Here is a 46,888-nt window from a genome sequence, read left to right on the forward strand (position 1 = left end):
GGAGGACCGGGCGGCCATTCTCCTGGAGCCATCAACGGCAAACACCCATCAGCCACACCCGGTCCTCCCGGACCGCCAACCATTCTTAAGGACACCGATGATCAGCAAGCGCACCGCCGTCCGCCTCGTCGCCGTGGCCGTCGCCGCCACCGCCGGGCTGGGCCTCAGCACCGGGATGGCGTCGGCGAACACCACCTACCCGGCCAACGTCCCCGGCTGTGCCGGGGGCATGGTGGTCTCGTTCTACAACGGGCACGACCACGTGCAGGGCTACGCGACCTCCACCACCGGCGACGCCTGCAGCGTGGTCCTCCACCAGTCGAACGGCGGGAGTTCGAGCAACTGGACCAACATCCCCCGTGACACGGCGTGGACCGACACCCTCCTGGACGCCGGGATCACCTCGTACGTCACGGTGTGCAACGGCGACCTCGGCCGGTGCGCCACCAGCGCGTCGTACTGACCGGCGCCGCCGGCCCCGTCCTGGTCCACCCTCGGGGGAGTGGACCATGACGGGGCCGGTGCCGCTCCCCGGAACCGCACCGCGCCCGGCGCCGCCCTTGTGGCCGTACGGACGCCAGGCACGGATGGCCCTCACCACGCACGGTGGTGAGGGCCATCCGAGGGAGCGGGGCCGGTCAGCCGCGCAGGTGGTAGGTGTTGGCGAAGCCCGAGGTGCTGCAGGTGTTGACCTGGCTGAGTACCTGGTCGAAGGTGAAGCCGGCCGGGACGGTGCACGCCCAGAGACCGTTGGACGGCGTGCGCAGGTGGTAGGTGTTGGCGAAGCCCGAGGTGCTGCAGGTGTTGACCTGGCTGAGTACCTGGTCGAACGTGAAGCCGTCCGGCAGGGTGCACGCCCAGAGGCCGCTGGACGGCGTGCGCAGGTGGTAAGTGTTGGCGAAGCCCGAGGTGCTGCAGGTGTTGACCTGGTTGAGCACCTGGTCGAAGGTGAAGCCGGTCGGCAGGGTGCAGGCCCAGAGACCGTTGGACGGCGTGCGCAGGTGGTAGGAGTTCGCGAAGCCCGAGGTGCCGCAGGTGTTGACCTGGCTGAGCACCTGGTCGAACGTGTAGCCCGTAGGCACGGTGCACGCCCAGGTGTTGTCCAGTCCGGTGGTGGTCGTCTCGGTCGCGCGGGCCGGTGGCGCGAGGAAAATCGAGCAGGCCGCGACCAGCAGGGCCAGCAGCGCCGCCAGGCGGGACCAGGCCCCGGCTCCGGCGGTAGAGCGGTCAACTGTGCGCATCAGCAAACCTCTTCCTCTCCCCGTCGATCTGACGCCGCGACAAATGGGCGGCCCAGTACGGGGTTTGTGGGGATCGCCGGGCGTCCTCCCGGCCGCCGCAACGTATCCACCGGTGTCCGCGCGTCGCGAGCCTGATTTTGGCCATACCATGAACTCGGCCGGTTCTCCGGCCCGCCGGCCCGTCCTCCACGGAACCCACGCGACCGCGCCGACGGAACAGCCGGACGGCACGGGCCCTACCCGCGCCGGCGAAGGCCCGCGTGCCGGCCGGCAAGGCTCCGCATGTCGCCGGGACAAAGGCGCATCGGCCCTGTCGGCGAACCCCTGTCGGCGAACCCCAGCCGGCGAAACCCTGCCGAGCCGAACCCCTGCCGAGCCGGATGCCCCGATGCGGGTTGCAGAGGCGGACGAGGAGTTTCGTAATCCGCATCGGCAGGGAAGTGATCGGTGGTCGCAGCCGAGCCAGGCCTGCGGCCGGTGCGCGATGGCGCGCCGTGGCATGGGACGAGGGACAGGCACTGATGGCAACAGGCAAGGTGAAGTGGTTCAACGGCGAAAAGGGCTTCGGATTCATCGCCCAGGATGACGGCGGCCCCGACGTGTTCGTCCACTTCTCCGCAATCCAGAGCACTGGATTCAAGGAGCTGAACGAGGACGACAGGGTCGAGTACGACGTCGTCCAGGGCCCCAAGGGGCTGCAGGCGGAGAACGTCGTCCGCCAGAGCTGAGCCGGCCGGCGCCGGTCACATCCCGATGAGCTCGATGGCGCCCGGCAGAAGGTCGTGCTCGCGGTACCAGTCGCGCAGTTCCCGCTCGGTGGCGGCGGCCAGGTAAGGACACGATCCGCGCCGCCGCCGAGAGGGACGGGGTGGAACGGGCCGTCGTGGCCGCCGTGATCGCCGACGGCGACCGCATGCTGCTCCTGCGGCGCCCGGCCGGCGAGAGGCCCTGTCCGGTGGACTCTCCCGACTGGCCGGGTGCGCAGTGGTTCTGCCGGTCGGACGGGAGACGAGGCACTACTGCTCCGTGAGGCGCCAGGTCTCCACGCGCTTGTCGTACCCGCCGGTGGCGATCCGCAGTTCGCCGGCCACCTCGATCTGGCACAGGGCGCGCACCCAGCCGCAGCCGAACGGCCCCCCGTAGTACTGGGCGCCGCCCACGGTGCCCACCCGCTCTCCCGTGGTCGGGTCCCAGAGCTTCACGCCCGGCCCGTCGCCGGCGGAGGCGAGCAGGTGCCGCCCGGCGACCTCGATCTGGCACAGGGCGTGCAGCCAGCCGAAGTCGTCCTCCATGACGCGGAGTTGCTCCCCGGTGGCCGGGTCCCACAGCCGCACCTTCTCGTCGATCCCGGCCGAAGCCAGCAGGACCCGGTCCGCGGCCTGTATCCGGCACAGGGCCGTCGCCCAGCCGTCGTGGCCGGTCAGCACCCGGACCTGCTCGCCCGTGCCCGGGTCCCACAGCCGTATCGTCCGGTCCCCGTGGGCCGAGGCGAGCAGTTCCCTGCCCTCGGAGGGCACCGCGCACACTGCCATGACCCCGCCGGCGCCGGGCTCGACGACCCGGACCTGCTCGTCCGAGCCCGGGTCCCACAGCCGGACCGCCTCGTCGTCCCCGCCGGCGGCCAGCAGCACCCTGTCACCCACCCGCACCTGGCACACCGTGCGGACGATGGCCCGCGACCCCCTGAGGGCGGACACCAGTGCGCCCGTGCCCGGGTCCCACACCCGTACCATCCGGTCGCCCCCGCCGGAGGCCAGCAAGGGGCGGCCGTCGACCTCGACCTCGCACAGGGTGTTGACCCACCCGCCGTGCCCCTTCAGGAAGCGGACCAGGTCCCCCGTGTCCGGGTCGCCGATCCTGATCAGCTGCTGGGAGCCGGCGAAGGCCAGCAGGGGCCGATCGCCGACCCGGATCTGGCAGACGGCGCTGAACCTCGGGGCGAGCTTCTTCGTCACCACCTTCCGCGCGGTGAGCAGAACCACCACGACCGCCAGTGCGGCGATGAGCGCCTCCGTCACCGACAGCACCCCGAACACGGCCAGCACGACGAAGCCGGGCACCAGCAGGCGCACCCGGAGGATCCCGAACACCACGATGTGCAACACGCGCGGAAGGCCCGCTTTGACCGCCGCCATCCCGGTCCCCTTCAGAAGACCTGACAAAGTGTCAAGTGCTGGAAATTTCAAGGCACTCAGGCGACCCTAGTGCCCGGAGCCGACACCTGCACCCGATGCGCCCGAACCGGGACGGACGGTTGTCGCCGGTGCCGCCGGTGCCGCCGGGTCCGGTTCGGCGAGGTGGGCGTCCATGGTGACGTTCAGGTCGGTCATGAACTGCTCGAACTGTTCCAGGAGTCGTGGCGGATGGAGGGACATCGTGGCATCGAGGCGGCGGGCGAGCGGGCCGAAGAACTCGTCCGCCCGTTCCTGGATGTGCGGGCCGCTGTGCAGGGTGACGATGCGCCGGTCGGAGTGCTCGCGGGTGCGGGTGATGTGCCCAGCGGCTTCGAGGCGGTTCAGGAGCGCGGTGGTGGCGCCCGTGGACAGGGAGATGCGCTCGCTCAGCCGGGCCGGTGACAGGGGGGTGCCGCGTTCCTCGGCGGCGGCGATCTCCAGCACCGCGGTCGCGTCGGTGGAGTGCAGGCCCAGCCATGCCGCGAAGCGCCGGCTGAGTTCGGCGTAGTGGCTGCCGTAGATCCGCAGCCCTTCCATCAGCCGCTCACGCCGCTCCGCGACCTCGTCGCCCATCGTTTCCTCCACCTGCACCTGGCCTGCCACCTCTGCTCTCCCGCCGGGCGTCCGCGTGGGCTGCCCGCTTTGACAACCTACCTCCACCACTTTACCTTCACCATGGAATTACTTCACCATGGAGGTATCGAGCATGCGCGACCCGTCCCGGACCGACGACACGACCACCGAGCCCTACCGATGGCGGTGGCTGATCCTGGTCGCGATGCTCGTCGCCGAGATCATGGACCTCCTCGACGCCTCGATCGTCAACGTCGCCGGACCTGCCCTGGAGGAATCGCTCGGCGCCGGCTCCGTCGGCCTCCAGTGGGTGATCGGCGGCTACGCCCTCACCCTCGGGGCCGGGCTCGTGCTCGGCGGCCGGCTCGGCGACCGCTACGGGCGCCGCCGGATGTTCCTGATCGGCCTCGCCGCCTTCACCGCCACCTCGCTGCTGTGCGCCGCCGCGCCGGGCATCGGGACACTGATCGCCTTCCGACTGCTCCAGGGCACCGCCGGGGCGATGCTCCTGCCCCAGGGGCTCGGCCTGCTGCGGGAGAACTTCTCCGGACCCGAACTCACCAAGGTCTTCGCGGTCTTCGGCCCCGTCCTCGGCCTGGGCGGCATCATCGGCCCCGTGCTCGGCGGCTTCCTCATCGAGGGCGACTTCTTCGGCCTGGGCTGGCGCTCGGTGTTCCTGGTCAACCTGCCCATCGGCATCACGGCCCTGATCGTCGCCGCGATCTTCGTGCCCGAGCGGCCCGGCAACCGCACCGTGCGGATCGACGTGACCGGCGCCGCCCTGGTCGCGGCCTCCTGCGCCCTGCTGGTCCTGCCCCTGAACCAGGGGCAGCAGGACGGCTGGCCGCTGTGGACCTGGCTGTGCATGGCCGCCTCGGTGGCCGGGTTCGCCCTGTTCGCCGCCCAGCAAAGGCGCGCCGCCGCCGCGGGCCGCGAACCACTGGTCACCCCCGGCCTGCTGCGCAAGCCCGCCTTCACCGTCGGGCTCGGCGGCATCGCCCTCTTCTTCGGCGGACTGATCGGCACCCAGCTGGTGCTGACCCTGTTCCTGCAGATCGGCCGGCACTTCACCGCCGGGGACGCGGGGCTCGGCAACCTGCCGCTCGCCGTGGGCACCGCCATCGGCGGGGCCGTCAGCGGCGCGTTCCTCGCCGACAGGATCGGCCGCAAGGTGCTGCAGATCGGCCCGCTGGTCCAGCTGGCCGGTGCGGCCGTGCTCTGGTTCGAGCTGGACAGCCTCACCCCGGGCCCGTTCTCGATCCGGGACATCGCCCCCGGTGTGACGCTGGCAGGCGCCGGAGCGGGCATGGTGATCGCCGCCCTGTTCAGCTTCGTCCTCGCCGCGGTCGACGACGACGAGATCGGCTCCGCTTCCGGCGTCCTGTCGGCCGTCCAGGCCATCGGCGGGTCCATCGGCGTCGCGGTCTTCGGCTCGGTGTTCTTCGCCCGGGCCAGGACCGACGACTTCACCGGCGGATTCAATCATGCGCTGATCGTCCAGGCATGCCTGCTGGCGGCGTTCCTCGGGATCACCTTCCTGCTGCCCGAGAAGGGCCGCCCCGACGACGGGCAGCACGGTGCCACCGCCGAGCCCGTCACCACCGCCGAAACCGTCACCAGCTCCGAACGCGCCACCACCGCCGAAACCGTCACCGGCTCCGAAACCGTCACCGGCTCCGATGTGGACCGGCACCACACGGTGTGAGGCCCGGCTGGGGGCAACCACCCACCGGAGGGACAACCCCGGTCGGCAAGGCCCCCGCCCGCCCTGCCGATCCCCACGGAGCGGTGCTTCCTCCGCGCACCCGCGTCCGCCGGGAAGCGGGCGGGATGCTAGAAATCCCTGGTGGACGATTCCCCCGAGCCTTCGACCCTGCGCGTCTTCGTGGCGCTGGCGCCGCCCGACGACGCCAAGGACGAACTGTCCCGGGTCCTGCAGCCCGCGTACGCCAGGTACCAGCGGCTGCGGTGGAACCGGATCGAGGACTGGCACATCACCCTGGCCTTCCTCGGTGAACTGCCCTCCACGGCAGTGCCGTTGCTGAGGTCCGTACTGGCCGGCCCGGCGGCGTCGCGCCCCGCCCTGAGCCTTTCCCTGCGCGGCGGCGGCCACTTCGACGAGCGACTGCTGTGGAGCGGGATCGACGGGGACCTGGAGGGACTGCACCTGCTCGCCGCCGAGGTCCGGGAGCTGGTCAGGTCCTGCGGGATCGAGTTCGTGGAGCGCCCGCTGCGGCCCCATCTGACCCTGGCGCGGGCCCGCCGTGACGATCCCACCAGCGTGCCGCGGGCCGCGGCCGGGCTCGCCGGGTTCGAGGGCCGGCCGTGGCAGGCCGAGCGCCTCCACCTGGTCGGCAGCAACATCGGCCGCGGGCCCGGGCCGATCCGCTACCGCGACATCGAGGCGTGGCGGTTCGGCACGGCGGTCCGGTCCGGGGGCGACGGCGTTCCCACCGAACCGTAGCCGGGCGGCGGACGGCTCCGTGCTCGCGAGGCCCGGCAGCCCAGGCGTGGATCCCAGGCCGGGGCAGCCCCGCCCTGGGATCCAGCGTCCTCCGTGCCCTCGGTGCGCTGCCGTCAGTGGCGGCCAGCTGTCGCGATCCGGGTGAGGACGGCTGCCGCCTGCGCCGGTTCGGCGCGGAGCCAGGCGGCCAGGTGCTCCCGGACGGCCTCGGCGACGCAGGCGCGGACGGGCTCGTTGCCCAGCCAGTCGCGGATGGACCCCCCGTACTCGGGGTGATCGAGCTTCACCGACACGATCGCGGTCAGGCCCGCGCCGATCTGGGCGGGGGTGAGGTCGGGATCGGACGGGGCGAGCAGGCGGTGCTCGCGGGCGTGGGCGGTGAGCGCGGCGGCCAGGCCGTCGCGGAAGCCGACTTCGTGCGTTCCGCCGCCGGTGGTGGGCCGGCTGTTGGCGTAGCTCGCGACCCGTTCCTCGGGGGAGTCGCACCAGCGCAGGGCGACCTCGACGCTTCCCCCCATGCCGGGGTACTCGCGTTCGAAGGCGATCACGTCCGGGTGGACGGGTGTGCCCTGCTCCGCGATGCGGTCCCTCGGTCCGCCCGGGAAGCGGAAGCGGACGGCCCGGGGTGCGCCGGGGTCGCGGTCGTCGGTCAGGGTGATGTCCAAGTCCCGGTTCAGGAAGGCCAGTTCCTTGAAGCGTTCGGCCAGCGCGTCGAACGAGAACTCCAGGGTCTCGAAGATCTCGGGGTCGGGCCGGAAGGTGATCGTGGTCCCGCTGCCGTCGGCCGGTCCGGTGCGGCTGGGTGTCGCGACGGCCACTCCGCGCTCGTACTCCAGTACCCAGTGGGCGCCGTCGCGCCGAACCTCGGCGGTCAGGCGCTCCGACAGGGCGTTGACGACGGCCGGCCCCACGCCGGGGTAGCCCTCGAACAGCGAGCGCCGGTTGACGGGCAGTACCCCGCACCCGAACACGGTCAACCGGTCCTCCAGCGAGGGGCCGTCGCCGTGGCCGGCGTGCGCGACCGGCAGGCCCGCGCCGTCGTCGGCGACGCGGACCCCGCCGTCGGCGGTGAGGGTGATCTCGACACGGCCGGCGGTGCCGCTGAGTATCCCGTCCATCGCGGGCTCGGCGACCTCGAACACCATGTGCTGCAGGCCGCGTTGACCGACCGATCCGATAAACATTCCGGGCCGCTTCCGAATGGCCTCCAGGCCCAGCAGAACCACGATCGTGCCGGCGTCGTACGCCGTGGAATCCTCGCTCATGATGTCCCCTCCGAGGGTGTCCGACAGAGTGCGCCCAGCCTAGAAGATTTACGGGAAAACACCAGGTCAGAGCAGGTTTGACGAGGCCGCAGGCGGGCTCCTGGGAGGCGATCCCGAGCACCCGGCCGGGACGGTTTCGCACGACCGCCGCGACACCGCCGAGACCCCTTGGGGGCCGTCTGAGGCACTGTTCCGGGCGGCCGCGAGGCCACCGGTTCAAGGAATTTTCCGCGTGGGCCCGGCGCGGTCGTGGACGATGGGTGAGCCGCCCGGCGCGGCGCGGGGCGGCCGGTGGCGGCTCGGGGACGGGTGTTGGCTCGTCGGCCAGTCGTCGGCCAGTCGTCGGCCAGTCGTCGGTAGGAGAGGGGACGAGGTGTTAGGAAACGTCCACCCTGCCCTCAGGCTGTTCAAATCGGCGCTCTCTAGCGTCATCCGACATGACGAAGCGAAGCGTCCCCCTGGCAAGGCTGCTGGCTCCCGTCAGCCTTCTCGCGGCCGCCGGGATCATCACCGTGGCCCTGCATGGGCATTCCGGCTCTGTCGAGGCCCGGCCGCCCATGTCCGTGGTGGGCGACTCGGCTCCTTCCTCCTCCCCTTCCCCTTCCGTCTCGATCGCCGAGGACCCCTCCGCGCCGGTGGTCCCCTCGGCAAGCACCCCGGCCGGCCCGACCACCCCGGACACTCCAGCCACCTCAGCCACCCCAGCTGTCCCGGCGACTCCAACTACCCCGACCACCCCGGCCGTCCCGGCGACCCCGACCGCCGACTCGGCCCTGCACTCCGCCGCCGCGCAGGCCGGTGGCGCGGTTTCGGTGTCGGTCACCGACCTGGCCACGGGGCAGTCGCTCACCTTCGGTGCGCCCGGGCACGCGTTCGCCACGGCCAGCATCGTCAAGGTCGACATCCTCGCCACGCTGCTGCTCCAGGCCCAGGACCGGGGCGCCGGGCTGACCGCAGCGCAGCAGGACCTCGCCACCACCATGATCGAGAACAGCGACAACGACTCGGCGACGGCCCTGTGGAACGAGATAGGCCAGGAGGGCGGCCTGGACGCCGCCGACCAGCGGTTCGGGATGACCTCCACCGCAGGTGGCACGGACGGCTACTGGGGCCTCACCGCCACCACCGCCGACGACCAGTCGCGGCTGCTGCGCCAGGTCTTCACCGGCGACTCGGTGCTCTCGTCCGGCTCGCGCGACTACATCCGCTCTCTGCTCGGCCAGGTGGAGAGTGACCAGCGCTGGGGTGTGAGCGCGGCGGCGACCGGCGGTGGCGCGTACGCGGTGAAGGACGGCTGGCTGCCGAGGGAGGCGGACGGCCTGTGGGTGATCAACAGCATCGGGACGGTCGAGCGGGACGGGCACGAGCTGCTGGTCGCGGTGGTCTCGGACGGCAACCCGAGCGAGTCCGCCGGCATCTCCCTGGTGGAGTCGGTGGCGCAGGCTGCCGCCGCTTCGCTGGGCGGGAGTTGAGGCGGGAGTCGTGGGGGAGCTGAGGCGGGAGCTGAGCGGGAGCCGAGGGGGGAGCCGGGCCGACGCCGCCGTGCTAGGGTCGTCGGCGCTGTTGGAATGCGCGAAAAATCCGCTCCCGAATGGTGTTTCCGAGCGGCACCCCGCGTGGTGTTCGTTCCTCTCCGAGGAACCCGGTGCTTCCTTCGTCGTCATGAACGAAGGCAGAGGACTGTGCACTTTCCATATCGTGTGATCATCATCGGGGCTGGACTGGGCGGGCTCGCGCTCGCCCACCGTCTGCGTAAGCGGGGGATCCACGTCGCCGTCCACGAGCGCGACGCCCACCCCGGGGCCCGGCCGCAGGGCTACCGCATCCAGCTCGACGAGCCCGGCCTGACGGCTCTGCGGGAGTGCCTGCCTGCCGCGCTCTTCGAGCTCTGCCTGTCGACCGCAGGCGCGCCCCCCGCCCGGGTCTCGGTCCGCAACCGCCACCTGGACATCTTGGCCGACAGGGCCACAACCCGTGCAGACTCCGGCACCGCCGACGTGCCGGGCCCGCGCGCGTTCGACCGTCCGACGCTGCGCCGGATCATGCTCCACGGGCTGGACGGCCGGGTGCACCACGGCGCACGGCTGACCGCCTACCGGCACGAGGACGACGGCAGGGTCACCGCGTGCTTCGCCGACGGCCGGACCGCGACCGCCGACCTCCTGGTCGGCGCAGACGGCGTCAACTCGGCGGTGCGCCGGCTCCTGCTGCCGGAGGCCAGGGTCGAGGACGCCGGGCTGCGGCTGGTCTACGGCCGGATCCCGCTGGACGGCGACACCCGGAAGAGCCTGCCGCCCTGGGTCTTCGAGAGCATCTTCACCGTGGTCACCGACGGCCCGGGCAGCGCTCATCTCGGCCTCGGCCCGGTGGAGTTCGGCACCCGCCCCGACCGGTCGGGGCGCGCCCGGACCCCGTCCGTCGAACTCCCCCCGACCGGCGACTACGTCGCCTGCATGGTCGGCGCTCCGGCCGGACACCCCCGCATGCCGGCCTTCGAGGACCTGCGCGCACTCACGCCCCCCGCGCTGCGCGACCTCGCGCTCGGCCTGATCGGCGGAGGGTGGCACGAGGACGTTCACCGCCTGCTGGCCCGCTGGGACACCGCGTCGCTCTTCCCCCTGCGGATCTCCACCGCCCTCCCCGTGCCCGCCTGGGAACCCGGCCGGGTCACGCTGATCGGCGACGCCGTCCACGCGATGAGCCCGGTCCTGGCGATGGGCGCCAACACGGCCCTGCGCGACGCCGCCGAACTCGGCCGGGAACTGGCCGACGCGGCCGGACCCGGCGAACCGCTGGTACGCGCCGTGGGCTCGTACGAGAGCCGGATGAGGGACTACGCCTTCCCGATCGTGGCCGACTCCCGTCGAACCGGCCGCGACCGGGTCGGCCAACGCTGACCCGCACCACCCCGCCGGCCCCGCCGCAGGCCCCGTCGCAGGCCGGGGGCCTGCGGCGGGGCCGGCGGACGGCGCCGGGTCAGCGGCCGATGAAGTTCTTGGCGATCAAGAGCTCCAGGACGTTCGTGTGAAAGTCGGGAAAGTCCATCGGGACGATGCCGAAGTGGGTGGCCTGGTTCTTCCGGGCGTCCAGGTACTCGAAGACCGGCGGCATGATGGAGGCGGCGTTGAGCTTGGGCCACTTCCCGCCGGCATAGCTCGTGAAGTTGATGTACATCTGGGCGGCGTTCTGGTGGTAGAAGGCCTGGTCGAACTGGCTGACGATGGCCCGGACCTTCCCGTCGGTGCCGACGTCCTGGTAGTTGTCCTGAGTGTTCATCAGGTCGGAGTTGCCCCAGTGCATCACGTCCCAGCTGGAGTCGGAGCTGGTGTCGAAGTCGGCGAGCAGAACGATCTTGCCGCGGGCCTCGCCGAGGGAAGGCCACCGAGGGGCGGTCCAGAACAGGTTGCGGTAGCCGAAGCCGTCCAGGTGGTACTGCATGCGGCGCAGGAACTCGGGCGAGCTGATCGGGTTGCTGCCCGCGTTCTCGTTCCTGATCCGCATGACGATCGCCTCACGCGGCGACTGCTTGAAGAAGGCCCGGCACTGGTCCAGCACCATGGCGAGCGTGCTGCCCTGGTAGAACCGGTCGTGGAAGACCCCCAGCCAGTTCTTGGTCTCACGGTCGTTCAGGGGGAAGCGCTGGCAGCGGATGTCCAGGAAGCGCACGCCCCGTTCGAGCTGCTGCGGGACGCCCCAGTTCTGGGTGTGGGACCACTCGGTGCCGTTCGACGGATCGGTGCAGCAGCTGTCGTGCGTACCGGGGATGGTCAGCTCGGTCAGCTTGAGGCCGTTGGACAGTCCGGCCATCCAGTTGACGCTGTTCCACGAGGCTGCCGCGGCCGGTGTCGCCGTCGCGGCGAGGCCGAGGGCGGCGGCGAAGGCGCTGCCGCCCAAGCCGGCGGCCAGCTTCAGGACTTCACGGCGATCCGGGTTCAGAGACATGGGGCCCTCCGCATGTTCGGGCAGCTGTCGCTGCCTCCGTACTGCGGACCACGGCGGGTGGGTACGGATGGGTTCAGCCGCAGGCGTCCGGCGGGAAAGGGGATCGCGTGGTTGGCGTCCTGTCAGCGCTCGACCGTCCGTCGACAGGCCGTCCCGCCGTCAGCCCCGGCCGCCCTGGCGCGGGCCCTGACCGGCGAAGCCGCCGAGGTGCACCGGCCGCTCGACCGGGTGCCTACTCGGCGGCTGTCATCGCGTCGCGGATGCGGCGAGTCCGGTTGGCGGCGTCGGCTTGGCCGAGTGTGGTCGGACTCCCTTGGGCCGAGGGCGGGAAGCTCACGGACCCTGCGGTGTAGTGGTCGACCCAGATGCAGAGGGGCATGACGATGAGCGCCTCGGTCAGGACGCCGCACGTGAGCCTGCCCTGCGGGTCGTGCGGGTCCCGGGCGTCGACGTCGGCCGGCGGCACCGGCCACGTGGTCCTCGGGGACTGCATCGCGGCGATCGCGGCCGCCGCGACCGCGTCCGGGTCCGCGATGGTGCCCCAGGCCCCGCCGATGGTCATGATCCCGCCGGAGTCGGTGACGTACCTGGCCACCAGGCTCCCGTCGAAGCTCTCGTAGCCGGCGGGCTGCGGGCCCGCCGGGTGGCCGGCGCGGACGTCGGCGGGGCCCTGGGCGCGGTAACCGCCGGGAAGCGACTCCGGAGCGGTCAGCCGCAGCGAGCCCGGTGCCGCCGGTGAGGCCTGTGCCGCCGGTGTGGTCGGCGCGGCCTGTGCCGCAGGTGCCGCACTGGCGGTACCACCGGCGGAAGTATCGGCGGAGCCACCGGCCATCGTCGGAGCCGCCTCGTGAGCCGGTGAACCGCCCCCGCAGGCTGCCAGTGCCCCCACCAGCAGAACCGCGACCCCGGCTCTCGACACGGCCTTCACCACGCGCGCACCCACCCCTGTCCTCATGATCACATGGTAGGGGTGTTCACGAACCGGAGCGGTCCGCGACGGCGGTCCGGACAGCTCCCCCAGGCCGTACCGAACGTCTCCTCAGCCGGTGGTGGTGGGGGCGCCAGGGCAGAACTCGGCCTCCAGTTCGCTGGTGAAGATGCCGACCGGCGAGCCCCAACTGCCCTTCGCCCAGTCGCCGTTCACCTCGGTGGAGAGCAGGTGGCGGCCGTCGCGCGTCCCGAAGGTGTAGGACCAGGACCCGTTGATCGCGCCGCCCATGCCCCACACCGTGGTGCAGGACAGCTTCTGCGAGGCGATGCCCAGGCCGTACATGGTGTCCGGGATCCAGTGGCCCTGCGGGTCGAGCACGGTGAACATCTCGCTCTGCTGCGCGGCCGGCAGCAGCCGCCCTTCCAGCAGCGCGCGGAAGAAGGTGTTGAGATCGCCGGTGGTGGAGATCATGTCGCCGGAGGCGTACCCCCAGGAGGGGTTGAGGTCGGTCACGTCGTAGACCGGGGCGTCGGCGTCCAGCAGCATCAGCTTGGAGTAGTGGCGCCCGTGCGGGCCGTGGATGCGCATGTCGCCGGCGGTCGGCTCGTAGGTGTTCCCGAGGTGGAGCGGCCCGGTGATCCGCTCGGCGATCTCCTGGGCCAGGCCGCGGCCGGCGGCCTTCTCGACGATCAGCCCGGCGAGCACGTAGTTGGTGTCGGAGTAGGCCCAGCCGGTGCCCGGGGCGAACTTCGGCCCGTTGGCGACGGCGGCCTCGACGAGCTGTCGCGGCGTGAGGTCGTCGAAGCGGTGCCGCAGGAACGGCGGGCCGACGAACTCGGTTCCCAGCTTCGGGTCTTCGGCGTAGTTGAAGACGCCGCTGGTGTGGTTCAGCAGCTGGCGGACGGTGATCCGGGAGCCGTCGTAGCCGTTGCCGTCCAGCAGGCCGGGGAGCCAGTGCTCGACGCTGTCGTCCAGGCCGAGCCGCTGCTCGGCGGCCAGTTGGAGGACGACGGTGGCGACGAAGGTCTTGGTGGTGCTGCCGATCCGGAAGCGGTCCTGCGGCGTGATCGCGCGGCCGGTGTTCACGTCGGCGGTGCCGGCGGTCCCGAACCAGGTCGAGTCGCCGACCCGGACCTCGGCCCGCGCCCCCGGCAGACCGGCCTCGGACACCGCGCGGTCGAGCACGGACCGGACGCCGCCGTGCGGGCGCCGGTCGGCGGAGGCCGCCGGCGCGGCCGAGGCGTCGGAAGTGGCCGAGACGGTCGGCGCGGCCGCCAGCAGCGGGCCGGCGAGCGCGGCGGTGATAACGGCGGTCAGAGCGGCGCGGACGGTGGTCTTCATGGTGGTCTCCCCCTGAGCACGATCGGTTTCGCTGTCGAGGAAAAGGCTAGGCCGCTGTTCGCGGCTCCATCAATGCCCCGCACACCCATCACGCCTATACCACCAGGTAGATGACGGTAATTCCTTGCAATGATCGTGCCGACTAATGCAATGAGTCGACGTTCGAGTGTTGCAATGGAGTCAGGGGCGACCGCATACTCGGCAGCGACGAGAGGAGCCGCCCGTGCCAGGCGCCAGACTGACCCCGGATGAGCGCCGCCTGATCGCCGCCGGGCTCACCGCGCGACTGGGCTATGGAGAGATCGCCCGGCAGCTCGCGCGCCCCACCTCCACGGTCACCCGCGAGATCGCCCGCAACGGCGGCCCGTCCGGCTACCGGGCGGACAACGCGCAACGCGCCACCGTACGGCGCTCCCGGCGGACCAGGACCGCCCCGCCCCGCGTGCCGGAGGGCAGCGCGAGCGCGGGCGACGGGCGCGATCCGGCCGCGGTGGAGGAGTACGCGACGCAACTCGCCGACCTGCTGGCGAACCTCGGCATGCCGCGCATGGTGGGCCGGGTCCTCGGGTGCCTCTACGTCACCGACTGCGGCAGCCTGACCGCCGCCGAACTGGTGCAACGGCTCGGAGTGAGCCCGGCGTCGGTCTCCAAGGCGATCGGCTACCTCGAAGGCCAGCAGCTGGTCCGGCGCGAGCGGGATGACACCGCCCACCGCGAGCGGTACGTCGTCGACGACGACATCTGGTACCGGGCCCTGCTCGCCAGCGCCCGACGCAACACGCTGCTGGCCGAGTTCACCCGCAGCGGCGCGGACCTGCTCGGCACGGCCACACCCGCCGGAGCGAGGATGGCCGAGGCCTCCGCCTTCCTGGAGCACATGGGCGCGGACATCGTCCGCGCCGCCCAACGCAGGCGACGCCGGCAGCCCGGTACCGTTGCGCCGCCCGGGCCGTGACGGTGTGCGTGCCTGACGCCTGACTGATCGTTCAGAATGAGTTCGGCTCAGGGGCCCGCCAGTTGAGGTGTTCGGACGGTTCTACAAGCGGAGCCTGACGTCCCCGACCGCTCGTGGCCGAATCGTGCCAGGACCCGTTCCGTCCACCTGGCAGGCCTTCCAGCGCGCCAGGGCGGCGACGAAGCTTGTGTTCGTCGCCGGGAGCACCGACCGGACGACAGCACCAGAGAGCAGCCACCGCGGGGCGCGCAGCCGGCGAGCCATCGTCATCCCGACTTTCCCAGAGGTCACACCACCATGCTGCGAATCCATCTCATCCAGACCGCCGCGGTCGCCTCGCTCGCACTTGCCGCAGCCGTCGCGGCTGTCGGCCCCCAAGCGGTCGATACCGACCGGCGCGGCACCACCGTCGCAGCCGCGGCTCCGGAGCCGCAGCGCGACAGCATCATCCGGGAGTAGCCGCCCGGCGGCTTCGCCGCGTCACACCGCGTTACACCGCGCACTTTGCACCGTCGACTCCGCACCGCCTACGTCGACCCTCCAGTGTCCGGGCCCCACCCTTCGGCCGGTCCGGCGGTTCCGCATGCCCTGGAGCAGGCCGCCACTCCACGACCCACCCTCGGAGAACCCGCATGTCCATCGCCATCCGTCGCGCCGTGCGCGCCGCGTCCGTCCTGCTCGTCGCCGGCCTGCCCACTCTCACCTTGGGTGCCTCCTCAGTGCATGCCCAGTCGGTCCCGACCGCCACACCGGGCGCCACGTCAGGCACCGCGTCGGGCAGCTCCACATCCGGTACCAACGACAAGGGCAGCCCAGGCCAGGGGTCGCCCGACCTGGGCAAGGCGCAGGGCGCACCCGGTGCCGGCCTGTCCGCCCTGGCGGCGGCCCCGCAGGTCAGCCGCTCCGAGGCCATCACCCGGGCCAATTCATGGGTGCCGCTCGGCCTCGACTACAGCTGGACCAGCTACCACAACGGCTACCGCCAGGACTGCTCCGGCTACGTCTCGATGGCCTGGAAGCTGAGCACCCCCGGCCTGGACACCACCAGCTTCATCCCCGCCGGTGTCGCGTCAAGGATCTCCAAGGAGGAACTCAAGCCCGGCGATGCGCTCCTCAACGACGCCGCCGGCGCCAATGGCCACGTCGTCCTGTTCGACCGCTGGGCCGATGCCACCCACAGCGCCTACGTGGGGTACGAGTTCAGCGGGAGCGGCGTCCACCACCGGACGATCCCCTACCCCTACTTCCCCGGCTCCATCCCCGCGGGCACCAGCTACAAGCCGGTCCGTAACAACAGCATCGTCGACGACGTCACCCCTCCGACCCCAGACCCCACTCCCTCGGGTACGTCGCCTTCTGTGGCGACCGTGTACAACCCGGACACCGGGACGACCGAGGCGTTCGCCGTCGGGACCGACGGGATCATGGCCCACACCTACAGTACGGGGGGCGCTCCTTGGGCGGCCTGGTCCACGTTCGACCCGTCGTTCCGTTTCGCGGGTAGTCCGGCTGCCGTCTACAACCCGGTGAACAAGGTCACGGAGGTCTTCGCCACCGGTACCGACGGTGTCGTTTCCCACAACTACCTGTTCAACGGCGGCCAGTGGAGCGGCTGGAGCACCCTCGGCCCGGCCTTCCACTCCGGGAGCAGCCCCACCGCGGTCTTCAATGCCGTCACCAACGCGATCGAACTCTTCGGTATCGGCACCGACGGCGTCATCAACCACACCTACAACATGAACGCCGGAGCCTGGGCCGGCTGGCAGCCGATGAACAAGGACTACAAGTTCATGGGCCGTCCCTCCGCGGTCTACAACCCCGACACCAGGACTGCCGAGGTCTTCGGCACCGGCACCGACGGCGTCATCTCCCACGCCTACAGCACCGGTGGCAGCGCCTGGTCCGACTGGTCCACCTTCGGCCCCGACTACCGCTTTGCCTCGAACCCGGCTCTGGTCTACAACCCGGTGAACAAGGTCACGGAGGTCTTCGCCACCGGCACCGACGGTGTCGTTTCCCACAACTACCTGTTCAACGGCGGCCAGTGGAGCGGCTGGAGCACCCTCGGCCCGGCCTTCCACTTCAACGGCAGCCCGACCGCTACCTACAACGCCGCGACCAGCGCCATCGAACTCTTCGGCACCGGCACTGACGGCGTCATCAACCACAACTACAACATGAACGCCGGCGAATGGGCCGGATGGGAATCCCTCGACACCGGCTACAAGTTCACCGGCACCCCGACCACGGTCTACGAGTCCGGCACCAACGCGGCCGAGGTCTTCGCCATCGGCACCGACGGCACCATCTCCCACGCCTACAACATCAACGGCAGCCGCTGGAGCCAGTGGTCCTCCCTCGGCGGCTGGAAGTTCAAGACCAGCTGAACACGGTTCATGCTCGCAGGCCGGCCGCCGACAACCCGTCGGGCGGCCTGCCTGTCGTGTCTGAAACGGTCGGTAGGAGACATCGCGCGGTCGCCACGAGGTACGACAGCCTGCCGTCCGCTACGAGGCCGTGGTGCTGGTCGCAGCCATCGGAGAGCGGCCGCGACCGGCACCTGCGCGTCACTTGGCAGCCTGACCCCCGCCGGGGACGTCCCCACGCCCTGGCACTCCGGCTGGTGCTCCGGCAGGGCTCCCGCCGGTTGCCCGGTGGGCGCTCAGCCGGCGGCCTCCCGAGCCGGCCGGCTCAGCAGGGCGAGGCGGCTGGCGGTGCGGTCCAGGTCGCGCATGAGGGTGGAGTCGGCGGGGAGGCCGGCGAGCGGGTCGGCGCCGATCAGGACCAGGCGGACGTCGCGGTCGCAGCAGACGTCGACCAGGTTGGCGAAGCGGCGGCGGCCGTCGGGGGACGCCTTGGTGAGCGGTGGGACGCCGTCGAGGACGATGGTGGGGAAGCGGTCGGCGAGCGCGAGGTAGTCCGCGACGGCGGTGAGGCCCTCGCACAGCTCCTGGAAGTCGAGCCACACGTGGTCCTCGCGGACCGCCCGGGCCGACAGCTCACGGTGGTGGCCGGCCACCGGACCCGCTTCCCCGGGCCGGGGCGGAGTGAGACCGGCCGAGGTCTCCTCGCCGGGGCGCAGACGGGCGCCGAGGCCGAACCCGTGAGCGCGGTCCGACCGGGGCCGGCGCCGGAAGTCGACCGGCCCGGAGACGTCGAGCACGTCCATCCGCTCCTCGATCAGCCTGATCGTCGGCTCGAACAGGTGGTGGTACAGCGGGTCGGGCATCAGCCCGGCGGGCGGGTAGTTGGACGTGGTGACAAGGGTGATCCGCCGGTCCAGCAGGGTGCGCAGGAGCCGGGCGACCAGCATCGCGTCACCCGCGTCGTGGGCGTGGAACTCGTCGAAGACGAGGATCCGGCAGTCGCCGAGCAGCTCGTCCACGGCCCGGTCCACCGCCGCGCCGTCGGCGGTCCGGCTCTCCGTCATCCGGCTCTCGGCGGTCCGGCTCTCCGAGTGGTGGGCGACACCCTCGTGCAGCCGGCGGAAGAAGTCGTGGAGGTGCAGCCGCCGCTTGAGCGGGGTCGGCAGCCCGTCGAGGAAGGTGTCCACCAGCCAGCTCTTGCCCCGGCCGACCGGGCCCCAGAGGTAGAGGTGGCGCGGACTGCGGCGCAGCCGCCAGGCCGGATGGGCCAGCTCGCCGGCCAGCCGGCTGAGCCGTTCGACCGGGAGCTCCTGGGCGGGGTCGAGCGTGAAGCCGCCCTGCCCTGCGGCCCGGTGGAAGTGCCCACGCATCGCCTCGTACTGCTTCCGCGTCCTGTCCGTCACGGATCCGGACCCTAGCAGGGCATCAGAACCACCAAGATCACCGGGAGTTGCCTGGTCATCGGCCCCTTCACAGCTCCGGCGGCGCGCGGCGTGACGTGACGGGACATGGCGGGACGTCCCGCCGCGCGGCCGACGGCGATCGCCAATGGCAGGCTGTCGACCAGTGGAGAGGGAGCGGCCCTGCCGCAGTACCGGCAGCCCGCCTGCCGGACCGCTCGGCCGTGCCGACGTCGGCTGGAGCGGCGCCCGGACGGTCGGACCGGGCGCCGCTCCGGGGGCCTGGCGAGGGGGCGTACCGGGTCGGTGGCAGGGCGGCAGGGCGGCAGGGTGGAGCTCAGCGGTTGGCGCGGCGCAGGCCGTCCACGCCGAGTGCCGCGAGGGCGAGCACCACGGCGGCCGCCGCCACCGCGACCGGTGCGGGGCCCCTGTCAGGGACCACGCCGAGGTAGTCCACCTCCGCGATGCGGTTGGACATCGCGTACCAGAGCAGCGGGTAGAGCGCCTGGAAGAGCCGGGGCCCACGGCTGACGATCCCGCACAGCACCGCCAGCGAGGGCACCACCAGGGCGCCGGCCAGGGCCGCCACCGCCGCCCCGGTGTCCCCGGCGGCGGTCAGCCGGACCACCGGCACCACCGAGACGGCCAGCGCCACGCCGATCCCGCCGAGCAGTGCGGCGAGCAGTCGGCGCCCCGCCGCAGGGCAGGCGGCGAGCAGGTCGTCGATGCTCCCGGCACCCGCGTGGTTGCCCATCCGGGACCAGAGCAGCACCGGCCAGAGCATGGAGACCGCCAGCACCGGGTGGGAGACGTCCTCGATCGGGACGATCGCCGCGATCACCGCGAGGGCGAGCGCGCCGACCCACCACAGCCGCATCCACCGTAGCAGGACGCGCAGTTCGCCGACCAGGGCGGGCAGGAAGGACGAGCCCATTCGGGGCGGGGTCATCAGTGCCGGGTCGAGCCCGAACGAGGCGCCGGGGCCGGCCGCCGGTGCGGGCTCGTCCTGCGCCGCGCCCGCCGAGCCCGCCGGGAGCACCACGCTCACCACGCTCACCACGCCCGCCGCGTTCACCCTGCCGGACGGGTCGAAGCGGCGGAACCAGGGCACCGCCAGCAGGCAGACCACCAGCGAACCGACGGTCAGCAGACCGGCGTTGGCCAGCGGGCCGCCGCCCAGGACGCCGCCGCCCAGGTCGCCGCCGCCCTGGACGCCGGGGCCCAGGTCGCCGGGGCCGAGGCCGCTCCATTCGAAGACGACCGGGGTCTTGTCGCCCGAGGTGAGGCCCACCCCGAAGCGCACCGCGTCGGCCGGGTGCCCGGCGCTCTCGATGGCCCGGCGCATCGACGCGCCGATCCGGCTCATGCTCAGCAGGTCGTAGCCGCCGGACGCCTGGGAGGCCGTGACACCGACCAGCCAGACCACGAACCAGACCAGCGCGCCGACACCGCCGCGCAGGCCGGGCACGGTGTCGAAGAGCACCGCGCAGGCCGCGACGAAGGCCAGCAGCGGCAGCGTGACCAGGACGAACGGCAGCAGCAACCGGACGGCGTCCACGCTGTACGACTCGCCCTTGAGCAGCTGCACGCCGACGGCGGTGACCGCGAGCGCGAGCAGCATCGAGCCGAGGAGCAGCAGGTTGCCGCAGAACTTGCCGAGCAGGTAGGACACGCGGGTCATCGGCGTGGCGGCGAGGATCTGGCCGACCCCGCTGCGCTCGTCCCCGGTGACGGTGCCGCGGGTGATGCCGAAGCCCGCGAGCGCGAGCCAGACCGCGCCGCCGAGCGCGGTGACGGTGCCGACGTAGCCGCTGGTGTAGAGGCCGCGGTAGCCGCTGACCTGGAAGATCTGCCATGTGGACGCGCCGCCGGCGCCGCCGGCGCCGACCGGGGCGGCCAGCAGCCCGAGGGCGAGGGTGCCGAGCAGCACCACCAGGTACGCGGGGCGCCGTCGGCGTTCCCGGAAGTCGGCGAGGGCGAGTGCTCCGATGGTGCCGCCCATCACCGCACCATCGCCTGGTGGGCGGCCGGGGCCGGGGCCGGGGCCGAGGTCGGGGCCGGGGCCGGGGCCGAGGTCGGGGCCAGGGCCGGGGCCGGGGAGGAGCACAGCAGCAGGTACGCGTCGTCGAGCCGGGGCGGGACCTGCTCGGCGTGCCGCGCGGGCTGCTGTGGGGAGAGCACCCGGGCGCGGACGCCCTGCGGGGTCCGGGTGGTGCCGCCGAGGACGAACCGTGAGCGCAGTGCCGGGATCCGGTCGGCGGCGACGGTGACCTCCCAGACCGAGCCCTCGGCGAGCCGCAGCAACTCCTCGGGGGTGCCGTGGTGCAGCAGCCGGCCCTGGCCCATGACGGCGATCCGGTCGGCGGTGGCGGCCACGTCGGAGACGATGTGGGTGGAGAGGATGACGATCCGTTCCGTGCCGAGCCCGGTGAGCAGGTTGCCGAACCGTATCCGCTCCTCCGGGTCGAGGCCCAGGGTGGGCTCGTCGACGATCAGCAGCCGGGGGTCGTTGAGCAGTGCCTGGGCGATGCCGACGCGCCGGCGCATACCGCCCGACATCGAGCCGAGCCGCTGCCCGGCCGCGCCGGAGAGGTTGACCAGGTCGAGGAGCTCGTCGATCCGGGCGGTCGCGGACCGGCCCCGCAGTCCCTTGGCCGAGGCCAGGTAGGAGAGGAACTCGCGGGCGGTCAGCTGCGGGTGGACGCCGAAGTCCTGCGGCAGGTAGCCGACGGTCCGGCGCAGCGCCCCGGGCTGCTCCGCGATGTCGACGCCCTGCCAGAGGACCCGCCCGGAGGTGGGCTTGGTGACGGTGGCCAGGACGCGCATCAGGGTGGACTTGCCGGCGCCGTTGGAGCCGAGCAGGCCGAGGACGCCGGGCCGCAGGGTCAGGGAGAAGGAGTCCACGGCGCGCTTGCCGCCACGGTACTCCTTGGTCAGGTCGAGGATCCGGAGTTCCGGCGGTAGTTCCATCGGTCAGTCCTTCGTGTTGACGCGGACGATGCCGGCCTTGGAGGCGGCGGTGACGGTGTGGGCGGAGTCCGGGGCCTCTGCGACGTCGATGTGCGGCTTCGACGAGCCGGCGGTCGCCGAGACGTGGTAGCGGGTGCCGTCCTCCGGCAGCCGGACCGTGACGCTTCCGGTGTTCGACTCGGCCCTGACGCTGTCGGGCGCCTTGTCGAAGGCGAGCTTCACGCTGCCGTGGTCGTTGGCCGCGTCGACGGCGGGGGAGGAGAGGCCGGCGGCATCGATGCGGCCGGAGCCGGTGCGTACCTTCAGCGGGGCGGAGGCGTTGTCGATCTGCACGCTGCCCTGGCCGGTCGTCACATCGAGCGCGCCGTCGAGGCCCCTGGCGGTGACCCCGGCGGAGCCGCTGCCGTTGACGGTCACCGCCGTTCCCTTCGGGATGCGGACGGTGAACTCGGCCCTGCAGTTGAGCACGATGCCGCTGCACCTGCCGGAGAGCCTCAGCGTGCCGCCGTCCAGCACCCAGGAGGCGTTGCCGTCCTTCGCGGCCTGGCCGGCCAGTCTGCGGTCGGCCCTGACGGTCGGACCGTCGGCCGGCAGCAGGGTCACGTCCTTGTCGGTGTCCAGCGTGAGGTGATCGCCCTGGACGCCGAAGTCCCGGGATTCAGTGCGGGGTTGAGCGTCCAGGTCGTCGCTCACGCCGCAGCCTGTGAGGGCGATGGCCAGTGCGCTGATCGGGGCCGTCCAGGCCCGCCCGGCGGTCGACTTCTTCATGCCGCCATGCTCCCGGCGGGGCCGGGGCGTCCACATCTGCCGTTCGGGAGAGATCGGCGGGGTATCTCGTCCCTTCGGCCGAGGAAGCGGCCTCGTCCGTTCGGTGGGTCCTCCTCCCTGCCGTCGTCCGCCCGGCCGGTCCCCCTGCCGGCCGTCCTCCGCCCGGCCAGGGTCACAGGTGCGGGCAGCGGGGTCCACGCGGTGGTTACGAAGTGGGCCCCGCCGCCGCCGGGGCGGGCGACCGCGGGCCGTCCAGCGGCAGGGTCACGGTGACCCGCCAGCCGCCGTCCCCGGCCGGTCCGGCGGTGAGTTCACCGCCCAGCCCCGCGACCCGCCTGGCGAGCTCCCGGATGCCGGTGCCGCCACCCTCCCGATCCACCGTCGCGCCGTCCGGACGGGCACCCGGGGGAGCCGGCTCGTTGCCGACCACCACCCGCAGCACCGGCCCGGTGCCCGCCGGGGCCACCCGCTCCGCGGTGACCACCACCCGGGGCGAGGCGGGGGCGTGCCGCCGGACGTTGGTGAGCGCCTCCACCACCACCCGGTAGCCGACCGAACCGACCTCCTCCGGCAGGCCGCCCAGGATGTCCAGGGCGTCGGGGGCGAGGTCCAACCGGGCCGGGATCACCCCGGTGCGCCCGAACCGCTCGACCAGGGCGGGCAGTTCCGCCAGCGAACGGGCCCTGCCCCCGGCGCCCACCCCGACCGGGCCCGGTCCCTCCCCGGCCGGGCCAGGCGGTACACCGTCCTCGCCCCGGTCCGCCCGCCGGCCCTCCGCCAGCTCGCCCAGGATCCGGATCGTACGGTCCATCGACTCCAGCGCCTGGACGCCCGCGCTCTCGATCTGCGGCAGCAGCGCGAGCGCCCGCTCCGGCGACTCCTTCGCCAGCAACCGGGCCGCCTGGGCCAGCACCATCACCCCGGTGACGTCATGCGCCGCGAAATCGTGCAGTTCCCGGGCCACATGGAGGCGCTGGGCGCGCCGCTCGGCGACCACCGCGAGCCGCCGCCGGCTGTCCAACGACCGCAGATAGCAGGACGCCCCCACGGCGGCCACCGCCACCAGCCCCCACACCACGCACAGCCCGATCGTCTGCCCGGGCCCGGCCGGCGGCTCGATGGTCAGCGCGATCCGCAACGGCAGCAGGGCGGTGGTCACCGACAGGACCAGTGCCACGGCGGCGGCCAGGACCGGTCCCGGCCCGCGGACGGCGGGCACGGTGACCGCCAGCAACGCGACCGACTCGGCCACCATCCACAGCGCCGAGGTGTTGTCGGCGGGCCCCTGGTAGCGCGACGTCACATACAGCGAGACCGCACAGGCCACCGGCACCGCCGCCAGGACCCTAACCCCCGGCCGCCCCGGCGACCACACCACCAGCACCGCGGCCGCCAGCACCGCCACCACCGTCGAGCACCGGAGCAGCACCGAGATCGACGAACTCCCCGTCACCGCAGCCGAAATGGCGGCGACCGCGAGCAAGCCCGCACCCGCCGGCCGCCCCGCCCTGGCGATTCGTCTCGTCATGTGAGCGGATGCTATCCCGTGCGAGGATCACACCATGACGACGCGCATCGTGGTCGCGGACGACCAGAGAACCGTGCGGGACGGCTTCCGTCACATCCTCGACCTGCAACCGGACATGGAAGTCCTGGGGGCGGCGGGTGACGGCCACGAAGCACTGGAACTCGCCCGCTCGCTGCACCCGGACGTCCTGCTCGCCGACATCCGCATGCCGCGGATGGACGGCCTGGAGCTGACCCGCCGGCTGGCCGAGGAGGCGCCCGGCATCCGGGTCGTCATCGTCACCACCTTCGACCTCGACGAGTACGTGCACTCCGCGTTGAAGGCCGGCGCCTACGGGTTCCTGCTGAAGCGCTCCGGCGCGCCACTGCTCATCGAGGCGGTCCGGGCGGCGGTCGAGGGGGACTCGCTGATCAGCCCGCAGATCACCACCCGACTGCTGCGCAGCCTGGCCGGACCGCGCCGGGCGGAGAGGCCAGGGGCGGAGACGTCACGCGTGGAGAAGCTGACCCCGCGCGAACTGGAGATCGCCCGGCTGGTGGCGGACGGCCTGACAAACGCGGCCATCGCCGAGGAACTGTTCATCTCGCCCGGCACCGTGAAGACCCATATCGCCCACGTCCAGCGCAAGTTGACCGTGAACAACCGGGTGGGCATCGCGGCCTGGGTCTGGGACTCCGGCGCCCGCCACGGATAGCCGGCCTCACCGACCTGACTGTCCGATCCTCGCCGAAGCCATCTCGCCACCGCCCCGAAACAACCGGCCGGGATCCCAGGACCCCAGGGTTCCGTAGGTGACGGTCGCTGCCGCGCCGGCACCGGTGCCCGCCGGCGCCGGTGCCCGGATCAGGCGGGGCGGAACCGTAGGGCCGACCAGACCTCGTCGACGGCGACCTGCCGGACCGGCCGGACGCCGCGGTCGGCGAGAGCCTCGCTGAGGCTGTCCCGGTTGAGGTCGGTGCCGAGCTTCCCGGCCTTCGGGTAGGCGACCCAGGCCAGCTTGTCCTGTCGGGCCCCTTCGATCGCCGCGAGGGCGATGGTGTCCAGGTCCGCCCTGTCGCGCACGAACGCGACGATCACGTCCGCCGTCTCCGGTGTCTCGGCGGTCAGCACGCCCTGTGCCGTGATCGACGGCACCTCGTCCGGCCCGGCCAGGACCGCCAGTCGCTGGCCGGGTTTCATCTGCAACTTCGCACTCAGCTCCACCCGGCCAGTATGGGCGACGCCGCTCACCGGGCCTGCCCGCCCCGCTCCACCGGCGAGTGTCACCTGCGAGTGCCACCGGTATGCGGCCCGCGGCTGCCTCAGGGCTCGGCCAGGTACCCCTGTACGGTGCGTGCCAGCAGCGGGGCGAGCTGGTCCGCGGGCGCGGACGCGAGTGGTTCCACCTGGATCACGTAGCGTGCCATCGCCAGTCCGACGATCTGCGACAGCACCAGTTCCACCCGCAACTCCGGGTTTTCCAGGTCGAGTTCGCCCGCCAGTCGGTTCACGAGCTCGGTGGCCATGAAGCCCCGCACCAGAGCCGCGACCTCCTCGCTGGCCGCCGCCGTGCGCAGCAGTGCCAGCAGCCGGTCCCGTACGGCGGGCTGTTCCCAGAGTCCGAGGACGAAGGCGGCCACGCGTTCGCCGACGCGGGCCCGTTCGCCCGCGAGGACGTGTTCGACGACGGCCCGGGGGTCGACCGGGAAGTCGAGTGCGGCCAGGAAGAGGCGGTCCTTGGTGCCGAAGTAGTGGTGCAGCAGTGCCGCGTCCACTCCGGCCGCGCGGGCGATCGCCCGCATGCTCGCCTTCTGGTACCCGCGGGCCCCGAACTCCGCCCGCGCGGCTTCCAGTACCGCGCCCCGGGTGTCCTCGCCCCCGGGGCGCCGTCCGACCCGCTTCCGCTGCTTCCCCTCATCGCTCACGGGGCCATTGTCTCCGGCGGTGCCTGCGCGCTACGCGACCGGCACCCGCCCGCCGTCGGACCGGTGCCTGCGCGCCACTTGACCGGTACGTCCGACAGCGCAAAACTCATCACATGATGAATTCCATGGCGGGGCCGACCGGTCCCGCGATCCGGATCACCGGTCTGACCGTCGAGCGCGGTGGCCGCCCCGTCCTCCACGGCCTCGACCTCGACATCGCCCCCGCCACCATCACCGGCTTGCTCGGCCCGAGCGGCTGCGGCAAGACCACCCTGCTGCGCTCCGTCGTCGGCGTGCAGCGCGCCACCGCCGGCCGCGTCCGCGTGCTCGGCCTCGACGCCGGCAGCCCCGCCCTGCGCCACCGCGTCGGATACGTCACCCAGGCCCCCTCGGTCTACGGCGACATCAGCGTCGCCGAGAACCTCCACTACTTCGCCGCCGTCCTCGGCGCACCCGGCACCGACCCCGCCCGGGTGATCGCCCAAGTCGGCCTGACCGGCCACGAACACGACATCACCGACCGCCTCTCCGGCGGCCAGCGTGCCCGCGTCTCCCTCGCCGCGGCCCTGCTCGGCACCCCCGAACTGCTGATCCTCGACGAGCCGACCGTCGGCCTCGACCCGGTGCTCCGCCAGGACCTCTGGCAGCTCTTCCGCCGCCTCGCCGACGGCGGCGCCACCCTGCTGGTGTCCAGCCACGTCATGGACGAGGCCACCCGCTGCGACCGCCTGCTGCTGATGCGCGAGGGCCGCCTCCTCGCCCACGACACCCCCGACGAACTGCTGCGCACCACCGGCGCGGCCGACATCGACAGCGCCTTCCTCCGCATGGTGGAGGCCGGCCGATGACCACCCCCCGCCCCCGCCCCCGCCCCCAGGCGACGCGAGCCCTGCGCCGCACGCTCGCCACCGCCCGCCGCGTCCTCACCCAACTCCGCCACGACCCGCGCACCCTCGCGCTGCTCCTGGTCGTCCCCTGCCTGCTGCTCGCCCTGCTCAAGTACATGTTCGACGCGCAGCCCGCCACCTTCGACCGGATCGGCCCCGCCCTGCTCGGCATCTTCCCGCTGCTCGTGATGTTCCTGGTCACCTCGGTCGCCATGCTCCGCGAACGCACCACCGGCACCCTGGAACGGCTGCTCACCATGCCGCTGGGCAAACTCGACCTCCTCCTCGGGTACGCCCTGGCCTTCGGCGCCGTCGCCCTGCTCCAGGCGACCCTCGCCACCGCGCTCGCCATCGGCCCGCTCGGCCTGCACATCGCCGGCCCCACCTGGCTGGTCTTCACCGTCGCCGTCGCCGACGGACTGCTCGGCATGGCACTGGGCCTGCTGGTATCCGCGTTCGCCGCGACCGAGTTCCAGGCCGTCCAGTTCCTGCCCGCCGTCCTCCTCCCCCAGATCCTGCTGTGCGGACTCTTCGTCCCGCGCGACGCCATGGCCACCGCGCTGCGCTGGGCCTCCGACGTCCTGCCGCTGTCCTACGCCGTCGACGCGATGACCCGCCTCACCACCACCGCCACCGCCGACACGACCATCGCCCGCGACCTCGCGGTCATCGCCGGCTCCACCCTCCTCGCCCTCGCCCTGGGAGCCGCCACCCTGCGCCGCCGAACCCCCTGACACCGGCCCACAGCCGCCGAGATCGCCGCCACCTGCCACCACCGCCCGACCCTGCCTACCAGCCCGAACAACAGCCAGCGGCCGAGGACGGCCAATCCCTGACCGACGCCGCCCGCGCCCGCCGGCTTCGCGAGAACCACGCGGCCCTCGCCGTCTCCGCCGCCCGCGGCGACATCGTCCCCGCCGCGCGCTCCCTGCACGGCCGTACCGGGACGCCGGCCCTGCCGGCGGAGGCGCCGGGTGAACCGGTGGAGCCGCTCCCATCCGCCCGGCAGGCCGAGCCGTGACCGCTCGACCGGCGACCGGCGGGCGGCGGGGCTTCGGGTCGTCCCGGCCGAGAGCGCGGGAGCGACGCGAAGCCCGGGCCCGTGACGACGGCGTCCTCGGAGCAGCCCCTGCGGGCCCGGGGCCGACTGGATGGCGGTCGGCATGGACGCCGGGCCCGCGTCGGCAGGGAGCGCGCACCTGCCGTTCGTGGTCACCGTCGTGGCCGCGCTCGCGTGCGCTGCCGCGTCGCTGGTCCGCTGCTCGACGGTGGTCGTCGCACCGGCCCCGGTCGGTGTCCTCGGGGCAGCCGGGCGCGCTGCACGCCGCACGCTGCACGCTGCACGCGGCGAAGGCTCGAGGTCTGGTCATGGTGTCGCCTTCGCACTACGTTGGTCGGCCCGTGGTCCGAGAGGGGAGACGAGATGAGCCGGGTCGGTAGGGCGCTCATGAGTGCGGGTGGAACGCTGACCGTGTTGGGGTCGGTGTACGGGCTATGGACAGTTGGGGACGGGTGCGGTTCGGGGTTCGCGCCGAAGTCGGCGACCGTGGAGTGCCTGACGGCACTGTCCGGTCGGCAGACAGGGGCATGGCAGGTGGTGTTCCTGGGCCTGGCGGTTCTGGTGGCCGGGGTGGTCATGTGGTACCCGGAGAGTGGGTCTGCTTCGGCGTGACCCACCGGGGTAGCCAGGACCGGATGGTGCTGTACAGCGCCTGGCCGATGCGGAGGTACACGGCGTCGCCGGGGCGGACGCCGTCAGCGCTCCAGCGGCCGGGCGGATAAGCCGGTTTCGCAGCCGGTCCAGGGCACCGAGGCGGTGGGGCGGAGGCCGGCGCCGGCGACCCGGCCGCCGCCGGACCGGGCGGGAGCATGCCCAGCAGGCAGCACACCACCGCTGGCACCCCGGCGGGCTTCCCCTCCGCCAAGGAGCGGCTGTTGGCCCGACGTCTGCCGCCCTACTTGCCGGGCAGGTACTCGGCGATCCGCGCGAACCGCGCCCGGCCGGCCACCAGCATCCCGGCCACCACAGCGGAGCCGAACACCACCGTGGAGTGGACGGCCGTCGGGAGCCCGGTCGAGGGGAGCAACACGGTGGCGGCCGCCACCGAGGCCGTCGCGGCGGCGATCGCGAGGGCGAGGCGGACGGTCTCGGCAACGGAGGCGCGCCTGGTCGACACCGGGGTCACGCCCTCCAGTTCAGCTTCCGGCAGTAGTGCGGCGAGCCGTCCGGCGGCGAAGTTCTCCCCGATCAGCGACAATGTACGGGCCAGCTCGACGAGGCCGGTGTCGGGGTCGACATCGACCCGGGCCAGTTGGACACGAAGCGCGCCCGCAACCAGGGCGCAGTGCTCCCTGACCGAGGCCCGACGCGGTGAACGGCGGTAGATGGAGCGGGCGGTGCGGTGGAGCTCCAACAGGGCCTGCTCCAGGTTGCGACAGACTTGGTCTAGCCTCCGCAGCGACGATGCCCGCTCCGACGGCGCTTGAGCGCGGGCTTTGGCGCACCCTTCGATACCGGAGATGGTCAGGAGCGTGACGGCGTAGTGGAATTCGGGCTGGTGGCGCCTCATCATCCGTCCGACCGCGACTGCTACCGCGATGAGGTAGACGTAGAAGAGGATGATGCCGAGGCCGATCACGGGTGAGTTCGGGTCGTAGAGGGGGCCGAGGCCAGGGGCGTCTGGGTGTCCCATTCCGGTGGGCGGGCCGAGTCCGAGCCGGACGGCGATCTCTCCCGCTGTGCGTAAGAACTGCTCAAGAAACCGCACGGCGGTGAAGAGGAGGACAACAGAGAGGACCGCCCACCCGTAGGGGAAGGTCCTCAGGGTCTGACGGGAGGCGTGCACGGCGTCGGGGGTGGCGCGCAGCACAGCCGGGTCGAGCCCGAGTCGGGTGCAGGCGTCGCGCAGGCTGCCCATCGGTTCGTCGACCGCGCGCCGGTTCGCGCGCCGCCGCCATCGCCGCAGCCGTGCCCACCGGCGTACCGCCGCGGCCTGCCGGCGTTCCCATGCCCCGTCCAACCTGATCCTCCTCGGTTCGTGACGGGACGATGATGGCCGAGGCCCCGCCGCCGTGGCGCCGAAACGGAAACATCGACCGGCCCTTCATCGGCGTCCCGCAGTGATCCTGCGCTTCCCCGTTCCCGCAGTCGGTGGACCGGGCAATCCCCGCGGTACGGGCACGGTTGGTCGCCGGCGACCAACCGTGCCCGACAGTGCTCACGGGGGAGGACCCGCGCGTTGGAGGACGAGGACGAGGTCTCCCCGGCCTGACCCGGGACTGCGGACGCCGGCGTCCATGCCCAGGAGGCCTGCTGGGCGAAGGCCTCCCGACGATGAACACCTCGGCCAGAAGGCTCGATTCGTGCCGTTGTCCGGTCTCGGGCGGGGACAGGCCCGTCGGGCCTCCGTCGCCCGCGCCCGCTCGGCCACCGGCGGCCGGCCCGGCACCGCGAAGGGCACCAAGCCGGTCAAGGGCACCAGCACTCGGCACCCGGCGGCTCGGCCGACCGACCCCGGCTGGTGACCGGCCTCTGCACGCCCGGAGCCCGGAGCCCGGAGCCCGGATCCGGGACCGACCCGGACCGGACGGGTGGGCGTACGCGCTCACCAGCACCGCGCGCCCTTACGACCGCCGCTACCCGGGCGGACAGCGGCCGCCTCTGATCACGGACTGACCTGGGAAAATGCCGGGGAGTATGGGGGCCCCGTCTCCTATTCCCCGGCATTACCCGCGTTTCCGGCCCCCGGCGTTCTCCGACCCGGAATCGTGACGCGCCGCTCTGGTAATCTTCATCCTGGCGATCGACAGCAATGCTGATCGCCCGGCCATCCCCTCCTGTCCGCAGGAAGGAGGTGAATCGGGCTATGCGCACCGACGAGAAGCCGCCCAAGCGGCGGATGTCGGTGTGGCCCAGGCTGCGTAAGAGCAGGCTCGTCCTCGGCGTCCTCGCCGTCGGACTACAGAGTCTCTACTGGCTGATCCAGCTGTACCGCATGCTGTAGGTGCTGCCGGACAGCCAGAAACGCAAGTGAGCCCGACCGTTGGCGCGGTCGGACTCACTCTGGGTCACGCTCGGTGATCCGGACCCTCCGCGTCTGACCTTGCAAGACGGGCGCGGGGGGTCTTTTTATGTCCGGACCTCGTAGCTATGCGCTTCCGAGTCCTTGATGACACTGGCTCTGGTGCGACACTAGGGCCGCTCCGGCACACGGATGAGCATACACCAGTTGCAATTTAGTGTCATGTTTCTATTGCTAATCTCGCGCCGCGAAACCGGGCCTTGGTAATCAAAATGGATCTCTCTGGATTCATTTCACGATTTGAATAGCCGACCTCATTTGTCATCGAAACTCAGTGGCGATCAAGTCGAGAATGATTCCTCGCGGGTTTGGCAAACACTGTGGGCGGTGAGTGCGCACCGGCACCCACTGGTGCGCACTGGCAGACATTGACGCGCATTGACGCGCATTGAGGCGCATCGACGTGCATTGCTTCGCACCGGGCCGTCAAACGGCCGCTGCAACGCCATGGCGCTCGCGCTCACTCACTCCGTTGCGCACAGTCCGCACGAACGTCCTGACGCCCGTCGGCAAGCCGCTCCTCTCGCTAGTGGAACGTGCCGACGGCCGTCGACACGGACGCCCGCAGACAGGGCCGGCAGACGCCTGGCGGACTCCTGTCTGCGCCGGTTGCGCTGACGTCCTGACGCCCCTCAGCAAGCCGCTCCTCTCGCTCGTGGAACGTGTCGACGGCCGTCGACACGGACGCCCGCAGACAGGGCCGCGGACGCCTATCCGGCCGTTCGGCCAGGCGGTTCTCCCGCAGCGGACAGCACATCGGAGCCCACCTGCGGACGGTACGGACGTATCGCCTCCTCGGCCGCCCGCGTGTCCGGACGGCCCGTCCCGCGTCCACCGAGAACGTCTTCTAAACGCAGCGCAGGGGGCAGCCCCTGCGCCGTTCCTGTGGGCGAGTGAAACAGGCCTCCACTGCTGTCCGGGCACATCGTGGTGAGTGGCCCGACGCCCGTCGGCGCTGCTCTGCGAACGTCGCCACTGCGGGCGGGCTGCGCAGGTGAGCGGGGTTTCACGTCGCGCAAGAGCGACGGAGGAAGCACTGGTTGGACACGGCACGTCCCGCAAGACGTGAGCACGGCGACCGCAGCCGGCCCAGAAGTCCGAACGGCGTGGTCCCATCGACCGCAGTAGACGTGTGGGACGGCTGGGAACCCCACTCGGCTCCACTGACTCTCACTCAAGTACTTGCTGCCGGGGACATATCCACAGGCACGCAGAGGCATATTGGGTCAGTCATTCGGTCGCCACCATGGAGCATGCTCGGCAGGCTTTAACGAACCTTCTTGCCGAACGTTCTGGCTGGCAGCCCCGCGTGCGGGAGCCAAGATCGACCGACTTACCTTGACGTGGTTTGGTCATGTGAGGGGACAGATCGCAACATCTTGATCGGCTACACAGCGCAACCGCTCTGCTCTGGGTGCCGCACTTCTGCCGACCCGTCAGTGACCGACCTCACGGCTCCGCCTCCGTGGTTGCCGGGGCGGACCGGGTCACGGCCTCCGGGTAGTGCCGGGGCTCTGGGCCCGGGGCCGGCGGACGACCCGGGCGGTGTCTCGGAGACCACCGTCGTACGGGCCCGCGCCGCCGTCTCCACCGCGCCGGCCCGCTGACTCCGGCGGCGCGACCGGAGCGTGGAACCTCCTCCGAGCCGCTGCACGCTGCACGTATCAGGTCAGCCTGGGACCGAAGAGCCGGAGGCCGCCACCCGGCGGGTGGCGGCCTCCAATGCCTTCTCGGGGCCTCGGCAGCCCAACGCGCGCCTCGAACCCAGCCCGTTCACGCATCTTCGGGCTCCTGCCTCAGGACCGCGACCAGTCACCCGACGGCCTCCCGGTCGCCCGCGCCGACGACCGGCCCGAGGCAGGATCAGGGCTGCGAGGCGGTGGCCCGTCAGAGAGGGATGACGCGGCTGAGGCGTACGACGTGGCTGCGCGGGTCGATGACGTACTCGACCGGGCCGCGTCCATGGGGGATCGTCGCCGCGGAGGTGGTGCGAGGCTGGCTTCAGTCAGCCGAAACGGTCGTGCGGGACCCGACAGGCGACCGACTCCTCGCCCGCTGGCTCGACGCGGCCGCCGCCGTCCTGGCGCTGCGCGTCATCTATCGGGAGGCGACCCCATGAGCAGGCGTGGGCGCCGGGTCCTGCTTGACGGCGGCCGCGGTGCTGGCCGTCGCGGCCACCGCGAGCGCGGTGGCCGTCCACAAGATGACCATCGGCAGACTCGACCACGGCACCGTGTTCACCCAGACCTCGGGCGACCTGGCGGTCAAGCCCGGCGAACTGTTCTCGATCGAGGTGTCCGCCTACCGGGGGGCCGGCGGCAACTGGACCCTGTCCACCCCCGCCCCCGACCAGGCCGTCGCGCAGGCCGTCGGTGACGAGTACGTCGACAACTTCGGCCTCCAGGAGCGCGACTTCGCTGGGACGGGTCAACCACCACCTGCGCCGCGCCGCCGCGGTGCTGGAGGAGACCTGTGGCGTCCTGCGGGAACAGGACGCCCACCGCGGTCCTTCGGTGGTGCGGTCGGGCGCCGGCCGCGACCGCGCGACCCGGGTGGCCCGTTCCCCCGGGGCCTGCCACTGCGGTGACCACCCCGCCCGACGCCGCCTCCCGTTCGGTCGGTCGGCAGGAGGCCGGGCCGTTCCTCGGCGGCACCTCCGGTGAGATGACCGCGCACTACCCTCGGCACCACCACGTCCGAGAAGGCCGCGTTCGTCGAGATGCTCGACACCTGTGCCTGGCTGCCGCCTGTGGCTCGGCCCGCTTCTTTGGACCAGGGTGGCGGGCCGAGTGGCCGACCAGCTCTCAGGCGGTGTCGGTCGCGGGTTCTAGGGCAGCGCCGCACTGATCCCGCGAGAGTATGGATCGCCCCGGCGACGGTGGCTGGGGCGATCCGGTGCAGGTCGGGCGTCAGTTCTGGATCAGCACGGTCGCGTGGCTGGAGAGAGTGGCGTTGACCGCTCCCAGGTCGAAGGCGGCAGGGTCGAACTGGTCGGCGGAGTCGAGGCCGAGCCATTCGAGCCGTTCCTCGTGCTCTTCGTGCTCGGGGTCGGCGAGGATCTCGACGAGGTAGTCGTATCCCCAGATCCCGCCGCAGTCCTCGGGTGGGCAGGCGCGCCGACCGGTGACACAGCGCGGGTAGGCGGCACCGGGTTCGGCGTCGGCGACCGCTTCGACAACGATGTCGTGCTCCCAGTCGTCGCCGAAGTCGTAGGTGTAGTCGAACCGCGCGCCGGTACCCGGGGCGATCCGGTCAAGCCGCATCGATGCCGCGCTGCGGATCCCCAGGTCCCGGTCGGCGATCCCGTACCGCTCCCGTCCGGCCTCGAAGGCCCACATGTGGTAGTCCTCCCAGCCGAAGGCGGCCTGGACCAGGTCGTGCAGTCGTCGCAGGTCGGTGGCCGACGGCAGTTCCAGGCGCCGTCAGATCGGGGGACGGGAGCCGCTCAGGGTGACCTTGATCGTGTGGACGGAGGTCCCCTGTGCCGTCCGGGAACGGGGGATCGGCTGCGCGCGCCTGGTGTTCGCCATGGCTGCCATCCTGCCAGCGGTCCCAGTCTTCCCACGGAGGTCTGGGACCGGACCACCCGTCCGCGCGACAATGATCACCGCGTGTCGAAGTCCAGGGGTGGGGTCATGCCGGTGCACAGCCCGTTCACGGTGGTGTGGGACGAGGACCAGCGGGCGGTACTGGAACAGTTGGCGAACTCGCGCACCGCCTCGCTGCGGCGCATCCAGCGAGCCCAGGTCGCGCCGGCGGTCGCCGATGACAATGCGAACGCCGTCATCGCCCGCACTCAGAGGCTGCACATCGCCACCGTGCGACGCCGGCGCAAACGGTTCCACTGCGAGGGCCTGGACGCACTGGACGACCGCCGCCGGCCCGGTCGCCCGCGCCGCTACGGACCCGAGGTCCACCTGGCGATCGTGGCCACCGTGACCTCCGCCGAACCGGACACCGGCAGCCACCGGACCCACGACTCCATCGCCAAGTCCCTTTCCGGGCAGGGTATCTCCGCCTCCCAGGTCGGCCGGATCCTGGCGGGCCCGGATCTCAAGCCCCACCTGGTCCGCGGCTGGTTGACCCGACCCGACGACCCTCACTTCCAAGCCGAGGCCACCGACGTGTGCACCCTCTATCCCAACCGGCGGCCCGAAGGGTCAGTGGTCCTCAGCGTGGACGAGAAGACCGCGATGCAGGCCCGGTCCCGCCGCCACCCGACTCGCGTGCCAGGACCTGCGGGGCCGGGCTATCCGCCTCCGGTGTCACCGCAAGCGGATAGCCTCCGGCGGGAACGCGCGGACGGGAGTGGATGTGGACATTGCGGAGATGCTGAACCGGCTCGGTGCGGTGATCGGGGCACCGCTGGAGGGGGTGGTCCCGGTCCCGTGGGAGCTCGGGCCCGAGACGATGGGATTCCAGCTGCCCGCGGACTACCGGGCGTTCATCGACCGGTACGGGACGGTCAGCATCAGCGACGAGCTGCATGTCTTCGCACCGTCGGCGGCGCCCAGTCCCAGGGTCGGGCAGCCGCTCGGCTTCGCGGGGTTCCTGTACGACACGACGGAGCCCTACGGATACTGCGCCTGGCTGGCCGAGTGCTACCGGGACGGGGACTACGACGAGTGCCCGTATCCGCTGTTCCCGGCCGAGGGCGGGCTTTTGAAGTGGGCCAACAACTCGAACTCCGACCACTTCTTCTGGCTGATGAGGGGCCCGGACCCGGACCGCTGGCCGGTCGCCGCCAAGTTCCACTCGATGCGGGAGTGGGACCTGTTCGAGGGCGGCTTCCTGGAGTTCCTGCTGGCGGCGGTGACAGAACAGTACCCGTACCACGATGACGTCGTTCCCGGCGGGACGAAGCAGGTCGGTGACGGCCGGTCCTATCGCCCCCGTGGTGACTGGTCGAAGTACTTTCGAGGCTGAGCCTACGGACGCACCCGCGCACGACGACGTCCGGTGTGCGGTGTGTGGTGTCCCGGGCGTGGCCGTGGCGGGTCCGTGGTGCTGGGCAGTAGGGGAGCGGAACCGTCGGTCAAGTCCTCACCGGGGGAGTGGAATCCGGCAGTGGGGATGTGGCGAAAGCGGCGGGCTGTACAGCCTCCTGGCGGCCGGTCAGCCCCTGATGACCTGCGGGGACTGCGGCTCGGGACACAAGGGTGGTCTCCACCCGGGGGTGTGGTGGGGACCACCGGGCCGGGATGAGCGGGGAGGCGGCTACCGCCCGGGCGGTGCGACGGCTTCGCCGCCGGCGCGGACGGTGTCCAGGACACGCTGGGTAATACCGGGCCAGGGATTCGCCGTCCGGCAGGGGAGCGGGTGTGCCGGTGAGGGTGTACCACTCGTTGGTGCCGCGGTACTGGACCGCGACCCACGCTGTCCGTTCGGGAAGGCGGTGGTGACGACGGTGAGCTCGCCGGTGATGCAGCCGGCCTCCTTGGTCAGCATCGACTCCACCACCGCACGCGAACGTGGTGTCAGCGCTTCTCGATGACGATCTCGGAGATCACGACGTCCTGCAGCGGGCGGTTTGTCTCTCTTTCCGTCGGGGTCGTGGCGATCCGGTCGACGACCGTCCGGCTCACGGCGTCGGCGACCTCGCCGAAGATGGTGTGCTTGCGGTCCAGCCACGTCGTGGAGGCGACGGTGATGAAGAACTGCGATCCGTTGGTACCCGGGCCCTTCCGCTTGCGGGCGTTGGCCATGGCCAGCAGGTACGGCTTGGTGAACTGTAGGGCGGGGTGAATCTCATCGTCGAACTCGTACCCCGGGCCGCCGGTACCGGTGCCGGTCGGGTCACCGCCCTGGATCATGAAGTCGCTGACCACCCGGTGGAAGACCACGCCGTTGTACAGCGGGCCCTGGCCGGGCAGGCCTGTCCGCGGGTCGGTCCAATCGCGGGTGCCGTCGGCGAGGCCGACGAAGTTCTGAACCGTCTTCGGTGCGTGGTCCGGGAAGAGCTTGATCCGAAATGTTCCCGTGGTTGGTCTTGATGGTAGCGAACAGCTCCCCGACCACGGTGTTGGAAATCGTAGGCGAGAGCGGAGTCGTGCCCGGCGTGGTGGTGGGCTCGGGGGCGCGGTCGAGTCGTCGCAGTGCCTGGGAGAGGTCGGCGGCGGTCGGGTACCGCTGGGCGGGGTCCTTGCGCAGCAGCCTCAGCACGAGGTCGTCCCACGCGGAGGGGACGCCGGTGGAGACCGAGCTGGGGGCAGGCGGTGCCTGGGTGAGGTGGGCCGTGAGGTAGCCCACGGAGTCGGAGGCCCGGAACGGCAGTCGGCCAGTGATCAGTTCGAAGAGCAGGCAGCCGAGGGCGTACAGGTCGCTGCGCGGTTCGGGGAGGCCGCGTGCCTGTTCGGGGGCCATGTAGGGGGGTGTGCCCACGATGAAGCCGGTCTGCGTGAGTCGGTCCGCGGTGTAGGGATCGATCGCCCGCGCGATGCCGAAGTCGAGGACCTTCACGGTTCCGGACGTCGTGATGAGGATGTTGGACGGCTTGATGTCTCGGTGCATGATTCCGGCGTTGTGCGCGTCAGCAAGTGCGTCGCTTATCTGGGCGCCCCAGCGGGCCGCATCCGCCAAGCTGACGACGCCTCGTCGCAGCATCGCGTCCAGGCCCTCGCCTCGGACCAGCTCCATCACCAGGAACGGGGCCCTGGTGCCGTTGGCGTCAGTCTCGCCGAGGTCGTGGATGGTCACGATGTTGGGGTGCTGCAGTCGGGCGGTGATTCTTGCCTCGCGCAGGAACCTGGCGCGTGCCTCGTCGCCGCGGCTTCCACCGTCGGCGAGCAGCGAGACCATCTTGACCGCGACGGGCCGGCCCAGCGTCTCGTCCTGAGCCTCCCACACCTGCCCCATTCCGCCCTGGCCGAGCCGCCGCACCAACCGATAACGGCTCCCGAACAGCTGGTCTCGCACTGCTACGCCTCCCTCGTTTCGAACATCGGTGCCCCCTTGCTGGCGAACCCGTGGCTGGCGCAACGAAACCCGGGCTTGGCGACGGGGGACAACCGCCCCTCCCGGAGCCCCGGGACGCGGTATCGCGATCCAACGTTGTCGCGAAGGACCGGCCCCATCGACACGCGAGGGTGATCGAGCAGTTCGCTCAGTACAGGATCGCCCGGATGCGGTCGGACAGGAAGCACGCCACCTTCACGAGAGCCATCGTGCCCCTGCTCGGCAGCCCGGACCGGCCCACCGGACGCCACCGCCGCTGTTGAGGGTTTGCTGCGCCCGACGAGATCGTCTATTACCTCGCCTGCGCGCCACTGACAGCCACCATCTGCGGACCTGGTCCGTGTCGCCGGCTGCCGCTGGAAGATCGAGGAGTGCTTCCAGAGCGCGAAGGACGAATGCGGCCTGGACCAGTACGAAGTCCGACGCTATGTGGGCTGGTACCGGCACATCACCCTCGCATGCTCGCCCATGCCTTCCTGGCTGCCATCGCCAACCAAGAACGCGAAAGGGGGGCACGGGCAGGACGCGCCCGACCTCGTGGACCGCACGCCAGCCGAGATTCGCCGTCTGCCGGCAACTCAACCCCGCCACCGTGCTCCACACCGCGGCCACGCGATGAGATGGTCCGCTGGCGCCGCAGACACCAAGCACGTGCCCGACGCAGCCACTACACGCGCCGGGTCACCCGTTGGCGGGACGGGGCGGCAAAGGCCGCCCCACACCTGCCCCCGCCCGGCTACACTCCCCACTTCCAAGCCGTTGACCAGCGGGAACGGAGAAGTCCGGCTGGAGTACTAGCTGCTGGCTGCCAAGCCGACTTGATTGCATACATCATCCCGGTCGGCAACACTGGTCGCCCTTCACCGGGAGTGCCTGTCGGACGAGACCACTACGGTGTTGGCAGCCGCGGATGTCGTCCTGGCACGGCCGCCAGGGACGGGTTCAAGGAACGGAGCGTTCGTACACGTGGATCGGTTCTGCACCGAGGAGGACCGGCCTCCACGCCTCGATTCGCACGGCTTCCTTCCGGAGGGGCGCCTCCTGCTGTCCACCGGCGGTCTTCCCGAAGGTGTGGTCGCGCTTTCCGAGGTCCTCTCGCGGTCGGCGGTCCTGCTGGGAGAAGCCGGCGCTGGCAAGACCCATGCGCTGACCGGCCTCTTCAAGGACGCCTCCCCGCACGGTGCACCCCGGTGGAACGCCCGGGCCTGGGTGGACATGGGCCAGGTCGACAGGTGGGAGGATTTCGTTCGCAAAGCGGCACCAGTCCTTGGTCGACTTACCCCGCCCGACGGTTCCGCCGCACAGACCGGGCAGCGGTTCCTGCTCGTCGTCGACGGTGTCGACGAGTGCCGAGCCAGACCCAAGCACATTGCCGGCTGGATCGAGGACCTCGCCCGCGCCTACGACTGCCGCAGGCTACAGGTGGTCATCGGCTGCCGCAGCACGGCCTTCACAGACGTCCTCCGGCGAGCTGTGGCTGAGGCGTTCGGCATCACGACTGCACACGTGCTGGCGCCCCTGCGCCGTCGGGACGTCGATACCGCTGCCATCGCTCGCAACGTCGATCCCGACGCGTTCTCCCAGGCGGTCACCAACGCCGGCGCGGAGGCCCTCGCCCGTATGCCGCTGACCTTGAACCTGCTGCTCGACCTCTACCAGGCCGATCGCAGCCTGCCCCCCAGCCGTGCGGAGCTGTACGGCCGCGCCCTGCCGCTCGCCGTCGTTCAGCAAGGCGGCGACCGGGACCCCGACGACCTGCACGGCAGCCCGGAGACGCGCCTCGCCGTGGCCGGCCGGATCGCCTGCCACCTGATGCTCACCGGCGCTCCCGCGGTGAGCCTGACGCATCAGCCGTTTCCGCACGATCGCCACCTCGCCGGCGCCGACCTCGTCGACGCCGAGGCCACCCCGTCCCCGACTGGCTTCTCGCAGCCGCTCGTGCGGAGCGTGCTCGAGAGTCCGCTGTTCACCGGTGCCGGCCCGGGACTGGTCAAGCCCGTACACGCATCCATCGCCTCCTACCTGGCCGCCCGCCACCTCCTCGACCACAACGTGCCCCGGCCGCAGCTGCAGAGTCTGCTCGTCCAGCGCGGTGAAGGCGGCACTCCCGGCATCCTTGGAGACCTGCACGAACTCGCCGCATGGCTTGTCGCGCTGCGCCCCTCCCTCGGTTCCTGGCTGATCGATGTGGACCTCGAAGCGGTCGCCGCCTACAGCTCCTACATCGGCGACCCGGAAAGCCAACACCTGATCGTCGACCGCCTCCTGGAACGGGCCCGGTCAGGCCGGCTGAACTCCGACCCGTGGTGGTCCGGCCCAGCCCACCGCCTGCGCCACCCCGGTCTCGCCGCGCAGCTGAGACCCGTTCTCGCTGCTCGGACAACCGCAGACAGGGCGGGCGCCGAACCTGACGCCGAGGAGGTTGAGTTCGCTCTGGCAACGGTGGCCGCCAGCGACCTCACGGAGCTGCTCGCGGAGGTAACAGCTCTTGCGGCCGACCCACACCGATCTGTCGGACTGCGTGGCCGGGCGGCGGCCGTCGCCGCCCACCTTGACCGCCCGGCCGCCGCGCCGCTCCTCAAGCCGATCCTGACCGAGTTGCGCGAGCACCCGCAGCGCGACCCGGACCACGTCCTGCGCGGCCGAGTGGTGGCCGCCGTCTGGCCTGAACAGCTCACCGCCGCCGAGCTCTTGGCTGTGCTCGTGCCGCCGCACAGGAACAGCAGCAGAAGCTACGAACGGTTCTGCCTGTCGTTGCCGAACCGTCTCGCAGACGCGGATCTGGCCCCGTTCCTCCAGTGGGCCTCTGAAGCCCTGATCGGATCCCAGGCCGAATCAGCCGGAATCGCCAGCCGCAGCGGCGTGGACACCGCCGACCAGTGGTCCTCATGGGTACACGTCGGCGACATGACGCAGGACCTCCTGGATCGGGCCATGACCAGGCCCGGTGCGGCCGACAGAATCCCCGCAACGGCACGATGGCTCAACCCTCTATTGCGCACCCACCCCACGCTGGCAGTGCCGCTGCCACTCTGTACTCCTCGTTCCGATCCCTGCGCAGACGAGGCCAGGTACCTACGCCGCCTCCTGGCTCTGGCGCTCCTCAATCTGGCTCAGGACGACGAGGACGCCTACCTCGTGGCCGAGGGGTGGACGCCAAGAGCCACCTCGGCGCGCATCACCCGGCGCGTCGTCCCAGCGTCCACCCAGGCCCTCGAGCCGGGCTCGGAGCCCCGAGGCGCACTCCTGGACAGCACCGACCTGCCCTGGCTGATCGAGCTGGAACGCGATCTCGACGACCATGCGGCATCCCTGCTGCCCCACCTCATCTCCTACTGCTGGTCCCCGAGCGACCCGCTGGCCCACGAACTGGCGTGGAGCACGCGGGGAACGCGGATCTGGGTCACCTTCTTCGCCCCGTACTTCGACCCCGTCCCGCTGCACGGGCCCCAGGCAGACCGGTTGCGCGGCCGGGCGCAACGCGCGGCAGCGATACGGCCGGCGCCCCGTCAATGGGACGGCTACGACACCTGGCTCCACCGCACCACAGAACTACTGGCCGAGGCCGAAGTCGGCGACACCGACAGCTTCTGGCAGCTCTGCGTGGCCTTGCTCCGCGACCCCGACACCGGCCGTGAGGACACCAGCCTGGAGCACGGCCTGACCACCCTCCCCGGAGCGGCCGTCCTCCCCGCCGACGCAGAACACCGACTGCTGGCCGCAGCCCGCCACTACCTCGACGCGCCGGACACCGGAGGGACCCAGTGGATCGGCACCAGCACGATCTCCTGGAGAGCCTGGGCCGGCGTCCTCGCCCTCACCGCCCTCCACACGCACCCGGCGTCGAACCCCCACACCATCACCCCCGCGCACTGGCGCCGCTGGGCACCAGTCCTCCTGGACCTGTCACTGACGACAGACGACCAAACGGCGGACCTCCTACGTGACGCCACGCCCCACGCCGCCGAGCAACTCCATGACACCTACCTCGCACTCCTCGACGCCGCGATCGCCCGCCAGGAGTTCTGCACCGCACTGCCCCTCGCCCAGCACATCTGGACGACAGACCTCGAAACCCGCCTCACCACGACCATCCCCGACTACCTCGACCAGGCACTGCACGAAGAAACGACCCCACCCGCCGGCCCCGGCAACAACCCCAACCACCACACCATCACCGAACTGCTGCGCCTCACCTGTGACCTGGCCCGCCCCGAGGCGCGAGAAGCGGTACTGGTGGACCTGGACGCGAAGCTGAGGACTGGCGGCCCGGACCGCAGATCCCCGCTCGTGGCCGAACTCGTGGCTTTTCTCCTGCGGATGAGCCCGGCCCGGGCATGGCCAATCGTCGTCAACCGGCTGAGAGCCGACCAGGAGTCCTTTGACCTTCTCGAGCGACTGATCCTGGACCGTGGTCGCACGCAGTGGCTCGACGCACTGCCGGAAGGGCAGGCCGCTGACCTCGCCAGTCTCCTGACCGACCGCTACCCGTACGCGACGACAAGCCCTCCGCGGCGCACCAGATGGGTCGGACATGAGGAGACCGGCCCGGAGCACCGCGACACCGTGGTCCAGCATCTCGCGGCCAGGGGAACGCTGAACTCGGTGGACGAGCTCCGCTGCCTCACCCACTCCCACCCCCACGCAAAGCCACTCGCCCGAGCCCTACGCACCGCCCAGCGCAACCATCGCGAACGCACCTGGACCCGACCCAGCTCCCACGATCTCCACGCCATCCTGCAGGACCCCAGGCGACGCCTGGTCCGGGACGGCGCAGACCTCAGCGATCTGGTACTCGAGGCCCTCGCCACACTGCAACACGACCTGACCCAAGGAACCCTCCCCGCAGCCCTCCTGTGGAACGAGACCACCCCGGAAGTCGTCGACGGCAAACCCACTCGGCGGCGCCTGCGCTTCCCCAAGGACGAGAACCTCATCTCGGACTACCTCGCCCACCACCTCAACACCCAACTCGTGGACAGCGGAATCATGATCGGGCGCGAGGTCCAGATCAACCGGAACATCGGCGGCGCCGGGGAACGCCTCGACCTGCTCCTGCGGACAGCGACGAACGACCCCGCGCCAGAGCACAATGCCCCAGCGATCGCCACCGTCGTCGTCGAGGTCAAGGGAAACTGGCACGATCATCTGTACAGCGCGATGGAGACGCAGCTGACGAACGACTACCTCCCCACCCTGAGAGCCACCCAGGGCGTCTACCTCGTCGCCTACTTTCCCGCATCGCAATGGACATCACCGGACCGTGCCATGCCAGGCGCCGTCCGCAAACAGACGCCCGAAACGCTGCGCGGCGCTTTGCAGGAACAGGCAGCAAGGCTGAGTGCGGAACGGGGCATCGACATACGAGCTGTGCTTCTCGACTTCAGCTTGCGCGAAACGGCGGACCGCAATCGCAAGTCCTCAACACGGCCAGGATGGTAGTCAGAGTCGGCGAACGTGGTTGGAGACGTGACGAGCACGGCCCGCAGCTTGGGCTCGCTGTTCGGCAGCCGCTTGTCGAGGACCCGCTTGCCGGCCCGGGTCACCGCGGTGCCGTGGTGCTCGCCCTTGCTGACGTTCAGGCCGAGGAAGACGTCCACATCGCCGGTGTCGATCACGCTGATCCCTTACGAGGTCGTGCTGTCCCGGCCTCGTTGGCGTGGCACCGGTCGCCGACATCCACGTTACGAAGAGCCTCCCAGCGAGCTGGTGGTCCTGCTCCTGTCAGCGGTCTACCGATGCCTCCGGCCCGGTGACACCACCCCCCCCGGATCATGCGAACTACAGGGGGGACAGTCATGCCGGGCCGGAGGCCGGGAGCCCCGTTGCGGGGCCACGAATCAGGTAACGGGGAGGTTCGCCGACCCGCGGTCGAAGAACGCGTTGTGGCGCACCAGATGAGCGGAGTCCGTCGCCTGGCTGTCGCCGTCCGTGATCTCGGCGTTGGCGACGATCTCCGTGTCCGCCTGGACGGACGGGAACGGGACCGTGATGTCCCAGGTGCCGCCGGTGCTCTGGCAGTCGACGGTGGTGCTGCCGGAGGCCACCCTCCCTTTCTGCACGAAGGTGACGGCGATAGGCACGCTGTCGGTGCCGGAGGCGTCGTCGCAGGAGTAGGTCCCCGAGACGCTGACGCTTTCATCGGCGGCGACTCGGATGCTGCCGGCGGTGAGCGCCACGTCCAGGTTCGAGGACGTCGATCCCGCGCGGGGCGCGTCGTAGGCAGGTGTCGCCGCGCTGTGCGCCAGATCGGCGGTGGTGAGAGCCAGGAGCGCGGCTCCGAGAAGTGCGGCGGGTCGGACGAGGTGACGCACCGAGAGCACTCCATCGGTCGGACGGAACGGGAGCGGATCAGCACCTCGAAGGTAGCGGTGAGTAGTTGTTCGATCACGCACATCCCCTCGCTTCGACGTGCGCCGCGGCTCTCCGCCCGGAAAGTCCGGACCGGCGGGTCGCCGTCCTGTACGACGCAGACCACCTCCGAAGGGTGCTGCAGACCGGGCGGCCGAGAACCTCGGGGCGGTCGAGAACCTGCCCCGGGGCACGCGCTGCGTACCCGCCCCGGGCGGGGTCCTGATCCACCCGCCCAGCTCCTGAGGCCGCCTTCCGGCCCGCCCCGCCGCCCCGGCCCGGCACCCCGCCGAGGACGACCGGGACGACAGCATCGAGGACGGCGGCCGGGGGCACGGCGCGGCAGCCCGCACGCTCCTGAGGTGCGCGTCCTCACTACACCTGCCGGACCCCGAGTCGCAGCTTCCTGCCGTGGTGGTGCCCTTGGGCGCCTGTGGTGGAGGGGTTGCGCGGCCCCGGCTCCTTGACGGGTTTGCACCCGACTCGGGGGCCGGGGCCGCGCAGCCCGGTGGCTCTGTCAGCAGCTACGCCATTCCGCGGAGACTTCGCCGTTGAACTGCTTGCCGGGCGCGGCCCAGACGTCGATGTACTTGGTCGTGCCGGCCCCGCCCACCTGGGCGCTCTGAGCGGGCTCGCCGCCCCCGATGTAGTAGAACTTGATGAAGACACACCGCCCGTCGGCCTTGGAGTCGTAGATCGTGCCCGTGGCGTGGTTGCCGTCGCACATCTGGCCGCTGCCGCCGCCCTCGCTGCGGTAGTCGTTCCAGGGCGAGCACGCCTTGATCGACACTGTGGCGTCGGGCGTCGCCGCGGTGGTCGCGCTCGCCGCAGGCACCGCGAGTGCCGTCACCGTGAACAGGGTGCTTGCCATCACTGCGAAGATCCTCTTCTTGATCACTGGTCTTCTCCTCCACTTGGGGTCCGTGACCCCTCGCTTGTCGGTGTTGAAAACGGCGGGGCTTCGTGGCGTTCCGTGAGCCGTGGAGCCTCAGGTGCCTTTGCGCTTGACGGCGGCGGCAGTGGCGGACGCGGCCCGCGCAGTTCGCGTGGTCACGATTCCGTCTGATGCTGCCGAGTCGTGCTCGTCGTGAGAGCCGTCCTCACGACGCGGATACCCCCGACCCGGGGCCGGCACGGTGGCCGCCGTAGCGGCTGCCACCGTGACGTCCCCGGTGCGCCACGAGGTGTTCCGGCGAACCCCCGATGCCGAGAACTCTGTGGTGGCGGCGCATTGTCCGAAAGGGCCCTCTGTGCAGGACATTCAAGTCGGACAACGATGTGAGGGAGCGGGAGAGGCCTGCCAGGGGTGGTGACGTGGACGCGCGGTCGAACGGAACGAGGCGAAGGGCCCGGCTGGGCAGGCCGGAGCGGTTCGTGGACCCGGAGGCCGGCCCGGTGGAGCGGCTCGCCTGGGAGCTGCGTCAGTTACGGGACCGGTCGGGCGCCCCGAGCTATCGCGCGCTGGCGAAGGAGTCGCACTACTCCGCCAGCACGCTGGCGGAGGCCGCAAAAGGTGAACGCCTGCCGTCGCTGGCGGTGGTACTCGCCTACGCGCGGGCGTGCGGCGGTGAGCAGGCGGAGTGGGAGGCACGTTGGCTGGCGGCCTCCCGAGCTGTCCAGGGGCCGCCCGCCGCGGAGCAGGACGGCGGTGAGAACCGCCGCGCGGACGGGGGCGGTCCCGCCCACGGCCCGTACCTGGGACTGGCGGCGTTCGGCACGGGGGACGCCGACGTGTTCTTCGGCCGGTCGGAACTGGTGAGCGACCTGGTCCGGCAGGTGAGTCGCCACCGGCTGACGGCGGTCGTCGGCGCCTCCGGCAGCGGCAAGTCCTCGCTGCTGCGGGCAGGGCTGCTTCCCTGGCTCGACGAGTCCTGGCACACCGCGCCGTTGGTCCCCGGCGACCACCCACTACGGGCGCTGGCCCTGGCGGTCTCCGCCCTGACGGGTGGTGACACCGAGGCGCTGGTCCGCGCCCTGGCCGACGAGCCCGAAGCCCTGGGGATCGCGCTGGACACCTGGCTGATCACGCAACCCGCCGACCGACGCGTCGTCCTCGTCATCGACCAGTTCGAGGAACTCTTCACCACCTGCGTGGACGCCGGGGAACGGGAGGCGGCCCTGGCCTGCCTGGCCTGGACGGCTGGCGACCGCACAGCCGACCACCACACGGCCGGCGACCCGGCGCCCGAGGCCCGGGTCCGGGTTGTCATCAGCGTGCGCGCCGACTTTTACGACCGCTGCCTCGCTCACCCCGCCCTGGCCGTCGCCCTCCGCTCAGGCGCCCAGCTCCCGGTCGGAACACCCACCCGGGCCGAGTTGCGGGACATCGTCGTCGAACCCGCGGCCCGAGCGGGCGTCGTGGTGGACCCCGACCTGCTGGAGGCCGTCCTTGCGGAGGCCACCGGCCAACCCGGCGCCTTGCCGCTGGTGGCCCACGCGATGCGCGAAACGTGGACCAGGCGCCGCGGGGCCGCACTTCGGCTAGGACCAATGCCAGTGACTTTAGGTTGGTGTTGGCTTGGCGATTGTGATGATTGCCGGGTCTGGGGTTGGCAGGTTGCGGTGGTTGGCGCGTTTGAGGGGCCAGTTGGACATCTTGCGTTTGATGACGCGGGGGCAGGTCCGTTGACGACGCGGGGGTAGCAGGCGTTCGGTGATCTCAGCCAGGGTGCGGGTCAGTGCCCGGGTGAGTCTGCAGGGGGGAAAGCGCCGCCTGGGCGGGGACCTGGCGGCGTACGACTCGCAGACTGCGGGTGAAGGACAGCCGGTCGGGGTCGAGACCCTTCTGCAGG

At 71.4% G+C, this 46,888-nt stretch carries 37 protein-coding genes and 4 pseudogenes; 19 read left to right on the forward strand and 22 right to left on the reverse strand.

The window, feature by feature from the left end:
* Window positions 1-97: 97 nt before the first annotated feature.
* Window positions 98-463, forward strand: coding sequence for a hypothetical protein (locus ACFQ6N_RS32025; protein ID WP_380656728.1), 366 nt, complete (start codon window positions 98-100; stop codon window positions 461-463).
* Window positions 464-638: 175 nt separating this feature from the next.
* Here the strand turns inward: ACFQ6N_RS32025 and ACFQ6N_RS32030 are convergent, their stop codons facing one another.
* Window positions 639-1,241 (reverse strand): hypothetical protein, encoded by a 603-nt coding sequence (locus ACFQ6N_RS32030; protein ID WP_380656731.1) that lies wholly within the window; start codon window positions 1,239-1,241, stop codon window positions 639-641.
* A gap of 521 nt (window positions 1,242-1,762) precedes the next feature.
* On the opposite strand from ACFQ6N_RS32030, the gene ACFQ6N_RS32035 reads away from it, so the two are divergent.
* Entirely contained in the window at window positions 1,763-1,969 is a 207-nt protein-coding gene (locus ACFQ6N_RS32035) for a cold-shock protein (protein ID WP_380656734.1), read from the forward strand.
* 288 nt (window positions 1,970-2,257) lie between these two features.
* On the opposite strand, the gene ACFQ6N_RS32040 is transcribed toward ACFQ6N_RS32035, so the two are convergent.
* A complete protein-coding gene (locus ACFQ6N_RS32040) occupies window positions 2,258-3,346 on the reverse strand; it encodes a WD40 repeat domain-containing protein (protein WP_380656737.1) in 1,089 nt (362 codons plus the stop codon).
* A 96-nt stretch (window positions 3,347-3,442) separates the two neighbouring features.
* Window positions 3,443-3,988, reverse strand: coding sequence for a MarR family winged helix-turn-helix transcriptional regulator (locus tag ACFQ6N_RS32045; RefSeq protein ID WP_380656820.1), 546 nt, complete (start codon window positions 3,986-3,988; stop codon window positions 3,443-3,445).
* Between the two features lie 118 nt (window positions 3,989-4,106).
* On the opposite strand from ACFQ6N_RS32045, the gene ACFQ6N_RS32050 reads away from it, so the two are divergent.
* On the forward strand, window positions 4,107-5,693 hold the full coding sequence (locus ACFQ6N_RS32050) for an MFS transporter (RefSeq protein ID WP_380656740.1): 1,587 nt from the start codon (window positions 4,107-4,109) through the stop codon (window positions 5,691-5,693).
* A gap of 141 nt (window positions 5,694-5,834) precedes the next feature.
* Window positions 5,835-6,452 carry an RNA 2',3'-cyclic phosphodiesterase gene (gene thpR, locus ACFQ6N_RS32055; RefSeq protein ID WP_380656743.1) on the forward strand — a complete coding sequence of 206 codons (618 nt, stop codon included), beginning with the start codon at window positions 5,835-5,837 and terminating at the stop codon, window positions 6,450-6,452.
* Between the two features lie 113 nt (window positions 6,453-6,565).
* Here the strand turns inward: thpR and ACFQ6N_RS32060 are convergent, their stop codons facing one another.
* A complete protein-coding gene (locus tag ACFQ6N_RS32060) occupies window positions 6,566-7,717 on the reverse strand; it encodes an ATP-binding protein (protein ID WP_380656746.1) in 1,152 nt (383 codons plus the stop codon).
* 437 nt (window positions 7,718-8,154) lie between these two features.
* Here ACFQ6N_RS32060 and ACFQ6N_RS32065 point away from each other — a divergent pair, with 437 nt between their 5' ends.
* Both ACFQ6N_RS32065 and ACFQ6N_RS32070 read left to right on the forward strand, forming a co-directional pair.
* Entirely contained in the window at window positions 8,155-9,189 is a 1,035-nt protein-coding gene (locus ACFQ6N_RS32065; RefSeq protein ID WP_380656749.1) for a serine hydrolase, read from the forward strand.
* Between the two features lie 228 nt (window positions 9,190-9,417).
* Complete coding sequence (locus tag ACFQ6N_RS32070; RefSeq protein ID WP_380656752.1) at window positions 9,418-10,614, forward strand: FAD-dependent oxidoreductase; 1,197 nt, start codon at window positions 9,418-9,420, stop codon at window positions 10,612-10,614.
* Window positions 10,615-10,693: 79 nt separating this feature from the next.
* Here the strand turns inward: ACFQ6N_RS32070 and ACFQ6N_RS32075 are convergent, their stop codons facing one another.
* The 3 genes from ACFQ6N_RS32075 to ACFQ6N_RS32085 all read right to left on the reverse strand — a co-directional run bounded on the left by ACFQ6N_RS32075 (window position 10,694) and on the right by ACFQ6N_RS32085 (window position 13,931).
* Window positions 10,694-11,659, reverse strand: coding sequence for a phosphatidylinositol-specific phospholipase C (locus ACFQ6N_RS32075; RefSeq protein WP_380656754.1), 966 nt, complete (start codon window positions 11,657-11,659; stop codon window positions 10,694-10,696).
* Between the two features lie 232 nt (window positions 11,660-11,891).
* Window positions 11,892-12,614, reverse strand: coding sequence for a hypothetical protein (locus ACFQ6N_RS32080; protein ID WP_380656757.1), 723 nt, complete (start codon window positions 12,612-12,614; stop codon window positions 11,892-11,894).
* An 84-nt stretch (window positions 12,615-12,698) separates the two neighbouring features.
* Window positions 12,699-13,931 (reverse strand): serine hydrolase domain-containing protein, encoded by a 1,233-nt coding sequence (locus ACFQ6N_RS32085; protein ID WP_380656760.1) that lies wholly within the window; start codon window positions 13,929-13,931, stop codon window positions 12,699-12,701.
* A 223-nt stretch (window positions 13,932-14,154) separates the two neighbouring features.
* Here ACFQ6N_RS32085 and ACFQ6N_RS32090 point away from each other — a divergent pair, with 223 nt between their 5' ends.
* From ACFQ6N_RS32090 to ACFQ6N_RS32100, 3 genes are all read left to right on the forward strand, one after another.
* The gene (locus tag ACFQ6N_RS32090; RefSeq protein WP_380656762.1) at window positions 14,155-14,886 is read left to right on the forward strand and encodes a MarR family transcriptional regulator; all 732 of its coding nucleotides are present in this window, start codon (window positions 14,155-14,157) and stop codon (window positions 14,884-14,886) included.
* Window positions 14,887-15,183: 297 nt separating this feature from the next.
* Window positions 15,184-15,345, forward strand: coding sequence for a hypothetical protein (locus tag ACFQ6N_RS32095; protein WP_380656765.1), 162 nt, complete (start codon window positions 15,184-15,186; stop codon window positions 15,343-15,345).
* Window positions 15,346-15,518: 173 nt separating this feature from the next.
* Window positions 15,519-17,273 carry a hypothetical protein gene (locus ACFQ6N_RS32100; RefSeq protein ID WP_380656768.1) on the forward strand — a complete coding sequence of 585 codons (1,755 nt, stop codon included), beginning with the start codon at window positions 15,519-15,521 and terminating at the stop codon, window positions 17,271-17,273.
* A gap of 275 nt (window positions 17,274-17,548) precedes the next feature.
* Here ACFQ6N_RS32100 and zapE read toward each other — a convergent pair whose 3' ends face one another.
* The 5 genes from zapE to ACFQ6N_RS32125 form a co-directional block, all read right to left on the reverse strand.
* Window positions 17,549-18,655, reverse strand: coding sequence for a cell division protein ZapE (gene zapE / locus ACFQ6N_RS32105; RefSeq protein WP_380656771.1), 1,107 nt, complete (start codon window positions 18,653-18,655; stop codon window positions 17,549-17,551).
* A 334-nt stretch (window positions 18,656-18,989) separates the two neighbouring features.
* Complete coding sequence (locus tag ACFQ6N_RS32110) at window positions 18,990-20,654, reverse strand: ABC transporter permease subunit (protein WP_380656773.1); 1,665 nt, start codon at window positions 20,652-20,654, stop codon at window positions 18,990-18,992.
* On the reverse strand, window positions 20,654-21,622 hold the full coding sequence (locus ACFQ6N_RS32115) for an ABC transporter ATP-binding protein (protein WP_380656775.1): 969 nt from the start codon (window positions 21,620-21,622) through the stop codon (window positions 20,654-20,656). The genes ACFQ6N_RS32110 and ACFQ6N_RS32115 overlap by 1 nt, the downstream gene beginning before the upstream one ends.
* 3 nt (window positions 21,623-21,625) lie before the next feature.
* Entirely contained in the window at window positions 21,626-22,390 is a 765-nt protein-coding gene (locus tag ACFQ6N_RS32120) for a DUF4097 family beta strand repeat-containing protein (protein WP_380656777.1), read from the reverse strand.
* A gap of 205 nt (window positions 22,391-22,595) precedes the next feature.
* Window positions 22,596-23,918 (reverse strand): sensor histidine kinase, encoded by a 1,323-nt coding sequence (locus ACFQ6N_RS32125; protein WP_380656780.1) that lies wholly within the window; start codon window positions 23,916-23,918, stop codon window positions 22,596-22,598.
* A gap of 34 nt (window positions 23,919-23,952) precedes the next feature.
* Here ACFQ6N_RS32125 and ACFQ6N_RS32130 point away from each other — a divergent pair, with 34 nt between their 5' ends.
* Window positions 23,953-24,612 carry a response regulator gene (locus tag ACFQ6N_RS32130; RefSeq protein ID WP_380656782.1) on the forward strand — a complete coding sequence of 220 codons (660 nt, stop codon included), beginning with the start codon at window positions 23,953-23,955 and terminating at the stop codon, window positions 24,610-24,612.
* 149 nt (window positions 24,613-24,761) lie between these two features.
* On the opposite strand, the gene ACFQ6N_RS32135 is transcribed toward ACFQ6N_RS32130, so the two are convergent.
* Entirely contained in the window at window positions 24,762-25,121 is a 360-nt protein-coding gene (locus ACFQ6N_RS32135; RefSeq protein WP_380656785.1) for a DUF3052 family protein, read from the reverse strand.
* 98 nt (window positions 25,122-25,219) lie between these two features.
* Entirely contained in the window at window positions 25,220-25,822 is a 603-nt protein-coding gene (locus ACFQ6N_RS32140) for a TetR family transcriptional regulator (RefSeq protein WP_380656788.1), read from the reverse strand.
* 125 nt (window positions 25,823-25,947) lie between these two features.
* Here ACFQ6N_RS32140 and ACFQ6N_RS32145 point away from each other — a divergent pair, with 125 nt between their 5' ends.
* Together ACFQ6N_RS32145 and ACFQ6N_RS32150 are read left to right on the forward strand one after the other, a co-directional pair.
* On the forward strand, window positions 25,948-26,670 hold the full coding sequence (locus tag ACFQ6N_RS32145) for an ABC transporter ATP-binding protein (RefSeq protein ID WP_380656791.1): 723 nt from the start codon (window positions 25,948-25,950) through the stop codon (window positions 26,668-26,670).
* On the forward strand, window positions 26,667-27,443 hold the full coding sequence (locus ACFQ6N_RS32150) for an ABC transporter permease (RefSeq protein ID WP_380656794.1): 777 nt from the start codon (window positions 26,667-26,669) through the stop codon (window positions 27,441-27,443). The genes ACFQ6N_RS32145 and ACFQ6N_RS32150 overlap by 4 nt, the downstream gene beginning before the upstream one ends.
* Before the next feature lie 1,221 nt (window positions 27,444-28,664).
* Here the strand turns inward: ACFQ6N_RS32150 and ACFQ6N_RS32155 are convergent.
* Complete coding sequence (locus ACFQ6N_RS32155) at window positions 28,665-29,627, reverse strand: hypothetical protein (RefSeq protein WP_380656796.1); 963 nt, start codon at window positions 29,625-29,627, stop codon at window positions 28,665-28,667.
* A gap of 445 nt (window positions 29,628-30,072) precedes the next feature.
* Between ACFQ6N_RS32155 and ACFQ6N_RS32160 the strand changes: the two genes are divergently transcribed.
* The 3 genes from ACFQ6N_RS32160 to ACFQ6N_RS32170 all read left to right on the forward strand — a co-directional run bounded on the left by ACFQ6N_RS32160 (window position 30,073) and on the right by ACFQ6N_RS32170 (window position 33,378).
* Complete coding sequence (locus tag ACFQ6N_RS32160) at window positions 30,073-30,234, forward strand: hypothetical protein (protein ID WP_380656799.1); 162 nt, start codon at window positions 30,073-30,075, stop codon at window positions 30,232-30,234.
* Between the two features lie 341 nt (window positions 30,235-30,575).
* Window positions 30,576-30,713, forward strand: coding sequence for a hypothetical protein (locus ACFQ6N_RS32165; protein WP_380656802.1), 138 nt, complete (start codon window positions 30,576-30,578; stop codon window positions 30,711-30,713).
* Window positions 30,714-32,916: 2,203 nt separating this feature from the next.
* On the forward strand, window positions 32,917-33,378 hold the full coding sequence (locus tag ACFQ6N_RS32170; protein ID WP_380656804.1) for a hypothetical protein: 462 nt from the start codon (window positions 32,917-32,919) through the stop codon (window positions 33,376-33,378).
* Window positions 33,379-33,700: 322 nt separating this feature from the next.
* Here ACFQ6N_RS32170 and ACFQ6N_RS32175 read toward each other — a convergent pair whose 3' ends face one another.
* Window positions 33,701-34,207, reverse strand: a complete 507-nt coding sequence (locus ACFQ6N_RS32175; protein ID WP_380656822.1) for a plasmid pRiA4b ORF-3 family protein — start codon at window positions 34,205-34,207, stop codon at window positions 33,701-33,703.
* Between the two features lie 188 nt (window positions 34,208-34,395).
* Entirely contained in the window at window positions 34,396-34,524 is a 129-nt protein-coding gene (locus ACFQ6N_RS32180) for a hypothetical protein (RefSeq protein WP_380656806.1), read from the reverse strand.
* Here ACFQ6N_RS32180 and ACFQ6N_RS32185 point away from each other — a divergent pair.
* Window positions 34,490-34,819 (forward strand): annotated as a pseudogene (locus tag ACFQ6N_RS32185) (helix-turn-helix domain-containing protein); the annotation flags it as partial. The gene ACFQ6N_RS32180 and the pseudogene ACFQ6N_RS32185 overlap by 35 nt on opposite strands.
* Window positions 34,820-35,105: 286 nt before the next feature.
* Window positions 35,106-35,717, forward strand: a complete 612-nt coding sequence (locus ACFQ6N_RS32190; protein ID WP_380656809.1) for a hypothetical protein — start codon at window positions 35,106-35,108, stop codon at window positions 35,715-35,717.
* A gap of 551 nt (window positions 35,718-36,268) precedes the next feature.
* Here ACFQ6N_RS32190 and ACFQ6N_RS32195 read toward each other — a convergent pair.
* Together ACFQ6N_RS32195 and ACFQ6N_RS32200 are read right to left on the reverse strand one after the other, a co-directional pair.
* Window positions 36,269-36,809 (reverse strand): annotated as a pseudogene (locus ACFQ6N_RS32195) (peptidylprolyl isomerase).
* Window positions 36,810-36,917: 108 nt separating this feature from the next.
* Window positions 36,918-37,706, reverse strand: a pseudogene (locus tag ACFQ6N_RS32200) (serine/threonine-protein kinase); the annotation flags it as partial.
* Window positions 37,707-38,711: 1,005 nt separating this feature from the next.
* Here ACFQ6N_RS32200 and ACFQ6N_RS32205 point away from each other — a divergent pair.
* Window positions 38,712-43,187, forward strand: a complete 4,476-nt coding sequence (locus tag ACFQ6N_RS32205) for an NACHT domain-containing protein (protein WP_380656811.1) — start codon at window positions 38,712-38,714, stop codon at window positions 43,185-43,187.
* Window positions 43,188-43,222: 35 nt separating this feature from the next.
* On the opposite strand, the pseudogene ACFQ6N_RS32210 reads toward ACFQ6N_RS32205, so the two are convergent.
* From ACFQ6N_RS32210 to ACFQ6N_RS32220, 3 genes and pseudogenes are all read right to left on the reverse strand, one after another.
* Window positions 43,223-43,363, reverse strand: a pseudogene (locus ACFQ6N_RS32210) (IS110 family transposase); the annotation flags it as partial.
* Between the two features lie 222 nt (window positions 43,364-43,585).
* Window positions 43,586-44,059, reverse strand: a complete 474-nt coding sequence (locus tag ACFQ6N_RS32215) for a hypothetical protein (protein ID WP_380656813.1) — start codon at window positions 44,057-44,059, stop codon at window positions 43,586-43,588.
* A gap of 554 nt (window positions 44,060-44,613) precedes the next feature.
* Complete coding sequence (locus ACFQ6N_RS32220; RefSeq protein ID WP_380656815.1) at window positions 44,614-44,994, reverse strand: hypothetical protein; 381 nt, start codon at window positions 44,992-44,994, stop codon at window positions 44,614-44,616.
* 476 nt (window positions 44,995-45,470) lie between these two features.
* Here ACFQ6N_RS32220 and ACFQ6N_RS32225 point away from each other — a divergent pair, with 476 nt between their 5' ends.
* Window positions 45,471-46,739, forward strand: a complete 1,269-nt coding sequence (locus tag ACFQ6N_RS32225; RefSeq protein WP_380656817.1) for a helix-turn-helix domain-containing protein — start codon at window positions 45,471-45,473, stop codon at window positions 46,737-46,739.
* Window positions 46,740-46,888: the final 149 nt, after the last annotated feature.

This window comes from Kitasatospora sp. NPDC056446 (assembly GCF_042796115.1).
Taxonomy (GTDB): Bacteria; Actinomycetota; Actinomycetes; order Streptomycetales; family Streptomycetaceae; genus Kitasatospora.

Excerpts from the sequence above, each read along its gene's own strand:
- ACFQ6N_RS32025 (WP_380656728.1), top strand. The coding sequence starts at position 98 with ATGATCAGCAAGCGCACCGCCGTCCGCCTCGTCGCCGTGGCCGTCGCC.
- ACFQ6N_RS32030 (WP_380656731.1), bottom strand. The coding sequence starts at position 1,241 with ATGCGCACAGTTGACCGCTCTACCGCCGGAGCCGGGGCCTGGTCCCGC.
- ACFQ6N_RS32035 (WP_380656734.1), top strand. The coding sequence starts at position 1,763 with ATGGCAACAGGCAAGGTGAAGTGGTTCAACGGCGAAAAGGGCTTCGGA.
- ACFQ6N_RS32045 (WP_380656820.1), bottom strand. The coding sequence starts at position 3,988 with ATGGGCGACGAGGTCGCGGAGCGGCGTGAGCGGCTGATGGAAGGGCTG.
- ACFQ6N_RS32050 (WP_380656740.1), top strand. The coding sequence starts at position 4,107 with ATGGAGGTATCGAGCATGCGCGACCCGTCCCGGACCGACGACACGACC.
- ACFQ6N_RS32060 (WP_380656746.1), bottom strand. The coding sequence starts at position 7,717 with ATGAGCGAGGATTCCACGGCGTACGACGCCGGCACGATCGTGGTTCTG.
- ACFQ6N_RS32065 (WP_380656749.1), top strand. The coding sequence starts at position 8,155 with ATGACGAAGCGAAGCGTCCCCCTGGCAAGGCTGCTGGCTCCCGTCAGC.
- ACFQ6N_RS32075 (WP_380656754.1), bottom strand. The coding sequence starts at position 11,659 with ATGTCTCTGAACCCGGATCGCCGTGAAGTCCTGAAGCTGGCCGCCGGC.
- ACFQ6N_RS32080 (WP_380656757.1), bottom strand. The coding sequence starts at position 12,614 with ATGAGGACAGGGGTGGGTGCGCGCGTGGTGAAGGCCGTGTCGAGAGCC.
- ACFQ6N_RS32085 (WP_380656760.1), bottom strand. The coding sequence starts at position 13,931 with ATGAAGACCACCGTCCGCGCCGCTCTGACCGCCGTTATCACCGCCGCG.
- ACFQ6N_RS32095 (WP_380656765.1), top strand. The coding sequence starts at position 15,184 with ATGCTGCGAATCCATCTCATCCAGACCGCCGCGGTCGCCTCGCTCGCA.
- ACFQ6N_RS32100 (WP_380656768.1), top strand. The coding sequence starts at position 15,519 with ATGTCCATCGCCATCCGTCGCGCCGTGCGCGCCGCGTCCGTCCTGCTC.
- ACFQ6N_RS32110 (WP_380656773.1), bottom strand. The coding sequence starts at position 20,654 with ATGGGCGGCACCATCGGAGCACTCGCCCTCGCCGACTTCCGGGAACGC.
- ACFQ6N_RS32115 (WP_380656775.1), bottom strand. The coding sequence starts at position 21,622 with ATGGAACTACCGCCGGAACTCCGGATCCTCGACCTGACCAAGGAGTAC.
- ACFQ6N_RS32120 (WP_380656777.1), bottom strand. The coding sequence starts at position 22,390 with ATGAAGAAGTCGACCGCCGGGCGGGCCTGGACGGCCCCGATCAGCGCA.
- ACFQ6N_RS32125 (WP_380656780.1), bottom strand. The coding sequence starts at position 23,918 with ATGACGAGACGAATCGCCAGGGCGGGGCGGCCGGCGGGTGCGGGCTTG.
- ACFQ6N_RS32130 (WP_380656782.1), top strand. The coding sequence starts at position 23,953 with ATGACGACGCGCATCGTGGTCGCGGACGACCAGAGAACCGTGCGGGAC.
- ACFQ6N_RS32145 (WP_380656791.1), top strand. The coding sequence starts at position 25,948 with ATGGCGGGGCCGACCGGTCCCGCGATCCGGATCACCGGTCTGACCGTC.
- ACFQ6N_RS32150 (WP_380656794.1), top strand. The coding sequence starts at position 26,667 with ATGACCACCCCCCGCCCCCGCCCCCGCCCCCAGGCGACGCGAGCCCTG.
- ACFQ6N_RS32155 (WP_380656796.1), bottom strand. The coding sequence starts at position 29,627 with ATGGGCAGCCTGCGCGACGCCTGCACCCGACTCGGGCTCGACCCGGCT.
- ACFQ6N_RS32165 (WP_380656802.1), top strand. The coding sequence starts at position 30,576 with ATGCGCACCGACGAGAAGCCGCCCAAGCGGCGGATGTCGGTGTGGCCC.
- ACFQ6N_RS32180 (WP_380656806.1), bottom strand. The coding sequence starts at position 34,524 with ATGCGCCGCAGCGAGGCGGTGCGCGAGTTCGCCAACTGTTCCAGTACC.